Origin of the sequence: Sulfurospirillum diekertiae (genome assembly GCF_002162315.1) — a bacterium.
In the GTDB taxonomy this organism is placed as follows: domain Bacteria; phylum Campylobacterota; class Campylobacteria; order Campylobacterales; family Sulfurospirillaceae; genus Sulfurospirillum.
On the sequence record NZ_CP021416.1, the window covers coordinates 2,819,845 to 2,876,536 of the forward strand.

General features: G+C 39.9%; 43 protein-coding genes, 4 tRNA genes and 6 rRNA genes (1 of these 53 cut by a window edge). 19 read left to right on the forward strand and 34 right to left on the reverse strand.

Annotated features, from left to right (window positions below):
* Window positions 1–204 carry the 5' portion of an RNA-binding regulator gene (rbp, locus tag Sdiek1_RS14460; RefSeq protein WP_087439753.1) on the reverse strand. The gene continues 75 nt to the left of window position 1, outside the view, so only the first 204 of its 279 coding nucleotides appear in the window; it begins with the start codon at window positions 202–204; its stop codon lies off the left edge, out of view.
* A gap of 290 nt (window positions 205–494) precedes the next feature.
* Between rbp and moaC the strand changes: the two genes are divergently transcribed.
* From moaC to Sdiek1_RS14475, 3 genes are read left to right on the forward strand one after another with little or no spacing between them, the layout of a single operon-like run.
* On the forward strand, window positions 495–974 hold the full coding sequence (gene moaC / locus Sdiek1_RS14465; protein WP_087439754.1) for a cyclic pyranopterin monophosphate synthase MoaC: 480 nt from the start codon (window positions 495–497) through the stop codon (window positions 972–974).
* The gene (locus Sdiek1_RS14470; protein WP_087439755.1) at window positions 946–1,203 is read left to right on the forward strand and encodes an HP0495 family protein; all 258 of its coding nucleotides are present in this window, start codon (window positions 946–948) and stop codon (window positions 1,201–1,203) included. Before moaC ends, Sdiek1_RS14470 begins: the two co-directional genes overlap by 29 nt.
* Before the next feature lie 13 nt (window positions 1,204–1,216).
* Window positions 1,217–2,470 carry a DUF6781 family protein gene (locus Sdiek1_RS14475; RefSeq protein WP_087439756.1) on the forward strand — a complete coding sequence of 418 codons (1,254 nt, stop codon included), beginning with the start codon at window positions 1,217–1,219 and terminating at the stop codon, window positions 2,468–2,470.
* A 48-nt stretch (window positions 2,471–2,518) separates the two neighbouring features.
* On the opposite strand, the gene Sdiek1_RS14480 is transcribed toward Sdiek1_RS14475, so the two are convergent.
* From Sdiek1_RS14480 to Sdiek1_RS14550, 15 genes are all read right to left on the reverse strand, one after another.
* Window positions 2,519–3,031, reverse strand: coding sequence for a DUF4405 domain-containing protein (locus tag Sdiek1_RS14480; protein WP_087439757.1), 513 nt, complete (start codon window positions 3,029–3,031; stop codon window positions 2,519–2,521).
* Window positions 3,032–3,088: 57 nt separating this feature from the next.
* Complete coding sequence (locus tag Sdiek1_RS14485; protein WP_087439758.1) at window positions 3,089–3,337, reverse strand: DUF3862 domain-containing protein; 249 nt, start codon at window positions 3,335–3,337, stop codon at window positions 3,089–3,091.
* A gap of 144 nt (window positions 3,338–3,481) precedes the next feature.
* Window positions 3,482–4,948: a DUF3373 family protein gene (locus tag Sdiek1_RS14490; protein WP_087439759.1), complete on the reverse strand. Its 1,467-nt coding sequence runs from the start codon at window positions 4,946–4,948 to the stop codon at window positions 3,482–3,484.
* A 39-nt stretch (window positions 4,949–4,987) separates the two neighbouring features.
* Window positions 4,988–5,326 (reverse strand): hypothetical protein, encoded by a 339-nt coding sequence (locus Sdiek1_RS14495; RefSeq protein WP_087439760.1) that lies wholly within the window; start codon window positions 5,324–5,326, stop codon window positions 4,988–4,990.
* 235 nt (window positions 5,327–5,561) lie between these two features.
* A complete protein-coding gene (locus tag Sdiek1_RS14500) occupies window positions 5,562–5,849 on the reverse strand; it encodes a hypothetical protein (protein ID WP_087439761.1) in 288 nt (95 codons plus the stop codon).
* Between the two features lie 366 nt (window positions 5,850–6,215).
* A 5S ribosomal RNA gene (gene rrf, locus Sdiek1_RS14505) occupies window positions 6,216–6,331 on the reverse strand.
* Between the two features lie 135 nt (window positions 6,332–6,466).
* A 23S ribosomal RNA gene (locus Sdiek1_RS14510) occupies window positions 6,467–9,380 on the reverse strand.
* A gap of 224 nt (window positions 9,381–9,604) precedes the next feature.
* Window positions 9,605–9,680: transfer RNA gene (locus Sdiek1_RS14515), tRNA-Ala, on the reverse strand.
* A 1-nt stretch (window position 9,681) separates the two neighbouring features.
* Window positions 9,682–9,758, reverse strand: a tRNA-Ile gene (locus Sdiek1_RS14520).
* An 88-nt stretch (window positions 9,759–9,846) separates the two neighbouring features.
* Window positions 9,847–11,355: ribosomal RNA gene (locus tag Sdiek1_RS14525) — 16S ribosomal RNA — on the reverse strand.
* A gap of 573 nt (window positions 11,356–11,928) precedes the next feature.
* Window positions 11,929–12,044 (reverse strand): 5S ribosomal RNA (rrf, locus tag Sdiek1_RS14530).
* 134 nt (window positions 12,045–12,178) lie between these two features.
* Window positions 12,179–15,092 (reverse strand): 23S ribosomal RNA (locus Sdiek1_RS14535).
* 319 nt (window positions 15,093–15,411) lie between these two features.
* Window positions 15,412–15,487 (reverse strand) — tRNA-Ala (locus Sdiek1_RS14540).
* A 1-nt stretch (window position 15,488) separates the two neighbouring features.
* Window positions 15,489–15,565, reverse strand: a tRNA-Ile gene (locus tag Sdiek1_RS14545).
* Between the two features lie 88 nt (window positions 15,566–15,653).
* Window positions 15,654–17,162: ribosomal RNA gene (locus Sdiek1_RS14550) — 16S ribosomal RNA — on the reverse strand.
* The 16S, 23S and 5S rRNA genes sit together here with 4 tRNA genes alongside, the layout of an rRNA operon.
* Before the next feature lie 390 nt (window positions 17,163–17,552).
* On the opposite strand from Sdiek1_RS14550, the gene Sdiek1_RS14555 reads away from it, so the two are divergent.
* On the forward strand, window positions 17,553–18,260 hold the full coding sequence (locus Sdiek1_RS14555; RefSeq protein ID WP_087439762.1) for a Bax inhibitor-1/YccA family protein: 708 nt from the start codon (window positions 17,553–17,555) through the stop codon (window positions 18,258–18,260).
* A gap of 78 nt (window positions 18,261–18,338) precedes the next feature.
* Here the strand turns inward: Sdiek1_RS14555 and Sdiek1_RS15375 are convergent, their stop codons facing one another.
* From Sdiek1_RS15375 to Sdiek1_RS14615, 13 genes are all read right to left on the reverse strand, one after another.
* Window positions 18,339–18,647, reverse strand: coding sequence for a rhodanese-like domain-containing protein (locus Sdiek1_RS15375; RefSeq protein WP_238099044.1), 309 nt, complete (start codon window positions 18,645–18,647; stop codon window positions 18,339–18,341).
* Window positions 18,648–18,745: 98 nt separating this feature from the next.
* Window positions 18,746–19,552 (reverse strand): rhodanese-like domain-containing protein, encoded by an 807-nt coding sequence (locus Sdiek1_RS14560; RefSeq protein ID WP_238099047.1) that lies wholly within the window; start codon window positions 19,550–19,552, stop codon window positions 18,746–18,748.
* 17 nt (window positions 19,553–19,569) lie between these two features.
* Complete coding sequence (locus tag Sdiek1_RS14565) at window positions 19,570–20,835, reverse strand: polysulfide reductase NrfD family protein (RefSeq protein ID WP_238099049.1); 1,266 nt, start codon at window positions 20,833–20,835, stop codon at window positions 19,570–19,572.
* A complete protein-coding gene (locus Sdiek1_RS14570) occupies window positions 20,807–21,490 on the reverse strand; it encodes a 4Fe-4S dicluster domain-containing protein (protein ID WP_238099051.1) in 684 nt (227 codons plus the stop codon). The genes Sdiek1_RS14565 and Sdiek1_RS14570 overlap by 29 nt, the downstream gene beginning before the upstream one ends.
* 2 nt (window positions 21,491–21,492) lie before the next feature.
* On the reverse strand, window positions 21,493–23,916 hold the full coding sequence (locus tag Sdiek1_RS14575; RefSeq protein WP_087439763.1) for a molybdopterin-containing oxidoreductase family protein: 2,424 nt from the start codon (window positions 23,914–23,916) through the stop codon (window positions 21,493–21,495).
* Between the two features lie 357 nt (window positions 23,917–24,273).
* Window positions 24,274–24,663: a hypothetical protein gene (locus Sdiek1_RS14580; protein WP_151897997.1), complete on the reverse strand. Its 390-nt coding sequence runs from the start codon at window positions 24,661–24,663 to the stop codon at window positions 24,274–24,276.
* A gap of 215 nt (window positions 24,664–24,878) precedes the next feature.
* Window positions 24,879–25,790 (reverse strand): LysR substrate-binding domain-containing protein, encoded by a 912-nt coding sequence (locus tag Sdiek1_RS14585; protein WP_087439765.1) that lies wholly within the window; start codon window positions 25,788–25,790, stop codon window positions 24,879–24,881.
* Window positions 25,791–25,832: 42 nt separating this feature from the next.
* The gene (locus tag Sdiek1_RS14590; RefSeq protein ID WP_087439766.1) at window positions 25,833–26,153 is read right to left on the reverse strand and encodes a hypothetical protein; all 321 of its coding nucleotides are present in this window, start codon (window positions 26,151–26,153) and stop codon (window positions 25,833–25,835) included.
* A 68-nt stretch (window positions 26,154–26,221) separates the two neighbouring features.
* The gene (locus Sdiek1_RS14595) at window positions 26,222–27,439 is read right to left on the reverse strand and encodes a rhodanese-like domain-containing protein (protein WP_087439767.1); all 1,218 of its coding nucleotides are present in this window, start codon (window positions 27,437–27,439) and stop codon (window positions 26,222–26,224) included.
* Window positions 27,440–27,474: 35 nt separating this feature from the next.
* Entirely contained in the window at window positions 27,475–28,641 is a 1,167-nt protein-coding gene (gene nrfD, locus Sdiek1_RS14600; RefSeq protein WP_226372211.1) for an NrfD/PsrC family molybdoenzyme membrane anchor subunit, read from the reverse strand.
* A 9-nt stretch (window positions 28,642–28,650) separates the two neighbouring features.
* Window positions 28,651–29,214 (reverse strand): 4Fe-4S dicluster domain-containing protein, encoded by a 564-nt coding sequence (locus Sdiek1_RS14605; protein ID WP_087439769.1) that lies wholly within the window; start codon window positions 29,212–29,214, stop codon window positions 28,651–28,653.
* A gap of 2 nt (window positions 29,215–29,216) precedes the next feature.
* Window positions 29,217–31,556: a molybdopterin-containing oxidoreductase family protein gene (locus tag Sdiek1_RS14610; protein ID WP_087439770.1), complete on the reverse strand. Its 2,340-nt coding sequence runs from the start codon at window positions 31,554–31,556 to the stop codon at window positions 29,217–29,219.
* A 440-nt stretch (window positions 31,557–31,996) separates the two neighbouring features.
* Window positions 31,997–32,698: a methyltransferase domain-containing protein gene (locus Sdiek1_RS14615; RefSeq protein WP_087439771.1), complete on the reverse strand. Its 702-nt coding sequence runs from the start codon at window positions 32,696–32,698 to the stop codon at window positions 31,997–31,999.
* A 152-nt stretch (window positions 32,699–32,850) separates the two neighbouring features.
* Here Sdiek1_RS14615 and Sdiek1_RS14620 point away from each other — a divergent pair, with 152 nt between their 5' ends.
* The 10 genes from Sdiek1_RS14620 to Sdiek1_RS14665 all read left to right on the forward strand — a co-directional run bounded on the left by Sdiek1_RS14620 (window position 32,851) and on the right by Sdiek1_RS14665 (window position 44,590).
* The gene (locus Sdiek1_RS14620) at window positions 32,851–34,560 is read left to right on the forward strand and encodes a FecR family protein (protein ID WP_087439772.1); all 1,710 of its coding nucleotides are present in this window, start codon (window positions 32,851–32,853) and stop codon (window positions 34,558–34,560) included.
* Window positions 34,560–35,864, forward strand: a complete 1,305-nt coding sequence (locus Sdiek1_RS14625; RefSeq protein ID WP_087439773.1) for a porin family protein — start codon at window positions 34,560–34,562, stop codon at window positions 35,862–35,864. Before Sdiek1_RS14620 ends, Sdiek1_RS14625 begins: the two co-directional genes overlap by 1 nt.
* A 3-nt stretch (window positions 35,865–35,867) precedes the next feature.
* Window positions 35,868–38,084, forward strand: a complete 2,217-nt coding sequence (locus Sdiek1_RS14630) for a CHASE2 domain-containing protein (RefSeq protein ID WP_087439774.1) — start codon at window positions 35,868–35,870, stop codon at window positions 38,082–38,084.
* Between the two features lie 2 nt (window positions 38,085–38,086).
* Window positions 38,087–40,483 carry an HD domain-containing phosphohydrolase gene (locus Sdiek1_RS14635; protein WP_087439775.1) on the forward strand — a complete coding sequence of 799 codons (2,397 nt, stop codon included), beginning with the start codon at window positions 38,087–38,089 and terminating at the stop codon, window positions 40,481–40,483.
* An 88-nt stretch (window positions 40,484–40,571) separates the two neighbouring features.
* Window positions 40,572–40,907 carry a preprotein translocase subunit SecG gene (gene secG, locus Sdiek1_RS14640; protein ID WP_087439776.1) on the forward strand — a complete coding sequence of 112 codons (336 nt, stop codon included), beginning with the start codon at window positions 40,572–40,574 and terminating at the stop codon, window positions 40,905–40,907.
* 6 nt (window positions 40,908–40,913) lie between these two features.
* Window positions 40,914–41,870: a polysaccharide deacetylase family protein gene (locus tag Sdiek1_RS14645; RefSeq protein WP_087439777.1), complete on the forward strand. Its 957-nt coding sequence runs from the start codon at window positions 40,914–40,916 to the stop codon at window positions 41,868–41,870.
* Window positions 41,857–42,417, forward strand: coding sequence for a ribosome recycling factor (gene frr / locus Sdiek1_RS14650; RefSeq protein WP_087439778.1), 561 nt, complete (start codon window positions 41,857–41,859; stop codon window positions 42,415–42,417). The genes Sdiek1_RS14645 and frr overlap by 14 nt, the downstream gene beginning before the upstream one ends.
* Before the next feature lie 8 nt (window positions 42,418–42,425).
* Window positions 42,426–43,034, forward strand: a complete 609-nt coding sequence (pyrE, locus tag Sdiek1_RS14655) for an orotate phosphoribosyltransferase (RefSeq protein WP_087439779.1) — start codon at window positions 42,426–42,428, stop codon at window positions 43,032–43,034.
* A gap of 45 nt (window positions 43,035–43,079) precedes the next feature.
* Entirely contained in the window at window positions 43,080–43,502 is a 423-nt protein-coding gene (locus Sdiek1_RS14660; RefSeq protein ID WP_238099053.1) for an RDD family protein, read from the forward strand.
* A 65-nt stretch (window positions 43,503–43,567) separates the two neighbouring features.
* Entirely contained in the window at window positions 43,568–44,590 is a 1,023-nt protein-coding gene (locus Sdiek1_RS14665; protein ID WP_238099055.1) for an MFS transporter, read from the forward strand.
* Here Sdiek1_RS14665 and Sdiek1_RS14670 read toward each other — a convergent pair.
* The 4 genes from Sdiek1_RS14670 to typA form a co-directional block, all read right to left on the reverse strand.
* The gene (locus Sdiek1_RS14670; protein WP_087439782.1) at window positions 44,574–45,029 is read right to left on the reverse strand and encodes a flagellar basal body-associated FliL family protein; all 456 of its coding nucleotides are present in this window, start codon (window positions 45,027–45,029) and stop codon (window positions 44,574–44,576) included. The two genes, Sdiek1_RS14665 and Sdiek1_RS14670, sit on opposite strands and share 17 nt — an antisense overlap.
* Window positions 45,030–45,998, reverse strand: coding sequence for a DUF3137 domain-containing protein (locus Sdiek1_RS14675; protein ID WP_087439783.1), 969 nt, complete (start codon window positions 45,996–45,998; stop codon window positions 45,030–45,032).
* Window positions 45,999–46,005: 7 nt separating this feature from the next.
* Entirely contained in the window at window positions 46,006–46,563 is a 558-nt protein-coding gene (locus Sdiek1_RS14680) for a LemA family protein (protein WP_087439784.1), read from the reverse strand.
* A 77-nt stretch (window positions 46,564–46,640) separates the two neighbouring features.
* Complete coding sequence (gene typA, locus Sdiek1_RS14685; RefSeq protein ID WP_087439785.1) at window positions 46,641–48,440, reverse strand: translational GTPase TypA; 1,800 nt, start codon at window positions 48,438–48,440, stop codon at window positions 46,641–46,643.
* A gap of 359 nt (window positions 48,441–48,799) precedes the next feature.
* Between typA and Sdiek1_RS14690 the strand changes: the two genes are divergently transcribed.
* From Sdiek1_RS14690 to thyX, 5 genes are all read left to right on the forward strand, one after another.
* On the forward strand, window positions 48,800–50,410 hold the full coding sequence (locus Sdiek1_RS14690) for a flagellar hook-length control protein FliK (protein ID WP_087439786.1): 1,611 nt from the start codon (window positions 48,800–48,802) through the stop codon (window positions 50,408–50,410).
* Between the two features lie 22 nt (window positions 50,411–50,432).
* Window positions 50,433–51,125: a flagellar hook capping FlgD N-terminal domain-containing protein gene (locus Sdiek1_RS14695; protein ID WP_087439787.1), complete on the forward strand. Its 693-nt coding sequence runs from the start codon at window positions 50,433–50,435 to the stop codon at window positions 51,123–51,125.
* A gap of 11 nt (window positions 51,126–51,136) precedes the next feature.
* Entirely contained in the window at window positions 51,137–52,906 is a 1,770-nt protein-coding gene (locus tag Sdiek1_RS14700) for a flagellar hook-basal body complex protein (protein ID WP_087439788.1), read from the forward strand.
* 87 nt (window positions 52,907–52,993) lie between these two features.
* Complete coding sequence (gene flgE, locus Sdiek1_RS14705) at window positions 52,994–55,549, forward strand: flagellar hook protein FlgE (protein ID WP_087439789.1); 2,556 nt, start codon at window positions 52,994–52,996, stop codon at window positions 55,547–55,549.
* A 56-nt stretch (window positions 55,550–55,605) separates the two neighbouring features.
* Window positions 55,606–56,220, forward strand: coding sequence for an FAD-dependent thymidylate synthase (thyX, locus tag Sdiek1_RS14710; protein WP_087439790.1), 615 nt, complete (start codon window positions 55,606–55,608; stop codon window positions 56,218–56,220).
* Here thyX and ruvC read toward each other — a convergent pair.
* Entirely contained in the window at window positions 56,217–56,690 is a 474-nt protein-coding gene (gene ruvC, locus Sdiek1_RS14715) for a crossover junction endodeoxyribonuclease RuvC (protein WP_087439791.1), read from the reverse strand. The two genes, thyX and ruvC, sit on opposite strands and share 4 nt — an antisense overlap.
* Between the last annotated feature and the right edge of the window lie 2 nt (window positions 56,691–56,692).

Sequence of the window (56,692 nt, forward strand, 5' to 3'; positions counted from 1 at the left end):
GCCGATCTCTTTTTCATTTGTTGCTTCGATAGCAGCTTTTGCTTCTGAATCATTTGGCATTTCAACAAAACCGAAACCTTTTGATCGTCCAGTCTCTCTATCACTGATGATTCTTGCACTTGATACTTCACCATACGCTGAAAACATCTCTTGAAGTTGTTCTCCCGTCATCTCATACTTTACATTGCCCACGTAAATATTCATTTACCGTACTCCTCATTTTTGGATCATTCACGTTACCTTGTGCCCGTAACTTTCGTTAACCTTAAGATAACACTGAACGACTTTGCAAAATCATTGTAGCATAAAATCAAGATTTCTAAGCAGAGAGGCGATTGTTTTTGCAAACAATGAGAAGAAATGACACACTCTTATCACACACTCTCTTAAGAGAAATGGTGTTATAATAGATCAAACTTCTTGCGAAAGCAAGAAATTTAAATGCACGTTTTCAAGAGTTTTTACAAAGCTCTATCAAAAATAAAGAGGGGCGGATGAAACTAACCCATTTAGATGAAAAAGATCGACCGAAAATGGTCGATGTTAGCGACAAAATAGAGAGTTTTAGAGTTGCTGTTGCCAGTGGTACAATTACAATGAGTCAAATCGCATTTGATATGATTATTTCGCAACAAACGAAGAAGGGACCTGTTCTTCAAACGGCTGTTATTGCTGCCATTATGGGAACGAAAAAAACCAGTGATCTTATTCCTATGTGCCATCCATTGATGCTTACTTCTGTGAACTGTGATGTTGAAGAGCTTCCAAAACTTCCAGGATTTAAACTAACAGTCACAGCAAAACTCAAAGGACAAACAGGCGTTGAAATGGAAGCCCTTACGGGGGTCAGTATTGGTCTTCTAACTATTTATGATATGTCTAAAGCCATTGATAAATCAATGGTGCTGAATGATATTCGTCTTGAATCCAAAAGTGGAGGAAAAAGTGGAAACTACACCCGAACTTCAGCTTGATTATCCTTGTCATTGGGAATATAAATTGGTTCTAAGTTCTGAACACAATGTCACAACCTTAGTGCAGGAGATACTCGAAGATCGTATACATGAAATTCGAAAATCACAAAATAGTAACAAAGGCAATTACGCCAGTTATACCCTACGCATACTTGTCCATAATGCTGACGATCGTAAAATGCTTTTTCAAATGCTCAAAGCACATCAACATATAAAATTCGTACTATAAAAGAGAGGTTACCATGGAATCAACTTACACTATTTTTTTAGCCACGCTCAAAGAGAATAAAGAGCATGCCGATCTTTATAAACTCATTAGTGAGCTTACTTTTGAACTTTCACGTAAAAAAATTCAACGTCTGAAGGACGAAGTCAATATCAACAATCGTATAGGAGAGTTATTTGAGCTCTATTGCAAAGCACTACACGATGAGGGACTTAAAACATCTCGTGCTATTAGTAGTGTCATCGATGGTCTTTTAAAAGCAACAACTCACGAGAAAGAGGCATTTTTATATAAAAGCATCTATGAAAAAGAGCAGCTAGAAAAAAGTATTTATACACAAAAGCAGCAAATTCGCACAGTACTTGCAGATACCTTTAACACCATAGAAGCACATATCGTATCTATGCAACCTGAAACACAACAAAATGCTTTGACAGCAATACATGACACGAAACTTCGTGGAATTGAAATGCTCGGTATTTTAAAAGAGACAACCGCAGAGGCACTGTTAACAACTCTTGAAAATGGCAGTGATGTTGCAGATACGATTCATGAAATCACTAAAAATCTTACATTTCAAACCATTCATGAAGGTGATTTTACAAAACAGCGCATAATCAATATCTCAAGTACCATTATTGGCGCGAGTATTGAAATTGCAGATGAAGACCTAGGACACGCCAAAGATATTTTAGACGGCTCTATCAACGGTGTAAGAGAAGGTATCACGAAAGCAATTGAAAAGTTTAAAAATGATCTTAAATACGCACCAACAGATGCAATGGAAGGACTCCTTGAAACAGACCTTTCAGAGCTTCGTAAAGACCTTGTACGCATTGATGAGCAGTTTATTACCCTCTTGGAGGTTCTTGCTTCTCAAAGTGAAGGAATCTCTGCTAGTCTTGTTAAAGAGATGATTAAAGAGATGACTAGTTCAACCGTCAAAATTAAACGAGCTGCCAATGATGCAAAAGAGGTTATTGGCGAACGTATAGAGCAACTGAAAGCTGAAGCTTCAGTCTTTGAAAAAACCTTTAAAGATAGAGCTGAGAAAAAACTCGAATCACTCAAAAAAGATGTCAATGAATTTGAGAAAAAAGCCTCTGCGAAAGTAGAATCATTTAAACAATTTGAATTTGAAAATGACACGGCTAAACAAGTTGCACAAGAAGCGAAAAAATTAGGATTTCGTGCTTGGGAAGTAGCAAAGAATATGATGGATGGTGCCGTAAAAGGGGCTAAAGAAGCCATGAAAAAAGAGGACAAATAGCCCTTATTTTAGCTTTACATGTAAGGAAAAATCTTTACATGTAAAGATCTATTCTGGCACGTTAGGCGCTGTAAAAACGATATTGAGAATATCATCGTTTGTTTTATCATTGGCTTTTGCAATTTCAGAAACAGATTGCTTACTAGAAGCAATGATTTGCTTATCTGCCAATACTTTGACCATCATCGCTTCATCTAAATCTACAAAAGCCGCCACTTTGGAAAGTGGTGCATTCATCATCGTCCCAATAATTTTACTTTTTGGATTAATGCCTTTTTCTTGTGGGTTCAATAACGGTGCAATGATAATTGCAGTAATAACGAAGAATCCAAAAAAGATAGAGACTAGCGTAGAGCGTTTTTTAAAGTAAGTGATAAATCCATTCCAATTTTTGAGCAAATGCACACAAGAAATGGCCACAAAAGCAAAACCTAACCAAATATGTAGTGCCTCACTGGAGAGCATACGAATTTTGAAATACATCATGATACCCGTAATGGAAACAACTACAAACATAACCGTTAATAACGCACTTAATATATTTCGAGGAATAACGTTCATCTATAACTCCTTATTTTCGCTTGGAAGTATAGATGATCTATGTTAATCCTTTGTTAATCACTCAATGCCTTGTGAGTGCATAAACATTACTTTATCCGCAACCATTTTCACTTTGATATACTGTTTTTCATCACCCCAAGTACAGTCACTCATACCCGCAAGTGAATCACATTTCGTTGCTTTTCCTAAAATATCAGTTACTTGAGTGTAACTCATGCCCACTTGAATCTTGTCATAATTCTCTTTGCTCAGTTTTGAGCACCCTATAAAGACAAGCAACACTAAAGCCATCATGATATATCGCATGCTCACTCCTTGATTCTATCTTGTAATAGACTAGCATATTTTTACTGTTTTTTGACTTTTTGATACGCGGTAAACTATAGTGATTGAACGAATAAGGAAGAAAAGAGAGGCCATAAGACCTCTCAAAAGCAGATAAAATAGATATTAATATTTGTATCTTAAAGATACACGAACGTCTGAAGCAGATTTAACAGCGCCTGGTACTGTTGATGGATCCATAGGCGTTCCCGTCCAACCAAAGAAGGTATTACTACCAGTATAGTCATAATTCATATAAACATAACTCAACTGTGCAGTCAAATTTTTGTTTACAATTGGGAGCTTATAATAAATTTCATAGGCATCACCACGTGTAGCTAACTTAGAACCTGCAAGTGTATCTTCACCATAAGTATAGCTTCTCCAGTATTTACTACCATGATTATACTCTAAACCAAGTCTTTGGCCTTTAGCAATACCTGGCAATTGAAGACCAGTATAAACAGAAGACCCTGTCTCTTTACTTGAAGATCCTAACATTTCAGTACCCATTGTGCCGCCACCCATTCCATCAGGAATGAAATGTACACCTTTTGGGTCTGTTTGGTTAAAGGCATAAGAGAGGAAGAAAATACTATCATCCAAGAAATCACTGATACCATCACCTATACCATTCACTTGAACGGATAACGATCCACCAGTCATATCACCTACATCCCCAAAAAATATTTGCCCAGTATTAAAATTCGAAGTCATTGGATTAATATCCATCATATTCCAAGCTTTAAAGTAATTAGCCATTACTTTATACTGACCATTATCATAGAGTTGTACTAAGAGTCCCGCTAGATCCATATTAGGATTAGCACTATCTTCAATATATGCTGGATTAAATCCACCTGATGAATTCATTGAGTATGAACCTGTTGTATTAGAATAACCTCTACCTAGACAGATTTTAAAGTAAAGTCCTGAAATACCCGTGACTTTATCAAAATCAAATTTAAAACTTGCGCCATCAAATTCCATACTGATATTGTGACCTACAGGAGAGGCTGGATTTTCATTATCTGCTCTAAGGTCAGTCATAAAACCATCAAGTGATGGACGACGACCAAATGAAACAGCATAATGGACATCACTTATGTCATTAGAATATATAAAATAGGCTTCTCTTAACTTAATACTATCATCGCCTGGCTTATTAGTGCCATACCAGTCAAACGCTTGAAACATGCTGGTTTGATCTATATTATTTTGACCAAATGCTTTATATACACCAAGCTTGCCTTGAAAAACTAGATTATCAGCAGGTTGAGATGCCATACCTAGAATTAATTTATTGGTCCAAATACCATTATCTTTATCTGGTGCATTATTAAGTTTATAACTAACCGCATCATATGCTGTTCTGAAGTCAACATTAAACTTAATATTATCGCCTGCATCATGTGCCTTAATCTCATTAACTTGAGCTTTTAGTGCATCTATATTGATTTTTGATTGAGCACTTTGTAGCTCGGCCATTTGCGCTTTAAGCGCTTCAACTTCTTGCTTGAGTGAATCATCAGCAGCAAATGCTGAAGATGATAATGCAGCTCCTATGAGCAATGGAGCAATAAATTTCTTCATCTTTTTTTTACCTTTTTAAGTAAGAATTATTTTACACAACTAGCAAGACGGAACGTTGCCGCTATCGCTTGCAAACTCAACACAGAAATCTCTAATGTCTGGCATAAATTTCTCAAATTTATCGCCTTTTAGAAAGCCATCTAACCCTGGATATTTTTTTGAATACTCAGCAACAAATTTCTCTGCTTTACCATCAAAAAGTGCTTTCCACTCTGCTTGAGTGTGTTGTGTTGCGAATTTCGCACCATTCATTCCTGAACCATCTTTCATATACTTAAGATAGTACTTTTGTCCTTTTGCTGCATCTGCAAATGCAGATGTACTCATTAACCCCAATACCAAGAATGCTGAAACAAGTAAACCGAAGACTTTTTTCATCATTTCTCCTTTCCAAAATTTAAATATGGAGTCATCATAACAAAAGTAAAATAAATTTTAATTTAAAAAGTTAATTATTAGAAGAAATAAGTAAATATTATTTTTACTTTTCTTAAAAAACGAGGTTTAAAACTGAAAAGTAGCACTATTTAAGTAAATATTATTTAACTTTAATAATTGCTTTTCAGATAATTTTATTATTTATCTGAAAAGCATAAAAATATTGTAGAGAGAATTAACAAGACGGAACGTTGCCGCTATCGCTTGCAAACTCAACACAGAAATCTCTAATATCTAGCATAAATTTCTCAAATTTATCGCCTTTTAGAAAGCCATCTAACCCTGGATATTTTTTTGAATACTCAGCAACAAATTTCTCTGCTTTACCATCAAAAAGTGCTTTCCACTCTGCTTGAGTGTGTTGTGTTGCGAATTTCGCACCATTCATTCCTGAACCATCTTTCATATACTTAAGATAGTACTTTTGTCCTTTTGCTGCATCTGCAAATGCAGATGTACTCATTAACCCCAATACCAAGAATGCTGAAACAAGTAAACCGAAGACTTTTTTTCATGTTATATCCTTATAATTTAAGTTGAACGCTCATAGTAACGCAAAGAGTCTAAAAGATAATTGAAAAAAATAAAACTGTATATATTTAATAATAATTATAATAAAAATAAATGATATTTAAATAATGAGCTTACAAAATTTTATTTAACAAGGGCAGCAGAATACCAAGAGAGATAAAGAGGTGTATAAAGTGAAGAAGAGATCATATGATGATTTATTATCAAATAATGATGAAGCTTTGTATTGAGAATAATCAGAGGAAAGCGCCTTTGAATAAGACGAGATAAAAGGTATGTTGTAAAAGAAAGAATCACGAACTGGCAGCGACCTACGTTTCCATCCCAGTAAGGGAAAGTATTATCGGCGATGAAGAGCTTAGCTTCCTGGTTCGAAATGGGACAGGGCGTTTCCTCTTCTCTATAGCCACCAGAATCGTGAATTAAATCTATGTCGTATTATAACGAAATAGGCTTAATTCACCATTCTTCAGGTGATTTTAGTATTGTCTAGTCAACAAAGCGCTTTACACTTAATAAGGAAGTGAAATAGCATTATCATACGTAATAATATGTAAGCCAAACGACCTATTAGTACTGGTCAGCTAAAGGGCTCTCACCCATTACACACCCAGCCTATCAAACATGTAGTCTTCATGAGGTCTTCAGGGAAAGTTAATCTTGGAGTTGGCTTCCCGCTTAGATGCTTTCAGCGGTTATCACATCCGAACATAGCTACCGGGCGATGCTCTTGGCAGAACAACCCGTACACCAGTGGTTCGTTCAACCCGGTCCTCTCGTACTAGGGTTAACTCTCCTCAACTTTCCTACGCCCACGGCAGATAGGGACCGAACTGTCTCACGACGTTCTGAACCCAGCTCGCGTACCGCTTTAAATGGCGAACAGCCATACCCTTGGGACCTGCTCCAGCCCCAGGATGCGATGAGCCGACATCGAGGTGCCAAACCTCCCCGTCGATGTGAGCTCTTGGGGGAGATCAGCCTGTTATCCCCGGGGTACCTTTTATCCTTTGAGCGATGGCCCTTCCACACAGAACCACCGGATCACTATGACCGACTTTCGTCTCTGCTCGACGTGTATGTCTCACAGTCAAGCTGGCTTGTACCATTATACTCTGCGAACGATTTCCAACCGTTCTGAGCCAACCTTTGTAAGCCTCCGTTACTTTTTAGGAGGCGACCGCCCCAGTCAAACTACCCACCAGACATTGTCCTGAACATAGATAATATGTCCCAGTTAGCTATCAGAATAAAGAAGAGTGGTATCTCAACAATGGCTCAAGTACAACTGGCGTCATACTCTCAAAGCCTCCCACCTATCCTGCACATCTTTATCCCAACAGCAGTGTCAAGCTATAGTAAAGGTCCACGGGGTCTTTCCGTCTTGCCGCGGGTAGGAGGAATTTTCACCTCCACTACAATTTCACTGGATTCCTGGTCGAGACAGCTCCCATCTCGTTACGCCATTCATGCAGGTCGATATTTAATCGACAAGGAATTTCGCTACCTTAGGACCGTTATAGTTACGGCCGCCGTTTACTGGGGCTTCGATCAATGGCTTCGCTTGCGCTAACCACATCAATTAACCTTCCAGCACCGGGCAGGCGTCACACCCTATACATCCTCTTACGAGTTAGCAGAGTGCTGTGTTTTTGGTAAACAGTCGGGAGGGACTCTTTGTTGCAACCTTTTCCGCTTTTTGGAGCAAGTCCATATACAGAAGGAGGCACACCTTATACCGAAGATACGGTGCTATTTTGCAGAGTTCCTTAACCAGGTTTCTTCCACGCGCCTTAGAATACTCATCTCACCCACCTGTGTCGGTTTACGGTACGAGCAATTACAGATATACTTAGAAACTTTTCTTGGCTCGACGGCATCAACGATTCACCATCCACTCCGAAGAGCATCAAGTGCCTGTCAGGTCTCGAATAAAAAATTACGGATTTGCCTGTAATCTAATCTACACCCTTCGAACAACTATTCCATCAGTTGCCTCGTTTAGCCCTAAGCGTCCTTCCATCGCGCTCTATAATTGGTGTTGGAATATTAACCAACTTTCCATCGTCTACCCCTTTCGGACTCGACTTAGGTCCCGACTAACCCTACGATGACGAACATCGCGTAGGAAACCTTGGGTTTTCGGCGAACGGGATTCTCACCCGTTTTATCGCTACTCATGCCTGCATACTCACTTCTAGCCGCTCCAGCGCTCCTTACCGGTACACCTTCAATGCTGACTAGAACGCTCTCCTACCACTCTATTAAAAATAGAATCTACAGCTTCGGTGGATAACTTTAGCCCCGTTATATTTTCCGCGCAGAATCGCTAGACCAGTGAGCTGTTACGCTTTCTTTAAAGGATGGCTGCTTCTAAGCCAACCTCCTGGTTGTTTGAGCAACTCCACATCGTTTTCCACTGAGTTATCACTTTGGGACCTTAGCTGGTAGTCTGGGTTGTTCCCCTCTTGACGACGCATTTTATCACCCGCCGCCTGACTGCCATGATTACATATACGGTATTCGGAGTTTGACAGGGTTTGGTACCTTGGTATAGGCCCTAGCCCAATCAGTGCTCTACCCCCGTATACTACAACATGACGCTATACCTAAATATATTTCGGAGAGAACCAGCTATCACGAAGTTTGATTGGCCTTTCACCCCTATCCACAAGTCATCCCGAGACTTTTCAACGTCAATGAGTTCGGTCCTCCACTAGCTCTTACACCAGCTTCAACCTGCTCATGGATAGATCACTTCGCTTCGGGTCTGCAGCATCTGACTAATTCGCCCTATTAAGACTCGCTTTCGCTACGGCTCCGAGTTTTCTTAACCTCGCCAGATACCACAACTCGCAGGCTCATTATGCAAAAGGCAGTCCATCACCCTGATAAATCATAGGGCTCTGAATGATTGTAAGCAAATGGTTTCAGGTTCTATTTCACTCCCCTCACTGGGGTTCTTTTCACCTTTCCCTCACGGTACTGGTTCACTATCGGTCTGTAAGTAGTATTTAGGGTTGGGAGGTGGTCCTCCCGGCTTCAGACAGAATACCACGTGTTCCGCCCTACTCAGGATACTGCTAAGATGAATCTAGATTTCGTATATGGGACTATCACCCGCTATGGTTAACCTTTCCAGGTTACTCTACTACCTATCATCATTCTATAACGCAGTCCTACAACCCCAGATGCAAGCATTCTGGTTTGCCCTCTTCCAAGTTCGCTCGCCGCTACTATCGGAATCTCTATTTGATTTCTCTTCCTCTGGCTACTGAGATGTTTCACTTCACCAGGTTCGCTCCCCGCAGGGTAACTGACATTCCTGTCAGTTGGGTTGCCCCATTCGGAAATTTGCGGATCAAAGCTTCTTGACAGCTCCCCGCAACTTATCGCAGTCTAGTACGTCCTTCATCGCCTCTTACAGCCTAGGCATCCACCATTCGCTCTTAATAGCTTACCTATTTGTATTCTAATGCACATTTCACTCCCTTATTAAATGTAAACCATCTAACAAGTTGTAAATTGTTTTTTTTGCGTTTTGTTGACTTTGACAATAATAAATTAAATAACATTTAGACTAAAAAGTCTAATATAAAAACAATCTCTCTTGTTCTTATATTAGACGTTGTGTCCTCATCTTCACTAACAATGTCGTGATACAATCTTTTACCACTTTTGATAAAATGGTGGAGAATAGCGGGATCGAACCGCTGACCTCCTGCGTGCAAAGCAGGCGCTCTCCCAGCTGAGCTAATTCCCCATGGTGGGCTTAAGAGGACTCGAACCTCTGACCTTACCCTTATCAGGGGTACGCTCTAACCACCTGAGCTATAAGCCCCTCTTTCATTCAATCTCTCAAAACTAAATAAGCTTCCTTAGCAGTTCTCGCCGGAGCACCATTGTGAGATAGTGTCCCTATACTCTAGAAAGGAGGTGATCCAACCGCAGGTTCTCCTACGGTTACCTTGTTACGACTTCACCCCAGTCGCTGAACCCACCGTGGTCGGTAACTAGTTTAGTATTCCGGCTTCGGGTGAATTCAACTCCCATGGTGTGACGGGCGGTGAGTACAAGACCCGGGAACGTATTCACCGTAGCATATCTGATCTACGATTACTAGCGATTCCAGCTTCATGGAGTCGAGTTGCAGACTCCAATCCGAACTGAGACTAGGTTTTAAGATTTGCTCCACTTCGCAGTATCGCGTCTCTTTGTCCTAGCCATTGTAGCACGTGTGTAGCCCTGGCCATAAGGGCCATGATGACTTGACGTCGTCCTCACCTTCCTCCTCCTTACGAAGGCAGTCTGATTAGAGTGCTCAGCCGAACTGTTAGCAACTAATCACGAGGGTTGCGCTCGTTGCGGGACTTAACCCAACATCTCACGACACGAGCTGACGACAGCCGTGCAGCACCTGTCTCTAAGTTCTAGTAAACTAGCACTCCCGTATCTCTACAGGATTCTTAGGATATCAAGGCCAGGTAAGGTTCTTCGTGTATCTTCGAATTAAACCACATGCTCCACCGCTTGTGCGGGTCCCCGTCTATTCCTTTGAGTTTTAATCTTGCGACCGTACTCCCCAGGCGGCACACTTAATCTGTTAAGTGCATTACTGCAATGACTAGCATCGCAACAACTAGTGTGCATCGTTTAGGGCGTGGACTACCAGGGTATCTAATCCTGTTTGCTCCCCACGCTTTCATGCCTCAGCGTCAATAATGTTCCAGTAGATCGCCTTCGCAATCGGTATTCCTAGTGATATCTACGGATTTTACCCCTACACCACTAATTCCATCTACCTCTCCCATATTCTAGGTAACCAGTTTCGAGAGCAGTTCAACGGTTGAGCCGTTGGATTTCACTCTCGACTTGATTTCCAGCCTACGCATCCTTTACGCCCAGTGATTCCGAGTAACGCTTGCACCCTCCGTATTACCGCGGCTGCTGGCACGGAGTTAGCCGGTGCTTATTCATAAGGTACCGTCATTATCTTCCCTTATAAAAGGAGTTTACACACCGAAATGCGTCATCCTCCACGCGGCGTTGCTGCATCAGAGTTTCCTCCATTGTGCAATATTCCCCACTGCTGCCTCCCGTAGGAGTCTGGACCGTGTCTCAGTTCCAGTGTGCCTGATCATCCTCTCAGACCAGGTATGCGTCATTGCCTTGGTAGGCCATTACCCCACCAACTAGCTGATACAATAAAGCCCCATCCTTTAGCAATAAATCTTTCCCAACTTATCTTAGGATAAGTTGGAGTATGGGGTATTAGCAGCCGTTTCCAACTGTTGTCCCCCACTAAAGGGCAGGTTAGCTATATATTACTCACCCGTGCGCCACTAACTTAATAAGCAAGCTCATTAAGTCCGTTCGACTTGCATGTGTTAAGCACGCCGCCAGCGTTCACTCTGAGCCAGGATCAAACTCTCCATAAAATTTATGAAGTGTTCTTCATTTGACTTAAAGTATCTCTTTTTTAATAAAGAGTTGATAATCTCTTTTTTCGCGTCACTGACTAAGGTCGCTTATTTAGATTTCAAAGATTGAATTTGACATTGTTAAAATGGTAATGAACGTGAAGCTTGTCCCCTACTTTGGGTACTTCTCTTTAACCCCGCTTTCTCAAACGAGGACGAAATTATATATCCTTGCACCTTACAAAGACATTAAACTCGATCAAAAAAACAATAATAGATTGTAAAATATTCTTCATATCCTATATAACTCAAATATCAATATTATTTTTGCATACTGATAACTCATAATTATAAAAAAAACCGAAAACAAGAAGAAAAGATTTGAGTTAAAAATGTAAATATTATGGTCATAATAAAAAAATACTTTTACGAGGAGTAAATCAATGAATAATGTAAAAGAGAGGATATATTTAAGGATATAGATTAGTATTTATTGGATGAATAGAGAAGCTATATGTTGATTAAGAGACAAGGGGGATACCGCCTTTGAATAAGACGAGATGAAGGAATCATTGTAAAAAAGAATCACGGAACTGGCAGCGACCTACGTTTCCATCCCAGTAAGGGAAAGTATTATCGGCGATGAAGAGCTTAGCTTCCTGGTTCGAAATGGGACAGGGCGTTTCCTCTTCTCTATAGCCACCAGAATCGTGAATTAAATCTATGTCGTATTATAGCGAAATAGGCTTAATTCACCATTCTTGGGTGATTTTAGTATTGTCTAGTCAACAAAGCGCTTTACACTTAATAAGGAAGTGAAATAGCATTATCATACGTAATAATATGTAAGCCAAACGACCTATTAGTACTGGTCAGCTAAAGGGCTTTCACCCATTACACACCCAGCCTATCAAACATGTAGTCTTCATGAGGTCTTCAGGGAAAGTTAATCTTGGAGTTGGCTTCCCGCTTAGATGCTTTCAGCGGTTATCACATCCGAACATAGCTACCGGGCGATGCTCTTGGCAGAACAACCCGTACACCAGTGGTTCGTTCAACCCGGTCCTCTCGTACTAGGGTTAACTCTCCTCAACTTTCCTACGCCCACGGCAGATAGGGACCGAACTGTCTCACGACGTTCTGAACCCAGCTCGCGTACCGCTTTAAATGGCGAACAGCCATACCCTTGGGACCTGCTCCAGCCCCAGGATGCGATGAGCCGACATCGAGGTGCCAAACCTCCCCGTCGATGTGAGCTCTTGGGGGAGATCAGCCTGTTATCCCCGGGGTACCTTTTATCCTTTGAGCGATGGCCCTTCCACACAGAACCACCGGATCACTATGACCGACTTTCGTCTCTGCTCGACGTGTATGTCTCACAGTCAAGCTGGCTTGTACCATTATACTCTGCGAACGATTTCCAACCGTTCTGAGCCAACCTTTGTAAGCCTCCGTTACTTTTTAGGAGGCGACCGCCCCAGTCAAACTACCCACCAGACATTGTCCTGAACATAGATAATATGTCCCAGTTAGCTATCAGAATAAAGAAGAGTGGTATCTCAACAATGGCTCAAGTACAACTGGCGTCATACTCTCAAAGCCTCCCACCTATCCTGCACATCTTTATCCCAACAGCAGTGTCAAGCTATAGTAAAGGTCCACGGGGTCTTTCCGTCTTGCCGCGGGTAGGAGGAATTTTCACCTCCACTACAATTTCACTGGATTCCTGGTCGAGACAGCTCCCATCTCGTTACGCCATTCATGCAGGTCGATATTTAATCGACAAGGAATTTCGCTACCTTAGGACCGTTATAGTTACGGCCGCCGTTTACTGGGGCTTCGATCAATGGCTTCGCTTGCGCTAACCACATCAATTAACCTTCCAGCACCGGGCAGGCGTCACACCCTATACATCCTCTTACGAGTTAGCAGAGTGCTGTGTTTTTGGTAAACAGTCGGGAGGGACTCTTTGTTGCAACCTTTTCCGCTTTCGAGAGCAAGTCTCTATACAGAAGGAGGCACACCTTATACCGAAGATACGGTGCTATTTTGCAGAGTTCCTTAACCAGGTTTCTTCCACGCGCCTTAGAATACTCATCTCACCCACCTGTGTCGGTTTACGGTACGAGCAATTACAGATATACTTAGAAACTTTTCTTGGCTCGACGGCATCAACGATTCACCATCCACTCCGAAGAGCATCAAGTGCCTGTCAGGTCTCGAATAAAAGATTACGGATTTGCCTGTAATCTAATCTACACCCTTCGAACAACTATTCCATCAGTTGCCTCGTTTAGCCCTAAGCGTCCTTCCATCGCGCTCTATAATTGGTGTTGGAATATTAACCAACTTTCCATCGTTCTACCCCTTTCGGACTCGACTTAGGTCCCGACTAACCCTACGATGACGAACATCGCGTAGGAAACCTTGGGTTTTCGGCGAACGGGATTCTCACCCGTTTTATCGCTACTCATGCCTGCATACTCACTTCTAGCCGCTCCAGCGCTCCTTACCGGTACACCTTCAATGCTGACTAGAACGCTCTCCTACCACTCTATTAAAAATAGAATCTACAGCTTCGGTGGATAACTTTAGCCCCGTTATATTTTCCGCGCAGAATCGCTAGACCAGTGAGCTGTTACGCTTTCTTTAAAGGATGGCTGCTTCTAAGCCAACCTCCTGGTTGTTTGAGCAACTCCACATCGTTTTCCACTGAGTTATCACTTTGGGACCTTAGCTGGTAGTCTGGGTTGTTCCCCTCTTGACGACGCATTTTATCACCCGCCGCCTGACTGCCATGATTACATATACGGTATTCGGAGTTTGATAGGGTTTGGTACCTTGGTATAGGCCCTAGCCCAATCAGTGCTCTACCCCCGTATATTACAACATGACGCTATACCTAAATATATTTCGGAGAGAACCAGCTATCACGAAGTTTGATTGGCCTTTCACCCCTATCCACAAGTCATCCCGAGACTTTTCAACGTCAATGAGTTCGGTCCTCCACTAGCTCTTACACCAGCTTCAACCTGCTCATGGATAGATCACTTCGCTTCGGGTCTGCAGCATCTGACTAATTCGCCCTATTAAGACTCGCTTTCGCTACGGCTCCGAGTTTTCTTAACCTCGCCAGATACCACAACTCGCAGGCTCATTATGCAAAAGGCAGTCCATCACCCTGATAAATCATAGGGCTCTGAATGATTGTAAGCAAATGGTTTCAGGTTCTATTTCACTCCCCTCACTGGGGTTCTTTTCACCTTTCCCTCACGGTACTGGTTCACTATCGGTCTGTAAGTAGTATTTAGGGTTGGGAGGTGGTCCTCCCGGCTTCAGACAGAATACCACGTGTTCCGCCCTACTCAGGATACTGCTAAGATGAATCTAGATTTCGTATATGGGACTATCACCCGCTATGGTTAACCTTTCCAGGTTACTCTACTACCTATCATCATTCTATAACGCAGTCCTACAACCCCAGATGCAAGCATCTGGTTTGCCCTCTTCCAAGTTCGCTCGCCGCTACTATCGGAATCTCTATTTGATTTCTCTTCCTCTGGCTACTGAGATGTTTCACTTCACCAGGTTCGCTCCCCGCAGGGTAACTGACATTCCTGTCAGTTGGGTTGCCCCATTCGGAAATTTGCGGATCAAAGCTTCTTGACAGCTCCCCGCAACTTATCGCAGTCTAGTACGTCCTTCATCGCCTCTTACAGCCTAGGCATCCACCATTCGCTCTTAATAGCTTACCTATTTGTATTCTAATGCACATTTCACTCCCTTATTAAATGTAAACCATCTAACAAGTTGTAAATTGTTTTTTTTGCGTTTTGTTGACTTTGACAATAATAAATTAAATAACATCTCTATGTTCTTTCATCAGATAGCAAAGCTATCTTAAAGAACCAAACCTAAAGTACAACGCAAAGCGTCGTATTCTAAATTATAGAACATAAACTTAGACTAAAAAGTCTAATATAAAAACAACCGCAATTGTTCTTATATTAGACCTTGTGTCCTCATCTTCACTAACAATGTCTTGATACAATTCTTTTACCACTTTTTAAAAAATGGTGGAGAATAGCGGGATCGAACCGCTGACCTCCTGCGTGCAAAGCAGGCGCTCTCCCAGCTGAGCTAATTCCCCATGGTGGGCTTAAGAGGACTCGAACCTCTGACCTTACCCTTATCAGGGGTACGCTCTAACCACCTGAGCTATAAGCCCCTCTTTCATTCAATCTCTCAAAACTAAATAAGCTTCCTTAGCAGTTCTCGCCGGAGCACCATTGTGAGATAGTGTCCCTATACTCTAGAAAGGAGGTGATCCAACCGCAGGTTCTCCTACGGTTACCTTGTTACGACTTCACCCCAGTCGCTGAACCCACCGTGGTCGGTAACTAGTTTAGTATTCCGGCTTCGGGTGAATTCAACTCCCATGGTGTGACGGGCGGTGAGTACAAGACCCGGGAACGTATTCACCGTAGCATATCTGATCTACGATTACTAGCGATTCCAGCTTCATGAAGTCGAGTTGCAGACTTCAATCCGAACTGAGACTAGGTTTTAAGATTTGCTCCACTTCGCAGTATCGCGTCTCTTTGTCCTAGCCATTGTAGCACGTGTGTAGCCCTGGCCATAAGGGCCATGATGACTTGACGTCGTCCTCACCTTCCTCCTCCTTACGAAGGCAGTCTGATTAGAGTGCTCAGCCGAACTGTTAGCAACTAATCACGAGGGTTGCGCTCGTTGCGGGACTTAACCCAACATCTCACGACACGAGCTGACGACAGCCGTGCAGCACCTGTCTCTAAGTTCTAGTAAACTAGCACTCCCGTATCTCTACAGGATTCTTAGGATATCAAGGCCAGGTAAGGTTCTTCGTGTATCTTCGAATTAAACCACATGCTCCACCGCTTGTGCGGGTCCCCGTCTATTCCTTTGAGTTTTAATCTTGCGACCGTACTCCCCAGGCGGCACACTTAATCTGTTAAGTGCATTACTGCAATGACTAGCATCGCAACAACTAGTGTGCATCGTTTAGGGCGTGGACTACCAGGGTATCTAATCCTGTTTGCTCCCCACGCTTTCATGCCTCAGCGTCAATAATGTTCCAGTAGATCGCCTTCGCAATCGGTATTCCTAGTGATATCTACGGATTTTACCCCTACACCACTAATTCCATCTACCTCTCCCATATTCTAGGTAACCAGTTTCGAGAGCAGTTCAACGGTTGAGCCGTTGGATTTCACTCTCGACTTGATTTCCAGCCTACGCATCCTTTACGCCCAGTGATTCCGAGTAACGCTTGCACCCTCCGTATTACCGCGGCTGCTGGCACGGAGTTAGCCGGTGCTTATTCATAAGGTACCGTCATTATCTTCCCTTATAAAAGGAGTTTACACACCGAAATGCGTCATCCTCCACGCGGCGTTGCTGCATCAGAGTTTCCTCCATTGTGCAATATTCCCCACTGCTGCCTCCCGTAGGAGTCTGGACCGTGTCTCAGTTCCAGTGTGCCTGATCATCCTCTCAGACCAGGTATGCGTCATTGCCTTGGTAGGCCATTACCCCACCAACTAGCTGATACAATAAAGCCCCATCCTTTAGCAATAAATCTTTCCCAACTTATCTTAGGATAAGTTGGAGTATGGGGTATTAGCAGCCGTTTCCAACTGTTGTCCCCCACTAAAGGGCAGGTTAGCTATATATTACTCACCCGTGCGCCACTAACTTAATAAGCAAGCTCATTAAGTCCGTTCGACTTGCATGTGTTAAGCACGCCGCCAGCGTTCACTCTGAGCCAGGATCAAACTCTCCATAAAATTTATGAAGTGTTCTTCATTTGACTTAAAGTATCTCTTTTTTAATAAAGAGTTGATAATCTCTTTTTTCGCGTCACTGACTAAGGTCGCTTATTTAGATTTCAAAGATTGAATTTGACATTGTTAAAATGGTAATGAACGTGAAGCTTGTCCCCTACTTTGGGTACTTCTCTTTAACCCCGCTTTCTCAAACGAGGACGAAATTATATATCCTTGCACCTTACAAAGACATTAAACTCGCACTGCAACTAATTGGTTTTTTTATTCCTCTCAAGTTGATTAATTTTTCGTTTACTCTCTTTCCATATAATAGACAATTCACAAATTGCATTTCATCTTATTAATTTGATAAAATGCGGTTTGATTTTACGTCTTTTGAAGGAGAATTACATGGGACTATATGACAGAAATTATATACAACACAATGCACAAGAGAGTGCCTATGAACAGACAAAGGTCAATGAAAGCTCTATGGGAGTTTTTATTAAACAGACCTATCAACTGTTTGCTGCATCACTGCTTGCTGCAAGTGCTGGCTCTTATGTTGGAATTGGTATGGCAAAAACCATCTCTTCTTGGTATTTAGGCCTTGTCATTTTAGAGTTTATCTTCTTATTTGGACTTTTTGCTGCTAAAAAGAAAGCTGGACTTAATATGATTTTGCTTTTTGGTTTTACATTTATCAGTGGACTAACACTCGCGCCTTTGCTATCGCATACATTAGGAATGCCAGGCGGTGCTAGTATTGTGGCAAATGCCTTTATTTTAACAACCGTTGCATTTGGTGGACTTTCAGTATTTGCGATGAATACCACAAGAGATTTTTCAGCAATGGGTAAAATGTTATTTATTACATTAATTGTGATTGTAGTTGCAGGCATCATAAATATCTTTTTCCACAGCCCAATTTTACAATTGGCTATTGCAAGTGTTAGTTCTATTTTATTTAGTGCATTCATTCTTTACGATACACAAAACATTATCAAAGGTGCGTATGAAACACCTATTGAAGGTGCAATTGCATTGTATTTGGACTTTTTGAATCTCTTTATTTCATTGCTTCAAATTCTTGGAATTTTTGGCTCACGCGACGAATAAGCTTTCGATTAGGCATAAAAAAGGGGGACGAGGGGATTCAATTCCTCCGCCCCCTTTTTTTATTTACATGTAAAACTATTAACCTAAAGGTTCATTGACCTTAATCTCACATGTACCACTTTTATCACATTTGATATTCGCATCAAAGTAGAAGATCTTACTCACATCAACTTTGGCATTTTTAAGTTTCAAGAAAGCTTCCATCGATCTTCCGCCTGCGGAGCAGTTCATAATCACCACTTTACCTTTTGGAAGTTTTGCAGCAAATTCTGTGGCACTCAGTTTCCCTGCTTCGATATTGATAGCCCCTTTTATATGGCCATTGGCATATTCTGTGGCACTTCGTACATCGATAACAGCCACATTGGCTGGTATTTTATCACTCACAATGAGTGCTTTATACCATTCACCGTCTACGGTTCCTTCATCTTCTCCTAGTTTAATACCTTCGACGAAGGCATCTTTTTTAGGAGTTGGGGCTACGTCTACTTTTTTAGCGCCACCGGCTGTGGTTTGGAGTCCAGCTTCTTTCCATTCTGGGTATCCACCGGCATAGACACTAATTTTTGATAACCAAACTCTTGGAGTTTTTTAGCTAAGTTATGGGATTTAGCACAATTATAACCTTCACAGAAACTTATAATCGGTGTTGTTTTATCTATGGGCAAACGACCTTTGAGTGTATCAAGCTCTTCATCACTCATATACATTGAACCAGGAATTGTTCCTGCCATATATTTTGCATAAGGTCTTGCATCCATAAAGAGAGCTTTATTATTTTTGAAAATAGCTTGTGCTGCTGGTAAACCTATCTCTGGATAGTTTTTAACTATCCATTCAGGTTCACCTGCTTGGTACAATTTAACATTGGTAAAGCCATGTTCTTTCAGGTAGCCTGCAACGATTGGGCTTTTTTCACAATCCCAACCACCACAGAAAACAATAATCTCTTTATCTTTAGCGACTTTATCCAGTTGACCAATATATTGATCAATTTGAGTATCAGGAATATTCAAGCTTGATGGAATCGTACTTACTAAATATTTTGGATTGGGTCGTGCATCAATCAAGAGGGCTTTAGCGCCATCTCTTGTTCCGTTCCCTATAGCGACTTTAACGTAAGCATAATCCACATTCTCTAGTTTAAACTTCTCCATCAACTCTTTTACATGTAAAGTTGGTTCATTCAACACTTTTGCACTAGGGGTTGCACTGGTTTCGGGTTGATTCGTACATCCTGCTAGCAACAATCCTGCTACGATCAGGCTACTGGCGAATACTCTTATTCTCATTGTTTCTCCTTTGGGGTTTAATGGTGTTCTCTTAATTCATTCACAGAAAAAAGCGTATCAAAAAGCTTATAAATCATAATCACCACGCCCACAGAGCCAACAACGATAAAGATCTCTCCTAAGTGTGGTGCGACGTAATTAAAAGATTTAGACAATGCATAAAAATCGTATTTTTCATACCCAAGTCCAAAACGGTTGGACATAGGATTGGCATTACCTCCATAAACAAAAAGATACCTTCCCACAAAGCCACCGATGACCACAGAAATAGAAGCAACTAGTGTAAATATAGGCTGTCGTGCCTTAACAATACATAAAAAGGGGAGTGCCAATGTCAAAAAGATGTATCCCGTAAAATAGACATAACGAAATGGGCCAAAAAGAATCAAAAATGCCCAATCTTTATCGACCGTCATATAACCAAAAATTTCATAAAGACCTAGCAGAGAGACAAAAAACAACATGGCTCTGCGAATAATATCCATTAATCCTTTGTATTCTGTTTTACTGCGGTGAGCGAAGAAACTGATGATTCCCATAATGCCTAAAGACGAGACAAAAGCAGAGATAATAAAAAATAAAACGTCAAAAAGGGAAATTCTGTCCAGAGATGACGTGCCGTATTCATAGAAAAGTTTCGCTTGAATATAATACTCAATCAAGTCAACCCCAATGCTTAACACTAAAATAGGTAATGCCAAGCGTTTTGCCCACTCTCGTTTATGAGTTAGAACCAGATAAATTTCAAATAAAACAAACGGGATATAGGTACAATAAAGTGGCAACATCAACCACATGCCTGCATTAAGATTGGGTGTCAGTACCATCCAAACCATATTGAGCATATTAAGATCGGTTGCAATTGTAAAGAGTCCTGCAAACACCATCGAAATTCCGATGACCATGAAACCTGCTGCTGCTTTAGCGATAAGATTAAAATTCATCAACTCTGCCAATGCGACCAAAAAGATCACTCCACTCCCCGTATAAATCATGTACATGTAATTGACAATGAAAAGCGTCCAAGGGATATTACGATTGACCTCGCCGACATCTCCGAAAACGGCTAAACGCATCGCCTCTTTCAGAGCGGGATCGGTTGGGTTGAGCCCTGAAGCATGCGCATTAGCAGCTGCACTAAAATAGCGTACATCAAAAATTTCATAAATGCCAATACATGCAAAGACTAGAAGAACATAGCCTAAAAGCATCGTTTTATTGAGCAACAGTTGAACGATACTGATCTTGTTAATATCAAGACCTGCAAACCTTATTTTTTCCATTCTGTACTCCTTCGATTGCGAGCTTGATCATACATGGGTTTAATCTCTTCCCATGTGTGAATAATCGTATTATGCGAAACACTCTGCTTAGCATAGGCTTCATCATTGGGTAAAATATAAAAAAGTTTTTGGAAGCGTTCCTGTATGTTCTTTTTTGAAAGAAGAAGCGTTTTGTTTTGAGAAGCTTCACAATATCGCTATTTTCATCATCCAAATCACCAAAGGTTCTCACTTTAGTCGGACACGTCGCTTGACACGCGGTCGTACCGCCTTCCACCAATGAGCGGTGATCGCAAAATGTGCATTTATCCACAGCAACCATCGTGTCATCCACAAACCGTGCATCATACGGGCATGCTTCCATACACCCTTTGCATAAAATACATTTATGTGCATCTACTTTGACAATACCTCCCTGTGCAAAATGGCTTGCGTTGGTAGGGCACACACTCACACACGGTGCATCAATACAGTGGTTACATTGCGACGGATAGAGATTGGCAAAGGGTTTGCCAAAAATGGTTCCTTCCACCACACCGATCCAAATACGTTGTTTATCCGCACCCAACTGAACGCCATTTTCCTCTTTACATGCAACCTCACACGCTTTGCAGTTGATACAATTTTGATAATCTAATGCCATTGCATAATTCATCTTCACACCCTCCTGATCGATACGAGCGTTTCGTGCATATTGGCACATCCGTGTACCGGCTCAATCGTATCTTCAATAATTTCATTATCACTCGCACCATTGCGATGCGCAAACGTTAGTCCTTCTGATTTTGCGCCAAATCCATGAATATAAAAAACGCTTTGTGGTACAATTTTAGGAGTTGGATAGGCTTTAATTCGCACATGTCCTACGCGGCTTGTCACTTCAACCGTATCTCCAAACTGAATGTTTAACGCTTCGGCTTCTTTGTCATTGATCCACAAATAATTCTCACGCATCAGCTCTAGGAGCATGATGTTATTTTGGGTTGCATTTTGGGTGAACTGTGCATGGCGCCCTGTAATAAATTTAAATTTGCCTGCTGGAACGTTTACATACTCTTCATCCCTCCACACGGGCATAGGATCAACGCCTTTGGCTGCCATACTGCCCAAAAAGCATTCAACTTTTTTATTAGGAGTGTTAAACGAGCGTTTAAGATCGGCGACATCCACAGGATTGACACAAATATCGTGCAAAAAGGCGTCAGGATCGTACTCTTCTTCAAGCTTCAATACAGAGTAAAACTTTTTATCTTTAGGGTAGTATTCATACGTATTGTTATCAATCTTTTTAAAGTAGGTAAGCATATTGGGATAAAAAACACCCTTCTCACGTAAGACTCCCCACGCCTCTTCACCATATTTTTCAACAAACATATGTTTGTTCGTCTCTTCTTGATCGTGCATAAAAGGCTCTGCTAAATCAAAACCATTTTCGTCATAGAACTCATCTTCTGGTGTATCTTCAAGCTCTTCTTGCACATCTTCATCATATTTTTTGGTAATTTCCCACAACGGTTTTGAAAGTTTTTGGGCTAAGCCTCGCATAATTTCATTCACCGGTTTACTCTCATACATAGGCTCAATCACTTTTTCACGTATCGCGATGGAGGGCTCAATCCCTGCAAACGACTGCACGGGATCTTCCCTCTCTAAGTAGGTACACTCTGGTAAAATAACATCTGCTAGCATTGCTGTATCACTTGGCATTGTATCGATTACAACCACCAAATCCATCTTTTCAAACATTGTCCGAGTTTTAGTAGAATTTGGTACCGAGAGCATTGGATTTTGTTTATAAACAAACATCCCACGGATTGGATAGGGGGATTTGCCCTCTTCGACCATATTGCGCCATCCTACCCATGTGCCTGTTGCACCGACAACCGCGGCTAAATTTTTATCGATTCTAGGTTTCGCGTTGGCATACATTGGAGCGGTGGTCGTATGCTCACCCAATGGAAGTTTTTTACCAAAAACAATGCCACCTTTGACATCGATGCCACCGCCAAGTGCTGTAAAAAGTGCCATAGCGCGACGCAGTTGAAAATCATTTTTAGACCATGTCGTGCGTCTTCCTTGGTAATAAACCGATTGAGGTGCATTTGCCATAAAATCATGGGCGATTTTACATATCGTTGAAGCAGGAACACCTGTAATTTTTTCTGCCCATTCAGGTGTATATTCACTCTCAATGATATGCTTTTTGTATTTATCAAAATCAACAAAGTTTTTGGCAACATAACTGCGATTGTAAACTTGATCGATAATCGCAACATACGTCAATGCTAGCACAAACGCCAAGTCGGTTCCTGGACGAATTGGGACATAGGTATCAGCGTGCATTGCGGTATTGGTAAAGCGTGGATCGACCACAACCAGTTTCATACCACGTCCACGGGTGCGTTTAAACATATCCATCGTGTCAGGCGTTAAAATCGCTTCGGCGCGATTCGCTCCTGCCATAATGACGTACTTCGCATTTTCCAAATCCGCTTGTCCATAACCACCGATAGTTAATGTATAGCCTGAAACAGCGGTTTGCAAACAAATGGTTGAGTGGTTAAGGAAATTGGACGATCCAAATTTATCGGCCATAAAGGTTTTAAAGGTGTGTTCTGCCAACCCTTCCCCTGCGCAATAGCCAATGCAGGAACGGTTGTCTTTTTCTTCTTCTAAAATTTTGACCAATTTGTCTTTAATATACGCATTCGCCTCTTCCCATGTCGCACGTCTGTATTTGCCATCGCCTCTCTCTCCGGTACGAATTAAAGGGTATTTGAGTCGATCGGGATCATACAGGGCATGAATACCTGCTGCTCCTCTGGCACAGAGCATATTACGAGATTTAGGGAAATAAGGATTGGGATCTAATTTTGTTACAATACCATTACGTACATGCGCAATCGCCGCACATTTATTAACACACATTTCACAGATGGTTGGAACTTCCTTCATTAGTGTCACTTGAGGTTTCTCTTTTGAGCTTGCAAGAATGGTTGACGAACTAAGCGCCGTTCCACTTGCAATACTTAAGGCGACACTGCCTTGAAGAAATCTCCTTCGTGAGATCTCTACTTTCATTCGTTTTCTCCACTTCAATTTTTAAACATTAGGTTTGACAAAACCTACTGAAATAACCATTTCATGGATACATTGTAAGGAGAGTTTCTTTATATTATTATTAAACAAAATCATTTTTATAAGTTAAATGAATTAAGATGAGAGCAGAAGCCCGATGTAATCGCTTATAAAAAAAATAAATAAATTTTATAATTTTATTTAACTTAGTAAAAAAAAGTGTGCTTTTTTAGAATATTAGTAAAAAAATAATGACATTTTTGAGATTTCTATACCTATTTTTAAATATTCTAAGATACCGCTAAGAGGGGTAAGGTTGTAGGAAGAGGCTAAAGATGTTAGCCTCTGATGGTGAAATCTCTATTTTTCACCTGGTTCTTTTGTGCAGTTAGCACCATCTCCTTTGATGACCACTCGCACACGCTTCTCTTTTCCTTTTTGCTGCTCGTTTTCATACAGAAGCTCCCGTATTTCACTTTGAAATGATTCGATACAGTCTTGGCTATTTTTAGTCGTATCCAAAATCAGCACTTTCTCTTCTTTGGGATTTGAAGATGCACTCTTCTCTTTTGCGGTAGCCTTTTGGATAGAAGCATTTAGATCACACTCCTCTTCTAAAAGTGTATTAATTTTTTGCGTTAGCGCTTCAATGGAGTTATTTTTATCATCGGGTTTGGCATAAAGAATTTTAGTAATCTCATTTTGAAACACTTCCGTACAATCAGTTCGACTCTGGGGATTAGCACTCATCAACAATGAAGCCAACAATGGTAAACTAAATATAACTTTTTTTCATTTTATCTCCTTTTTTTTAACTATTATATACTATAATTATAAAAATATTTACTTTTATTGATATTAAATCTTTACATGTAAAGTTATATGATTCAAAACGAGACGCTCATAAAAAAGAGGAGGAAGGGAATGAGAGAGAAAGGAGCGTTTAGACTGCTCCTTGAATGGTGTTAAATTGAGGGTTTAATATCTTGTTTTCGGGTAATAAAATCAAGTGTACTTGCGATCAGCGCATCTTGAATACGGTCTTTGAGATAGCAGATATAAAATTTTCGCATCAAATGAATACCTTTGATCGTGCCGATATGTAATCTTCCTGCTTGCACGTCATCTTCAACCATGTATTTGGAAAGAATGGAAACCGTTGGAGCACCGTTGATGTCAGCTTTGAGGAGTGTTTGTTTGATGGTCATTGCACTGTTGGCGATATTTTTAATCGTAAAATTTTTACAATCCACATCTATTTTATGAAATGTCTCATAAATAATTTTACGCGTGTTGGACTCCTCTTCGCGGCAAATCCACTGCAAATCAAAGAGCTCTTCTTTTTTTAAAATACTAGGAAGCGGCGATCTGCTGACAACAACCAGCTCATCTTCCATCCATTCACGATAGAAAATATTGGGATGAAAGGTAGGAGACTCGATGAGTGCTAGATCGACTTTTCGGTTCACCACAAGCTCGGTTAGCTCAACGGAGCTGTTGACTTTGACCATCACTTGGTTGGAAATCACCTCTTGAATATCGTTGAGAAACTCAGGTAAAATATAATTTCCAATCACAGGAGAAGCGCCTAGAATAAAGAGTATCTCTTTATTAACCAGACGCAGAACCTCTTTTTCCGTAATCAAAATTTGCTTTTCAAGGCTGAGCAACACTTGAAAAAGTTCTTCGCCCTCTTTGGTAAGGTTAATGCCACTCTTTTTGCGATCCACGATGGGAATGTTCAAATAATCTTCAAGGAATTTGATCTGTTGCGTAACGGCAGGTTGGCTAATTCCAAGCTTTCTAGAAGCTTTTGAAAAACTTTTTTCTCGCACAACGGTTAAAAACGTCTCTATCTTCGCAAAATCTTTAAACATTCACATCCCTATTTAAACAGTTCTAAATCCATCTCACAACCATCAATAACACAAAGCCGTATTGCCACTATCGCTCGCAAAATGATAGAGAAAATCGTACAGGTGTTTAAGAGAAGCATCGGTTAATGGCTTTGCATCAGGACATAAAAGCAGCATCTCCGCTTTAAGTGTTCCTGCTTCATAAAAGTGTTGCCACTCGTTTTGCGTATGTTTTTTAGCCATCACATTTCCACTAAAACCACAGACCGTACGCATCTCTTTTTTAAAAATATCTGCACCCATCGTTGCATCCGCTAAAAGGGGTGGTGCAAAACAACCAAACGCCACATAAGCGCTTAGCAATACATTTGTAAATTTTACCATGTTTTACCTCTTTTAGTGTAAGCGATCAGAGCGTTTCATCTCTGATCGCAGCTTTACATGTAAAACTATTAACCTAAAGGTTCATTGACTTTAATCTCGCATTTACTGCTCTTATCACATTTGATATTCGCATCAAAGTAGAAGATCTTACTCACATCAACTTTGGCATTTTTGAGTTTCAAAAATGCTTCCATAGATCTTCCGCCTGCTGAGCAGTTCATAATCACCACTTTACCTTTGGGTAGTTTTGCAGCAAATTCTGTTGCACTTAGTTTTCCTGCTTCGATATTGATAGCCCCTTTTATATGTCCATTGGCATATTCTGCGGCACTTCGTACATCGATAACAGCTACATTGGTTGGTATCTTATCACTAATGATCAGTGCTTTATACCACTCACCATCTACGGTTCCTTCATCTTCACCTAACTTTATACCTTCAACAAATGCATCTTTCTTAGGACTTGGAGCGACATCTACTTTTTTAGCACCGCCTGCCGTGGTTTGGAGTCCAGCTTCTTTCCATTCTGGGTATCCACCGGCATAGACACTAATTTTTTGATAACCAAACTCTTGGAGTTTTTTAGCTAAGTTATGGGATTTAGCACAATTATAACCTTCACAGAAACTTACAATCGGTGTTGTTTTATCTATGGGCAAACGACCTTTTAGTGTATCAAGCTCTTCATCACTCATATACATTGAACCAGGAATTGTTCCTGCCATATATTTTGCATAAGGTCTTGCATCCATAAAGAGAGCTTTATTATTTTTAAAGAGGGTTTGGGCTGCTGGTAGACCTATCTCTGGGTAATTTTTAGCAATCCATTCTGGTTCACCTGCTTGGTAAAGTTTGACATTGGTAAAGCCATGTTCTTTCAGGTAGCCTGCAACGATTGGACTTTTTTCACAATCCCATCCACCACAGAAAACAATAATCTCTTTATCTTTAGTGACTTTATCCAGTTGACCAATATATTGATCAATTTGAGTATCAGGAATATTCAAGCTTGATGGAATCGTACTTACTAAATATTTTGGATTGGGTCGTGCGTCAATCAAGAGTGCTTTTGCTCCCTCTCTTGTTCCGTTCCCTATAGCGACTTTAACGTAAGCGTAATCCACATTCTCTAGTTTAAACTTCTCCATCAACTCTTTTACATGTAAAGTTGGTTCATTCAACACTTTTGCACTAGGCGATATTGTTGCCTCAGGTTGTTTCTCTGCGCATCCACTCAACAACAATCCTATTACAACGATACTGCTCGCTAAAATCCTTATACTCATCTTCTCTCCTTTTTGGTTACTGGCTATTGTTAACTTTAATGAGTACTTGTTTCATCCAAATTAAATATTTTATCGGCAAGATAATACATAAACAAAGCCAAGCCAATACCACCAAATCCAATTGCAAACTCAGCCGCAGAAGGGAAGTACTCTACAAATGTAGGTGCTAGTTGGTATTCTGAACGTTTGAGCATTGTCATAGGATAGAGTAATGTGTCATGAACCAAGTCATAGCGCATAAAGAAAATACCCACCATACCTGATATAGAAGCATACACCGTTGCTTTAATGGCCTTTGCATTGCTGACTAAGATAATCGTAAATGGTATTAACATACCTAAAATTAACTCCCCAAACCAAAAAGTAGGACTTTTCGTTGCATGCAAAATAGTTTCTGCTCGCTCTGGCATATCTCCATACAGTGCTGTTATGATTTTCCATGCTTCAAAGAAGATCAGTACGGCTAAAAGCATGCCTAAAATTTTTGAAAGTTTGACAAGCATCACAGTGATTTTTTCAGGAAAATTCATTTTGTATCTAAATCCATACATTAAGAAAACTAAGTAACATCCTGTGATCATGGCAGAAAGAATGAAATAGACAGGATAAAAAACACCATTGGCAGAAGGTCTAGAGATCAAAAAGCCAAAAACAGCGCCAAGATTTGAGTGTGCTGCAAGACCGACTAAAAGACCGCAAATACCAAAGATTTTAGAAAAAGTATGATTCACTTTAATCGCTAGAAAGAAAAATTCTAAACAGATAAACGTAAGGTAAAGACCATACAAGGTTCCCATCCACCAAATAGCTGAAGTCAAACCTGGGGTTAAGACATTGTAAATCAACATTGTCATTGGGTGACCGATTTCTAAGCCAATAACGGCAAAACCTGAACTGATTGTGATAATTGCACCTGCAATGGCACGCTTACCAATTTGCTGAAACTCTGGAATTCCAAAAACATGCCCAATCGAAGAGATAATGCAAAGACCTGTACTGGAGACCACAAAGAAAACATACATTGCGATGAGTAACCCCCATGGATGTTGCCTCGTGACATTGTAAACATGGTGTCCATGTAAGATATACGCAACCGCACCCGCCATAAACGCGGCAAGAAGGGCTACGGTTGTAACTGCCATCACCACATTCAGGGGCGTTTTTTCAAAATAAAAGAGTTTTTTCAAAGAAATTGTTTGCATCATAAACTCCTACAATATATAAAATAGTTTTGGTTTAGTACCCAAGTGACTTTTAACTTGGCGGTACTCTTTATTCACAAGTAACTGTGAAATTTCGCTATTTGGATCATCCAAGTCACCAAATACTCTGACTTTTGTCGGACACGTTGCTTGACATGCTGTCGTTGTTTCACCATTGGCAAGCCTAGTATCCGAACAGAACGTACATTTATCAACCGTATTGGTTCGATTGTCAACATAACGTGCATCATAAGGACATGCATTAATACAGTAGGTACACAAAATACATTTGGTTGGATCAACCATAACCATGCCATCTTTACTGTAATAGGTTGCATTGGTCGGACAGACTTGTTGACACGGTGCATTGTCGCAATGTTGACATTGACTTGGCTGATAGGTTTGAGAAGCGATAGAGATATTGGGAAATTGTCCTTCTGCCTCTTTAACACCTACCCAAATGCGATAATGATCGGGTAAGAGCAAAACACCATTTTCTTCTTTACATGCACTTTCACATGCTTTACAATTAATACAATTATTGTAATTTAGTGCCATTCCATAACGTGCCATAATCAAACCTTTCTAATTTCTACAATTGTGTCATGAAGACAAGAAGCTCCATGCATTGGCTCCATGCTATCTTCAATAATTGCTGCATCATTGCCGCCATTATGATATGCACGCGTTAATGCTTCAGAGTAATTACCAAATCCATGGATAAAGAAGAGTGTATCGGGTCCAATTTTCTCTGTTGGATACGCTTTAATCGTTGTTTTACCCACTTTACTGACGACTTCAATTTTATCACCAAATTTGATACCCATTTTTTCTGCTGTACGTTTATTAATCCATGCAAAATTTTCAGGGACAAGATTGAGTAACATGCGATTGTTCGATGTACCAGATTGTGTAAATTGGGCATGGCGACCGGTTATAAATCTAAATTTACCAGCAGGAACTGCCATTTCATACTCTTTTTTCCATACAGGCATCGCATCAATACCTTTTTTAGCAAGTGCTGGGACTGAACACTCAACTTTACCTGATGGCGTAGCAAATTTAGTATTCCTTACAGAATAAGCGCGTTTTGCATCGGGATAGTATTCGTAGTCATTCACACCCGTTTTTTTGAAATATTCATTCATATTAGGATAGAAAACACCTTTTTCTTTTAATATTTCTGCGGCACCTTCATACTTAGCAACAGCATGTTCATTCAGCTCTTCTTGTGAAGAAGCAAATGGCTTGGTAAGATCAAAATCTCCATATACTTTATCTTCGCCATCATCTTCAATGGATGATTGCACATCTTCATCGTATTTTTTTGTGATTTCAAACAGTGGTTTTGAAAGTTTTGCGCTGAGTCCACGCATAATTTCCATAATCGGCTTACTCTCAAACATAGGATCAACCACTTTATTGCGTTGTGCTATAGAAGGCTCAATACCCCCAAAAGAGACAACAGGATCGGTTCGCTCTAAGTAAGTACACTCCGGTAAGATAACATCACTGAGCATCACGGTATCACTTGGCATCGTATCAATCGTAACGACTAAATCCAAGTTTTTAAGGAACTCTGCTGTTTTAGCATTGTTTGGCATATTTTGCATAGGGTTATGTTTGTAGTTAAACAGTGCACGAATCGGATAGGGGCTTCTTTTTTCTAACACCATGTTTCTAAAAGCGACCCATGAACCAGAACCACCCACAACGGCTGCTTCATCTTTTTCAATTCTTGGTTTTGCTTGTGCATACATGGGAGAAGGAATTTCATGCTCGACGAGCGCTAAACTTTTACCAAAACAGATACCGCCTTTAATATCAACACCACCACCCAATGCGCTAAAGATCGCTTGAGCACGACGCAATTGGAAATCATTTTTAGACCATGTCGTACGTCTTCCTTGGTAGTAAATTGATTGAGGCGCATTCACCATAAAATCACGTGCAACTTGGTAAATATCAGCAGCTTTAATACCCGTAATTTTTTCAGCCCATTCGGGGGTATAGTTGTTACTTAAAATATGTTCTTTATAGGCATCAAAACCATTAAAATAGTTTTCAACAAATGCTTTATTGTAAATCTCTTCTTTGATCGCAACATAAGTGAGTGCTAGAACAAAGGCTAAATCAGTTCCAACATTAATAGCAAGCCATTTGTCACTTTTGGCTGCAGTATTGGTAAAGCGAGGATCGACGGTTACGAGTTTTGCGCCACGACCTTTGGTTCGTTTGAAAAAATCCATGGTATCGGGAGTCACAATAGCTTCCGCACGATTGGCTCCTGCCATAATGACATACTTAGCATTGTCCAAATCGGCTTGACCATAGCCGCCAATGGTGAGTGAATACCCTGAAACGGTTGTTGCAAGACAAAGACTTGCATGGTTAAGAAAATGAGAAGAGCCAAACATTGTAAAGAAACTTTTAAACGTATGTTCTGCCATACCTTCACCTGCACAAAAAGCTACCGTTGAACGGTTATCTTTTTCTTCATCTAAAATCTTGGTGAGTTTTTCATTAATGTAAGCATACGCTTCATCCCAACTGACACGCTTAAACTTACCACTCCCTTTTTCTCCATCACGAATTAACGGATACTTCAAGCGATCAGGATCGTACAGTGCTTGAATACCTGAATTGCCTCTTGCGCAAAGCATATTGCGTGATTTTGGAAAAAGTGGGTTCGGATCAAGTTTTTCAACGACTCCATTGTGTACATGCGCAATGGCTGCACATTTATTAACACACATCTCACATAATGTTGCTACTCTTTTATCTTCATTGCCAACTTTTTTGGCTGGTGATGTAGCGCTCGCCATAATGGAAGAGGAACTAAGGCTCACTCCGCCAGCGATAGACATCGCTACACTCCCTTGAAGAAATCTCCTTCTCGAGATCTCTACTTTCATCGCGTCTCCTTGTTATCTTTTACCTTTAAGTTTCGTACTTTCAAATAATGTCAAAAAGTACGTCTTTCTAACTCCATTGTAAAGGTTAAATCTTATAAATAACTTACATTTTTGAATGAAGATTGCCCTAAAAATAGGATATACGGTGCAAATGCCCTATTTATCGAAAGATGAAGATTGAAAAAAAATAAAAAATTTTTCTCAAAAGAAGGTAAAAAGTTAATTTTAATTGACATTTAGTAAATTATTTTTTCACTTTTTATGAAAAAATTGGCAAATAAGTAGTCTATTTTGTTTAAGTTTATTTAACTAAATAGCAGTTTTATGGGCATTTCTTTTACTAATTATAATAATTATAATTAGTAAAAGAAATAATTATTACGCCACAATAATAGTTAAATATTTTTTACTATTATAATAGTAATAATTAATTTATATAATTAAGCTTCTTTGGGCGTACCCCAAACAAAAAGCACTTCAAATTCAAGATACTCATGCGGATAATTTTGAATCAATGCTTTGGTTTGTGTAACGTTTAACCTTCTTTGCCCACCACTGACACCACTTTTTTTGATGTAGCGAAATTTTGAAAGATTGTCATCAAAAAAGAGGCGAAACGTTTTGATTTCATAGTTACATGTAAAATGGGTTGCAAATATTTCGACTAAGTTTTGTGCATTGGGTAAAAAGGTAGGGAGATGACTCATCGCATAGATGGTTTCAAAGGTTTTATCGGTAAAAATGGCAAATGCTCCCTCTTTACATGTAAAGACCATTTGAGAGATTAACGTTTCAATATCATTGGCCCATTGCAACGCAGAAGAAGAGACCAAAAGATCGTAGGGTAGTGTCAATTTCGAAAGTAGTGTAGGCGATTCAAAATCCTCACAGATGACTTCAACCTCGTTACCTGTAGGGTGAAGATCACACATACCCTGAGCACTATCCACTCCTGTAAAGCGCTCTATCTGCCATACAATATTTTTAAATACTGCACCACTTCCACACCCCAAATCTAAAATAGTTTTAGGATTATTCGTAATATGAGAAACCAAATAGTGCGCTATATCTTGTTGTAATGCCGTGTAGTCATCGTAACGATAGGCATTTTTCGAAAATTCTTTGATATGTTTTGCAGTCATGTTAACAGAATATCCACTCTTTTTTAAGTAAATTATACTGCCTTCTCTTTTAAAAACGAGACCTTTTACATGTAAAGGTATTTAACTATGAGCAATGTAAGTTTAAGACAACTTTTTCTACAATAAATGATCATAAAAACAAATGGGTAAAAATGTCTAAATGGTGGCGTTTAGGTATTTTGATGTGTCTTCTAATAAGCACACCGGTCTGGGCAGCTATCGGTAAAGTTTCGCTTTTAAAGGGTGAAGCCATTGCCAACCGCGATCAAAAAATAGTTTCACTTACCAGTGGAGCAGCACTGGAAGAACATGACATCATTACAACACGCGCAAATAGCCAAATTCAACTCACGTTTGAAGATAAAACGGTCATAACCTTGGGTAGCGAGAGTGTATTAGATATTAAAGAGTATCTCAATGATGCCGAACACCCTAAAGCAAAATTCAAATTTAGCCAAGGCACTTTTAAAAGTATCACGGGACAAATTGGTAAAAAAGCACCTGAAAATTTTAAACTTGAAACATCCACTGCCACGATTGGTATTCGGGGTACAACCGTTGCAGGTACAGCTGCTGCAGAAGGTTCACAAAATACTGTAGAACTTCTTGCATGCCTTGATGGAGAAATTGTTGTTTCGAATAATCATGGTAGTGTTATTATAAGCTCGGGATACTTTACACTCGTAAGTCCAAATATGCCGCCACCGCCGCCTGTAGTTATGACGCCACAGCAAATACAGCAGTTGTACCAAGGGGCAATCAATGCACGACCACCATTGCCAGAGCATGAACAAAATGAAGCTGAAAATACACCACCTCCGCCATCACCACAGCAACAAATTCAACCACCCTCTCCTACTATGCCAGCATTAGCAGAGCAAGCTTCTCAAACCAATACTTCAACCAATATCGCTCACGCTATCACTAATCATGTAGAAGAAATTTTCAACAACAATGGAAACAATGGAAACAATGGAAACAACGGAAATTTGACATATCCAACCTTTAATCCACCACTACAAGCGACTTCCGATGCGTCTGGCATCATTAATCTCGTTGGTATGGCAACTTCCACATACACTCAAGATGGTATGACGTTAACCAGTGCCACAGATACTTTGACACTCAATCTTGATACGAGTGATGATAGTATCACCACCGATAGCTCTATTTTATTGGATCGTGGTGATGTTAACTACCCTGTATCTTTAGCTAAAACCAAAGATTCCAATACAATGACCTATAAAGGCAATGATAAATTTTCTATCAAAAATTTTGATAACCAAGACGGATGGATGCAAACCGAAAATACCTATACCAATGACTATGTTTCATGGGGGTATGACTGGGCAATGAAAATCAACAATGACAGTAAACTCCTAAGCAGCACTAACTATTGGGTTGCAGGTAAAAATGTAGATGCCGATACCGCCAATAATTATATTACCACTAAAATTCACGAGACATCCACCACATCCTATGCCTATAATGGTCATGTTATCGGGTCGGTCAGCGATGGAGTCAACAACTACAGCATTAACCCCACCAACAACAATGATGTCAAATTAAATTTTAATTTTGGGGCGGGGAGTGGTAGCCTCTTAAATACCAGTTATATTCAATTCCAAACCAATCAAACAACTCCTCAAACATGGAAAATTTCCCCTTCTGGCACGATTGAAGGAGGAAGTTTTAATCTTCAAAAAGAAGCGAATGTGGCTATTAATGGTACTACTAATAATGCTAGCCTCAGCACCATTAGAGGTCAGTTCTATGGTAATGAGGTTCAAGCCGTCGGTGGGACATTTAATGCAACAGCGGGCACCAATACCGCTACTGGCGTTTTTAAGGCGGTCAAATAATGAAACTCTCACATATTGTGCTCATTGCTCTTCTTGGGACACACCTTTTGGCACAAGAACCAACATCTGGAGAACTTTATAGTTCGGCTCAAAAAGCCTATACTCAAAATGACTTTGCTACGGCATATTCACTTTTTGAACAGCTTTTTGAACAAACACCCAACAACGCCGAAATTAACTTTTTTGTGGGACGATGTGCCTTAGAACTTCGTCATTATGACGAGGCTGTCGCAGCATTTGATCGTGTGCTAATTCTCAACCCAAAACACACACGCACTCACCTTGAAATGGCACGCCTCTACTTTGAACGCAAACAGTTAGAGCTTGCACAAAGTGAACTTGACCTCGTCTTGAATGAACAACTTCCTAGCGATGTACGAGACTCCGCTATGGCATTTAAACACACCATTGATGAAAATCTGAGCCGCCATCGCTTTGGAGGAGCCCTCATTGTAGGTGGAGGATACGATAGTAATGTCAATAATGATATCGGCGCAAAACAGTTCACCATACCCGCTTTAAATATCCCGATCTCAGGTAATGCAAAAAATGGAGATGGCTATGGTTTTTCAACGTTTGTTTTCAACCACAGTTATGACTTTGGTGATCGCGGTGGATGGAGTTTGGAAAATAGCTTCATAGCTTACGATAAACTCTACTCCCAATCGAGCCTAAACAACCTCGTTCTCTTTTCACTCTCAAGTGCACCAACATGGAGTGAAAATAAAACCACCGTAGCACTTCCTGTCACATTTGATCGTGTTTATATCGATGGCAAAGGCTATCTTGCCAATATTGGAGCAGGCGTTAAAAGCAGTTATCTTCTTGACCCGCTCTCTCAAATTGAGGGGGGCTATAGCTTTAAGCGAGGGTATTATCACGATGAGACATACGATGTCAATGCACATCTGCTCTTTATCAATTATCGACGTATCATCGGCGAAAACCTCTTTGCATTAGGACTTCATACCAGTTATGGCATTAACAAAGAAGTAGAGTCTGTGCGCACCGATGTGCAAGATAAAGAGTGGAAATACGGGCTTGATCTCTCTAAAGAATTTACCAAAGATTTTAGAAGTTCTTTAGGTTATACCCGCACTTCAACCAACTATGACGATGTGGATACTATTTTCTTGACTAAGCGCCAAGATGACAAAGACCAATATGAACTCTCTTTTGGCTACACACTCCAAAAGAACCTCTCTTTAGGAGCCAGTGTCATGTACAGTAACAATCACTCGAATCACGATCCTTATACTTACGATAAGATAAACGCACTTGCTAGCATTATGTGGGCATTCTAGCCTATGCGTAAAAGCCTACTTCAACTCCTTTTTACCTTTATCGTTATGGCAGGGAGTGTTGTAGGCTATCTTTATGAAAGCTCCTTTTGGCTTCCTTTTGAGTATAAAATTAAAGATAGGATGCTGCAAAGTAGAGGTGAAATCACAGGCGATGAAAATATTGTGATTATAGACATCGACGAAAAGAGTCTCAAGACATTGGGACAATGGCCTTGGAGTCGCGATAAAATAGCAAGACTTTTGCAAAATCTCTCCGATCTTGGCGTTGCCATTGTAGGACTCGACGTCGTTTTTGCTGAAGCTGATAATAGCTCCCCTCAAAAAGTTTTAGCACAATTGGGATTGCCCCATAAAGATGTGCCTGATTATGATACTATTTTTGCCGAAACGATTGCGCATACACCTACCGTTGTGGGCTATGTTTTTGCGCTCACACCTGACTCGATCCAACCAGAAGGCAATCCAAAATCAGCGGCAATTCTTGTAGAGCAAAACCGCCCCAAACGCTCTTCTTTGATTAAGCCATACCGTGCCATTCTCAACATTCCTCAGATTCAAAAACAAGCTTACTCAAGTGGCTATTTCAACACGATTCCTGATAACGATGGCATCGTACGAAGTGTTCCATTAGTGATGGAATATGATGGTGTTCTCTACCCCTCTTTGAGCCTAGAAATGGTACGCATTGCGCTTGGTGAAAAAAAAATCAACATTGTGTATGATGAAAATGGGCTGCGCCAAATTGAAATTGGTGAACATATTATTCCCACAGACTTTTTTGGACGCTTAATGGTGAACTATCGCGGAGGTCAAAACAGCTACCGCTATATTTCTGCCATTGATGTCTATAACAACCGTGTTGATCCTTTACATGTAAAAGATAAAATAGCCCTTTTAGGCACTTCTGCAGCGGGTCTTTTGGATCTAAGAAGTACACCATTTGAAAGTGTCTACGCAGGGGTAGAGGTTCATGCCAATGCGATTGATAATATGCTCCATGAAGATTACATTTCACAACCTATTTGGGCGCGCGGTGTCGATCTACTCAGTATCGTGATACTTTCAATCGTTACCTTGGTGGCGTTACTGGTTCCTAGTGCATTTTTTAGTTTTATCGCCCTTGTGATACTTAACCTCATCGTCGTCATCACGCATTACTATTGCATGGTATATCAAGGTATTTTACTCAATACGATTTTGCCGCTATTTGCCATTAACATTCTCTTTATTGTGGGACAAGCCATGAACTACTTTTTGGAAATTCGTCAAAAAGAGCTTATTAAACATAAATTTTCAAGTAAAGTCAGCCCTGCCGTTATGAACAATATTCTCTCTAGTGGAGACGATATTCTACAAGGTATCGAAAAAGAGATCACCATCTTTTTTTCCGATTTACGTAACTTTACAGGTATTTCAGAAGCAGCAGGTGAGCCAAAACATCTTATTCACCTAATGAATGCCTATATGGATCCCATGAGTCAAATTATCATTCACCAAGGAGGCACAGTCGATAAATTTATCGGCGATGCGATTATGGCGTATTGGAATGCACCTATTAGCACCCCTAATCATGCGGATAAAGCTGTCACTGCTGCACTCCAACAACTTCATCATCTCAAGGCACTCAATGCCACTATTCGTACCAATCCAGAGTTTGAAACCATTACGGCCATGGCAGATCAAAAAGGAGTGCCTATTATCGATATTGGTATTGGTATCAATACAGGTGTTGCCATTGTTGGGGAGATGGGAACAAGCAATAGAAGTGATTATACGGTCATTGGCGATCCCATTAACCTAGGCTCAAGGCTTGAATCATTATGCAAATACTATCATTCGCACCTCACTATTTCCCATTTCACCAAAAATAAACTCAAAGGTGCTTACCTCTTTCGCTTCTTAGATTTAGTAACCGTTAAAGGCAAACATGAACCTATAGAAGTATGGCAAATCCATGATTTTGATACACTCCAAACCGAGCCGCTTTACGCAACATCGTATGAAGAGCTCCAAGAGGAATTACGTTTACACCACGAAGCCATTGAACTTTATAGAAAAGCTGATTTTACTGAAGCACTCAAATGTTTTGAAGCATTGAATCGAAGAGAAAATAAAACCAATGAGGCAATCTATCCTCTGTATATTGAACGCTGTTTGCACTATATCGCGTTTCCACCTTCTTCATTTAATGGTGTTTTTGTACACACCACCAAAGGATAACGATGAGTTTAATTCACATTCTAGGTGCAAACGGAAGTAGATCTAAACAAAGTTTTACAACCTGTATCCAAGTCACGCCCAATACAATCATTGATGCTGGCAATATTATGTATGCTCTAGGCACTGAAGCGTTACATGTAAACCGTATTTTTTTCTCACATGCACACCTCGATCACATTATAGACAGTGCTTTTCTTATTGATAATTTTTTTACACAACGCAAAGAGACACTCTACCTCTATGGACTTCCCCAAACCATTAAAGCTATCAAAAAACATCTTTTTAATGATATGGTCTGGCCAGATTTTAGTAAAATCAATCTAACACATTGTGAATGTCCTGCTATCACCTATATTGAGATAGAGCCCTATAAACGTTATTTCATTGAAGAGAACATTACACTCACTCCCATTCCAGCCAATCATGCCGTACCCTGTTGTGGTTATATCATTGAGCAACAAGGAAGCAGCATACTCTTTTCAGGCGACACTTTTCACAATGAAGCGCTCTGGAATATCCTTAACGAAAACCTTTCCATCAAAGCACTGATCATCGATGTCTCATTTCCCAATCAGCTCTCTCATGTCGCAGCTGAAAGCAAACATCTCACACCTCATTTTCTTCAAGAGGGATTAAAGCGGCTTAAACGTGATGACCTCCATCTCTACATTAACCATCTCAAGCCTTTCTACGCAGACCTGATTGTCAAAGAATTGGAAGATATGGGCATTGCAAAAAAATCCATTTTGTGTGATGGAGAAAAAATAGATATCGCCACTGGTTTACTACACCAAATGATGTCTAGCCATACCAATGATGAACGTGTTCAAAAATTAACGCAAATTGGAACCGCTCTCTCTGCCAATGAAAGCCTTGAAAATCTTTTAGAAATGATTGTCACGGAAGCCAAAAATCTTACCAATGCCGATGGGGGAACGCTTTATTTATTAGAAAAAAATGAACTTCGTTTTAAAGTCATCCAAACGGACTCTTTAAAGATTAAGATGGGCGGTACAAGTGGAAAAATTACATGGGCACCTTTGCCACTCTACCTTGAAGATGGAACGCCCAATAAAGCGATGGTAGCGGCAACCTGTGTTTTAGAAGATCGCCTTGTTAATATTCCCGATGTTTATGAAGCAGTAGGATTTTCCTTTGAAGGAACCAAAAAGTTTGATCAAGGAACAGGCTATCGCTCAAAATCCATGCTAGTTATTCCTCTCAAAAACCATGAATACGAAATTATAGGTGTGTTGCAACTGCTTAACAAGCAAAATGATTATAAACAAGAAGTCATCCCGTTTAACAATGAAGATGAAAAAATTACTTTATCGCTCGCTTCACAAGCGGCAATCGCTATTACTAATACCTCGCTCATTCAAGGGCTTGAAAATCTTTTAGAAGGCTTCCTTAAAAGTATCATTTTTACGATCAGCAAAAAATCACCTTATACTGCTGGGCACATCAAACGTATGGTCAAACTCAGTGTCATGCTTGCCGAAGCAATCAATCGCGATACAATCACATACGCCCATAAGCATTTTAATACCGAAGAGATCAAACAGATCAATTTTGCTGCCTTAATGCATGACATTGGAAAACTGGCTTCACCCGAACACATCCTCAATAAATCAACCAAATTGGAAGCATTATGCGACCGTATTGTGCTCATTGAGAGTCGTATTCAAACGATTGAAAAAGCTTTACATGTAAAACTTCTAGAAGACAAAATTGCTCTTCTAGAAGGTAAACAAATAGGTGATGTAACAACTTTAGAAAAAACATATGAACAGCAGATTAAAATGCTCCGTGAAATCTTTTTACTTCTCCAATCAAGTAACAATGGAGAACAGTTTCTCAGTGATGAGAAAGCTGCAAATATTAAAGCTATCGCTGAGCATCCATGGCATATTGGGAATGAAATCTATACAATTTTAACACCTGATGAAGCACATCATTTGAGCATACAAAAAGGAACGCTAACCTCAGAAGAGCGTGAAATAATTAACAATCATGCGAAGCTCAGTATTGATATTCTAAACCGCCTTCCCTTCCCTAAAAAATACCAACAAATTCCGCAAATTTCAGGGAATCACCATGAAAAGCTCAATGGAAAAGGCTATCCCCAAGGACTTAAGGGAGATGAAATTAGCTTTGAAGCACGTATTTTAGCCATTGCTGATATTTTTGAAGCCTTAACAGCAAGTGATCGCCCCTATAAGGCGGGTATGCCCCTCTCCACGGTTATGAAAATTCTTTATACCATGGCACAAGCAGGTGAATTGGACAAAGAGTTGGTCAAGTTTCTCTATACATCAAACATCTATCTTGAATATGCAAAAGCTTTTTTACCCGAACGTTGCATTGATGAAATTACGGTCGATTTTAACATGTTATAAGCGCTTTTCAACTGGTTAAATGATTTTTTAACCCATTTTGGATATAATCCTTAGTTCTACATTATTTTGAAAACAAAGGACATCTCTTATGACCACCGTTTTACTGGTATTACAATTTGTATTTACCGTTATTTTAACTGTTTCTGTACTCCTTCAAAAAAGTTCATCTATTGGTCTTGGCGCTTATAGTGGAAGTAACGAATCTCTCTTTGGAGCAAAAGGTCCAGCAGGATTTATGGCAAAATTTACATTTGTTATGGCAATCTTTTTCATTGCAAATACCCTTGCTTTAGGTTATTTTTACAACCAAACTAAAAAAGTTTCCATTGCTGAAGATATCAAAATTGAAAAAAGCGTTGTTCCAAGTGTTCCAGCTCCTGTTACAACAGCTCCATCAGCCCCAGAAGCTCCTAGCGCTAAATAATTAGCCATGAAATCCTTTTGGCTTGTATTATGTTTGAGTGTCATGGTATGGGCAGATGCCCATATCTTTATCTACCATCGTTTTAACGATTCAAGATATCCCTCAACCAATACAACACTTGAAGAACTTCGCAAAGAGTTTGACTACTTTAAAAAAAATGGCTACGAAGTCATTCCCCTTGAAAAACTAGTCCAAGCACTTCACAACAAAGAGACAATTCCAGATAATTGGATTGTTCTCACCGTTGATGATAACTATAAAAGCTTTTACGAACATGGCCTAGCACTCTTTAAAGAGTACCACTACCCCTTCACCATGTTCGTCTATGTCGGAGCAACGGAGCAAAAATACGGTGATTTTATGAGTTGGGACCAACTGAAAGAGACAGCCAAATATGGCTCTTTAGAGTTTCATTCTCTCAACCACCCCCATATGACAGAACTAAGTAATGAAGCACTTAAAAAAGACTTTGATGAGGGATTAGCCCTTTTTGAAAAGCATCTTGGTCTAAAGCCTCATTATTTTTCTTATCCTTTTGGCGAATTTAGCCCTCGAGTAAAAGCCATTGCACAAAGCTATGGTTTTGAAGCTATTTTAAACCAAACGATGGGTGCTGTTGCAAGCTTCAGCGATCCGCTTGATTTAGACCGCTCCGCACTGGTTGGCAAAAGCGATTTAACTGGATTTTTAAAATATAAAGCCCTTGAAGCCACCTGGTTTGAACCTACGGTATTGCTCAGTGATGGCAAACTTGGCGCTTTACATGTAAAAGCACAAACCACTTCGACTAAAGGCGGTATTTACATCAGCGAACATGGATATCAAGAAGTGAGTCTCAGTGATGGTGTGTTTGAAGCACAAATCAATAAAATACTCACCAAAGATCGCACGCGGATCATCGTCTCTGTGGGCAACAAAATTTCAACGAAACTACTTGTAAAGGATAAATATGGAACTCAATAAAATCTATGCTGAACAAAAAGAGCATATGGAAAAATGTATCTCAGCACTCAAACGCGACTTTATAACCATTCGTAGTGGTAAAGTTTCTACCTCAATTTTGGATAATATTCATGTCGATTACTATGGAACACCAACAGGCCTTAGTCAAGTAGCGACTGTTTTAGCCACTGATGCAACCACCATCACCATCTCTCCCTGGGAAAAAAAGATGCTCAGAGAGATCGAAAAAGCGATTATGCAAGCGAACATTGGCGTCAATCCTAACAACGATGGCGAAACCATTAAACTTTTCTTCCCTCCAATGACAACCGAGCAACGCAAAGAGGGAGCAAAACAAGCTAAAGCGATGGGCGATAAAGCCAAAATTGCGATTCGAAATGTCCGTAAAGATTCTAATGATCAAGTCAAAAAACTTGAAAAAGATAAAGTGATCACTGAAGATGGTTCTAAAAAAGGACAAGATGAAGTACAAAAAATCACCGATGCAACCGTTTCAAAAGTCGACGAACTCGTCAGAGAAAAAGAATCTGAACTTCTCAAAATTTAAGGCAAACCATGCACATTGAAAAAATTTATAAAGATGCCAATGCACTTTTAGAGGGTCACTTTTTACTCAGCAGTGGTAAACACTCACACTACTACCTTCAAAGTGCCAAAGTCTTGGAAGACCCCAAAGTGGCTGAGCAATTAGCCGTGGCATTAGCCAAAATGATTAACGCTTCCAACCTTGAAATTGACACCATTTGTTCCCCCGCACTCGGAGGCGTTTTAGCAGGGTATGAGCTTGCGCGCGCCCTTGGAAAACGTTTTATTTTTGCCGAGCGTGTCAATGGAGAAATGACGATTCGCAGAGGCTTTGAAGTATCAAAAGGTGAAAAAATCCTTGTCTGCGAAGACATTATCACCACGGGCGGTTCTGCCTTAGAAGCGGCAAAAATTGCCGAAAGTATGGGTGGTGTGATCGTTGGATTTGCAGCGCTTGCGAACCGCGGTTTTTGTAAACGTGTGGGAAGCGATTTAGCAGGAAAGCCTACATGTAAACTTCCTAATGATGCACCATTTTTTGCGTTAGCTGATTTTGAATTTGACATTTATGAGCCAAGCGAATGCCCTTTATGTAAAGAAGGCAGCATAGCAATCAAACCAGGCAGCAGAGGAAACTAAGTTTTAATGAGATGGAGAGAAAGCAAAAGAGGGATAAAAAAAGAGTTGAAAACCTCTTTACCTTCTTACTCCATCGCCCCCTTTACCCAGCGTTTTAAAGCTTTTGTCGTAGATTCATTTATGCTTTTGATGCCGATTTTATACATCGTTTTTTATCTCGTTTATGGCTCACGTGAAGGCTTTGCGGCACATATGCTTCAAGGATGGCTTTTGATTCTCCTTCCTTATGGCGCCCTTACCCTTTTCTTTCTCAAACGAAAAGGTCAAACCCCAGGGTATAAAGCGTATGATCTTTTACTGATTGATCTTAGCGCCAAACAAAAAATCTCTCTCGTGCAGCTCCTTATACGTTATCTTTGCATGCTTTTGACCGCTTTTACGATCATCGGACTTTTGTTACCACTGATACGCAAAGACAACCTAGCACTCTATGATATTGTAAGCCAAACTGCACCCATTGTTAAATGATCTTTTTTAAAATCTCTGGGTTTTTCTTTTCGTACTTCTCGGTTACCAGTGTGTATGTTATTTTTATGCCAAAAATTTTGCAAACGATCGGTTACAGTGCACCTCAAATTGGTGCTATTTTTGCCTTAGCCCCTTTAATGCGTTTTTTTCGTACCCTTTTCTTTCTGAAACATTTTGAACTCAATCAAAAGGTCTTTTACACAGCCCTTGGTGGCGCTATCCTTTCCATTGTACTCTTCTACCCAACCATTCACCATTTCTACCTCTTTATGCTTCCTAATATGCTTCTTGGAGCCTGTTTGGGCATGATATTGCCCTACATTGAAACCTATGCGATGGAACATCTACAAAAAGAGCGTTTTGGAAAATCACGCCTGTTTGGCTCTATCGGTTTTATGCTGATTGGCATTGTCTTAGCACGCCACTTGGAAAACTACACCAATGGCTTACATTATCTACTTTTAGCGATTAGCGCAACGGCTTTGTTTGCCTATTGGCTCACACAGAACAATGTTCATTTTACAACGGCAAATCTCACCAAAGAAGAGCCTTTTCACTTTTTACATGTAAAGTATTTATGGATCAGTCTTTTCTTAATGCAGGTCAGTTTTGGGGGATTTTATAACTTCTTTACCATTTACGAAACAGCGCATGGAATTAGCCTTGAAATGACCAGTTACTTGTGGGCTTTTGGTGTCATTTGTGAAATTATACTGTTCTATTTTCAAGCACCTTTATTGAAACGCTTTAGCCTTTTAGCCTTGGTGAAATTGGGAGTTTTGACAACAGCCCTTCGTTGGTTCTTACTCTTTGCCTTTCCCTCATCACTTTGGATCTCCTATCTTTCTCAATCTATGCATGCCTTTAGCTTTGCACTGCATCATACTGCAGCCCTTAGCCTTCTGTACACACTATATGCGAACAAAAAACTGGCAGCTCAATTTTACTATGGTTTCTCTTTTGGATTAGGAGGATTTGTCGGGGCACTACTTGCAGGGTATTTTTACGGTGAGTATCTTTACGTATATGCAAGCTTCATCGCACTACTCTCGCTAGGAAGCTTGATGCTTTTCAAGGGGAAAGAATAAAGTTTTTAATGTAAATCGTCTCAATTTGATACCCAAATGTATTTTCCAACATATCAATCAGTTCCTCTTTAAGACGCTCTTTTCCACTGACCGTCTCAAGACCATTGGCATCCATTGCATTAAGATACTGTAAAACGGCATTACGCACGTTATCCATATTACCTTGCAACGATTTCTTGCTGGTATTGCTTTTCATAACCAAGGCAATATCCGCTTTTAGAATCTTATATTTTTGGGATCTAATATTGATATAAATTGTATCCAGACTGACTTCTCTAGCATCTGTACTTAAATTGTTTGCCTTTTTTGCAACAGGAGATGACGTATAAGAGGATTCGTTATTATTATCTTTAAGTATATAATTTAGTATCAAAAAGCCTATAATAAGCAACAGCACAATAAAAGCTAAAGAGAATTTGAGTAGTTTTTCATTAAACATTTATTGTTTACTCCATAGTTTTTCATTTAGTTTGAATTCATTGACAATACTTACAATCATGCTCAAAAGTTCAAAGTAGTCTTTAATAGAGGTAAATTCTAACAATGAATGTGATAATATCGGTTCAAACAACGGTTTTGTGTAGTGCATCGCCAAATAAAGTTTTGAATCAACAAAAGAGAGATAAAGAGGTTTACCTACTTTCGTGCGAAATTGCACTATCTCTTCCATTAATGAATGCGATAAAATATAACGGCTTTCGATCGGATCATCCCCATACGTTACAAAAAATTTTTCAAACACAGGATGATCAAGCTTGATCAATTTTCCTCTTTGTAAATTCATTCCTTGCATCCAAGAACCAAGCACTCCGAATGTACGCTCTGCTATATCGGGTAGAACAACGACTTTAGAGTGAAATATTTTATTAAAATCAGCAATAAAAAAAAGCCCTTGGAAAATATCAACCCACTCCTCTTTGTTGTCGGTATCCCGTACTTTTTGCTCTACATGTAAATCACAAAAGCGTACATCCACGCCCTCTATTTTCCCCGTCACCAAGTCATTGCCCACAAAACGATCATACGATGCTAAAAAGAGTTCACTCCGTTGATACTCTAATTCACTGATAGAGCTCATTTTGGAGTAGATGAGTGAAGGATCTAAGAAATGGATAATTTTTTCTATCACTTGATCTTTAAACAATGCACCATAACCAGCACTCTCATGCCTGTAGATAAACATAAAGATTAAAAAAGCACTCATGCCAGAGACAAGGGCAGCATGGAGTGGTTTTAGTATCACACTTTGATTCAAAACAAAAAAGATAACAAAGGAGAGAATCAAAAGAATAAAAGCAGCTTTTTTAAGAGTAGCAATTGTACTTAAACGTTTTTCCTCCAAAACCTTAAGTTCTGGATACATAGACTCATAATAATAATCCAGCAGTGATGCAAGATTTGGTTTCACTACTTACCTATTTTTGAAAAATATTTTTCACATCAATATTGCGACGTTCCATCACTGGAATACTAAATACCTCTTTTCGCTCTAGCTTCATGAGACTTGCCATAAAATTTGTAGGGAACATTTGAATGGCATTGTTATAATCCGTCACACTTTGATTGTACGCTCTACGCGCTGCGGAAATTTGCTCCTCCAATTCATTCAAGGTACCTTGAAGGTGTAAAAAATTTTCGTTTGCTTTAAGTGTAGGGTAGTTTTCGACAGCGACCATGAGATTGCCAAGCATGGAAGAGAGTTGTTTATCAAGAGCTACGGTTTCAGCACCTGTCAGATTATTTGTTGTGGCTTTTGAGCGAAGTTCAGTAATCTTTTCAAGCGTAATGCGCTCATGCACCATATACTCTTTCACAGTTGCCACAAGATTTGGGAGAAGATCGTAACGTTTTTTGAGGATAGCATCAAGTCCTGCGAAAATATTATCGACTTGATTTCGTTTGGAGATCAGCGTATTGTACATGACAATGATGATAAAAATGATGACACCTGTAACAATCAAAAATGTTTCCATAGTAACCTCCTCAATTATTATCACACGATAGGACTTCGCCACCATGTTGGTGGCGAAGTCTTTACATGTAAAACTTCTTAGCGGCTCATACGTTTACGTAGATTTGGATCTAAGTATTTTTTACGAATACGAATGTTGATAGGCGTTACCTCTACCAATTCATCATTTTCAATCCACTCAAGTGCAAGTTCAAGGTTCATTTTACGTGGTGGAACGAGTTTAATCGCTTCATCAGCACCACTACTTCTAACGTTACTTTGCGGCTTACCTTTGATGGGGTTGACATCCAAATCGTTCGGACGAGAATGCTCTCCGATGATCATACCCGCATAAACTTTGTACTGTACATCCACAAAAAGAACGCCACGCTCTTGCAAACTAAAGAGTGAATAGCCCATTGCAGTTCCATTTTCCATGGAGATAAGCGCACCATTTTTACGATGTTCTACTTCTCCACTGAGTGGTCTAAAATCAAGGAATGAGTGGTTCATAACACCCTCGCCTTTGGTATCGGTCAAAAACTGTCCACGAAAACCTATAAGCCCACGTGCAGGAATTTCAAACTCAATTCTAGTTTGTCCATCTCCCGTTGGGTTCATCGCTTTCATTTCTGCTTTTTTACGACCCAATTTTTCAATAACCGTACCGGTAAAATCATCAGGAACATCAATCACTAAGTGCTCATACGGCTCTAATTTGACGCCATTCTCTTCTTTGATAATAACTTCAGGACGTCCCAAAGAAAACTCAAAACCCTCACGTCTCATATTTTCAGCCAAAATCGTAATTTGAAGCTCACCACGTCCACTTACTTTAAATTTACCTTCGCCTGCGTTCTCGTAACGCATTGCGATGTTCGTTTTCATCTCAGATTCTAAACGTTCAGCAATTTTGTTTGACGTAACGTATTTGCCATCAAGTCCAGCAAAAGGAGAGTCATTAACGCCAAAAACAACCGAAAGGGTTGGCTCTTCAATATGCAATGGATCAAGAGGAATTGGATTGTTTGGATCAACGATACTATCACCCACATCCAGTGTCTCAAAACCAGCAATAGCAACGATATCGCCACTTTCTGCTTCCGTGATATCAATTCTGTCCAATCCGTGAAAACCAATCAATTTAGAGATACGTCCACGAATTTGTTCGCCATCAGCTTTTGCAAGTAACACGGTTTCATTTTTCTTAATCGTTCCGTTGAAAATACGCGCAATACCAATTTTACCAACATAGTTATCGTAATCAAGGGTAAACACTTGAAGTTGAAGAGGATTTTCTGCTGAACCAGTAGGAACGGGAACATGCTTAAGAATCGTTTCAAAGAGAGGCACAAGATTTTTACTTTCGTCACTCATGTTGTATTTAGCAAAACCATCGCGTGCTGCTGCATAAATGATAGGGAATTCAAGTTGATCTTCATTCGCACCAAGGGCAACTAAAAGGTCAAATACCTCATCAACAACACGATCAGGATCTGCCGCAGGTTTGTCAATTTTGTTGACAACCACAATCGGACACAGACCAAGACTGAGTGCTTTTTTAACAACAAATTTGGTTTGAGGCATAACGCCTTCTTGAGCGTCGACAAGCAATAAAACGCCATCAACCATTTTTAAAACACGCTCAACCTCACCACCAAAGTCAGCATGGCCTGGAGTGTCGATAATGTTAATTTTAGTATCTTTATAGCGAATAGCTGTATTTTTAGAAAGGATAGTGATACCACGTTCTTTTTCTAGATCGTTGCTATCCATCGCTCTTTCTTCTACTTTTTGATGTGCTGTGTACGTTCCTGATTGTTTTAACAGCTCATCAACTAAGGTCGTTTTTCCGTGGTCAACGTGTGCGATCACGGCAATATTTCTAAACTCTTGCAAAAAATTCTCCTCGTAAACTTTGACTTTTACATCTCATATAAAACGTACGTGATTGGTGTAGTTTGATGAAGTAAATATGCTTCATTATAGCACGTTCTTACTAAAATTAAAATATCCTTACATGTAAAGCTATTTGAGCGTTCATTTTTTAAAATTGGAATGAGTATTGCTTGTCAAAAGAGTGAAATCATCTCTTTGATTGAAGGATAGGTCAAAAAAGAAAGATGCTATTTCTCTCTAAAAGGCAAGCTTTTCAGAGAAACATCAGCACATAGCCTTGTTTTGTGGCCTTGTAGCTAATGTCGTTTTAAAGTTTCGTTCGGAAAATGTTATAAAAATAAAAAATTAAGGTCATGGCAATGCAAGATATTCTCTCCTTTATTCCAGCTCCAAGCCCTATAACTCTTGCGCCTTCAACAAACGAACCCATTCAAGCAGAGAGTGCCAATGGTGCTTTTTCCGAGAGTTTTTTTTCCATTATTCTAAGTCAAATGACAAAAGAAGGTAAACAAGTTTCACTGAGTGATCTCGAACAAGACGCTCCAACAACAAATGAAACAAATCTCAATCTTACGTCAACAGATCAAAAAGCTAAAAGCGTAGATGAACATCTTTTAGATGACCTTCTCAGTGTTGTGAATGCACTTCAACAAAATTCACAAACAACCATTTTCCCGACACTTAAACCCTCTTCCACCCTTGAAAAAATTCTTGGAAGCGAAACTGCTCGTCAAGATTTTGCCAATGTTAAAAACGTCAGTGATTTGATGGATTTATCCAAAAAATATAATCTTGGATTGGAAAAACTTTCAATTTCAACAGAAAATATGGATAGCATTCAAAAGAAATTCCCAACACTCGCTCAAAATAATTTTTTCGATGATCTTAAAACGGCTCTCAATACAGTTCAAAGTACACAAAATGGTGAAACAACCAAAGCGGTAACAACCAACCTTATGAGCCTTTTAGATAAACAGCCAACAACAACGGAAATCCCAACCGTTACGCCATCTATATTAAGTGAGCTGATTTCAAAAGAGGCAAAACCAACACCTACAATGGAAACTACCAATGTGACCACAACAGATACAACAACACAAAGTAATTCTATTGTCGAAGAGCCCCTTATAGTAAATGAAAAGCAACAGAACACTCTTGCAAAAGCGCTTCAAACTCCACAAGAAGAGAGCACTCAAGCAGCACCTCTTGAAACCATTGTTCAAAAAGTGGCGAATGACAACGAACCCAAAAAGCCCGTAACACCTGTTCAAATAGCAGAGGTAGTCACACAAGAAGAATCTGCACAAATTCAAGTTGCCACTACACATGTTAATGAAGTTAAAAAAGAACCTTTGGTCAAAACAGCCGAAGAGACAACCGATACTGCCCTAAAAACTGTAAAATCTGATAAAACAATCAGTGATGTTGCATCTTCAGCAGAAGAGGTAACACAAATTCAAAAAGTGGTGAAGCCAGAAGAAGAAACACCTAAATCAGAAGATGCCCCACTAACAGTCGATGCTAAAACAGATGGCAAAGTAACCGCAAAACAAGATTTAGCAACCACTAAAGCTGTACCCGTTAAAGAAACTTTGAACCAATTTGCAACGGATCTTAAAGAAAAAATTGAAGCCTATAAACCCCCTATTATGAAGGTAGAACTCTCTTTAAGCCCTAAAAACTTAGGAGATGTTGATGTTACGTTACTCACGCGGGGAAATAATTTACATGTAAACATCTCTTCCACCACGAGTACGATGTCACTGTTTACTCAAAACCAAAATGACGTTAAAAATGCGCTGATTAATATGGGTTTCACTAACCTACAAATGAATTTTAGTGACCAACGAAATAGCGACCAATCACAACAAAACAAAGAACAACGTAGTGATAACTCTAAAGAGTTTATCACGGAATCAAGTGAGGAAGAGACAGCATCTTTAGAAATCGTCATTCCTCAATATGTATAAATTATAAAGAAAAGGATACATTATGGCAATCAATACAAAAGGTTATGAAAGCCTCCTAAACCCAGGTACTGCCAGTTCAACAACAACAAAAACAGCAGCGTCAACAGGAAGTGCTGACACGTTAGGAAAAGATGATTTTTTGAAACTTTTGCTAACAGAACTTCAGCACCAAGACCCTACAAGTCCTATGGACAGCGATAAAATCTTAACCCAAACCTCTCAGCTTGCAACACTGGAATCGGCAACCAAAACCAATACCGCTTTGGATAATTTGTCATCGCAACTTAAAGAGAGTGTTAGCGCTAATGCAACAAACTTAATTGGTAAAATGGGCAGTTTGGGATATAACGCTATTACACTTAATAACAGCACTGCTAAATATGAAGTTTATTTTCCAACCGAAATTAAAAGTGGAACACTCAGCATTACAGACAAAGATAAAAATGTTGTACAAACCATCGATCTTAAAGATGCCGTAGGTAAAAGTGGAGTTATTTCTTTTGAATGGGATGGAAAAAATAAATACGGTGAACAACTTAAGGATGGTTATTATGGTGTTACAGCAGAGTACCTGGATAAAAATAATGATCAACAAAAAACCCAATTTGGTGTTTATCCTGTTGAGTCAGTACGTTATGATAATGGATCCTCTTATATTAAATTAGGTTCGAATTATTTTCCAATGAGTGATGTTGTTGAGTATTATGATAAATAAAGGACATCCCAATGACTAGCTCTTTTTACAATGGAATTTCTGGTATCAAATCACAACAGTTTGCGATGGATGTGCAAGCCAATAACATTGCCAATATCAATACGAGTGCTTATAAAGGAAGTAGTGCAGAAATTTCAACCCTTTTTTCAACCGTATTAACAGGCACTTATGCTTCTTACTCCAACGATAAAGGTCTTGGGGCACAAAGTCAAACCACTGCCTTAAATCTAGCGCAAGGTGTTCTTGAAAATACCGATAGCCCTTTTGATCTTGCTATTCAAGGAGATGGTTGGTTTGGCGTTAAAGGCCAAGAAGTGACCAAAACATACTATACACGTGCTGGTTCTTTTTCACTTGATGCACAAGGATCCTTAGTCAATGCCGATGGTTATTATCTTATGGCAACCCCTGGCAACAATATTGCACCTACATCGCTTGATGCGGCAACTCTTGCTAAATTTGGAACGTATTACAATGCAGCCACCACGACTGCTGTTACTCCTTACGCTATTACACCTATGAGTGATGTTCCTTTAGAAAGTGTTGGTAGTCAAACGAAAGTCACTTTGCCTGATATTCTCTACTATCCACCTGTTGCAACAACAAAAGTTTCTTACGGTGCAAATCTTGATCCTACCATTAAAACGGATAAGGTCACGGTTCCGCTTAGTGCCGCTGATTACACTGCAACCGTAACACCTTCAGCGGTTGGGCAAGTAAGCTTAAGTGGAAGTGTCAGCAATACAACAGCACTGCAAAGCCCTCAAAAAGGTGACACTGTTACTATTACATTAACTGATGTTAATGGAAACACAAAGAAAATTTCAACAGAACTTGATGCGTCTCTTAATTGGAGTATTTCAAATTCTGATGTGAGTGGCTTAAATACAACTTCTGCCCTAACAGCAAACGTTTCAGTTACATCAAATCAAGAAACTGCCAATACTGCACATTATACAACTGGTATTATCGCCCCTGATGGTAGTAAAGGCATTATTGATATGACCTTTACCAAACAAGTTCCCCAAGCGGCATCGGGTAGTACGTGGGATGCCAATATTAAGGTACTGAGCTATTTTGAAGACTATACCGTAGAAAACTATGATTCTACAAAAACCTATGACACTTCCGTTTACAATGTTGACACGGTAAAAGGTACGGTTACAAAAATCTATGACCCTACAAAATATTACGTCGATACCTCAACCAATAAAGTCTATAACATTGTGGATACCCAAACAGGAACACTCACCTTTGGTGGAGCGGGTCAGCTTCTATCAAACTCTGTACCTGCCCTTTCCAATGGAGGGACACCTCTAGAACTTAACTTAGGAACGGTGGGTAATTTTGATGGACTTATTTCAAGCACAACCATTAAAAAAGCTAATGTTTCAACTTCCAATGGATCTGCTGAAGGCTTTTTAAAAGACTATGCTATGGATACTAATGGCAATGTTATTGCAGAGTTTAGCAATGGTAAAAGCTCGGCTGTGGCTAAAGTCGCTATTTATCATTTTCAAAATGATCAAGGACTTACACAAGACTCTTCAACCCTTTTTGAAGCGTCTAATAACAGCGGAAAACCTATATTTTATACGGATAAAAATGGCGAGAGTTTTTTAGGTTCAACTATTTTTAGTAATAAGCTAGAAGGAAGTAATGTCAGTATGGCAACGGCATTAACGGAGCTTCTTATTACCCAAAAAGCATTTGATGCCAGCTCAAAAAGCATTACTACCAGTGATGATCTGATTAAAAATGCTATTAACATGAAAAGCTAACAAAAAACAGCATTTCATGGAATAAAAATTGCTTTCATTTTGTACGAAATTTATAAAAACAAAAAGTAACTTTAAAAAGGATACGCAATGATGAGATCACTCTGGGCCGGCGTTACCGGTTTGCAGGCACACCAGATCGCAATGGACGTTGAAGGTAATAACATTGCAAACGTTAATACCACAGGCTATAAATATAGTAGAGCAAATTTTTCTGATCTCTTAAGTCAAACCGCTAAAATTGCAACAGCACCCCAAGGTGAACTGGGTGGTAAAAACGCGATGCAAATTGGACTTGGAACACAAATAAGCACGGTCACCAAAATCTTTAAGCAAGGTTCCATCGAAACAACCGACAAAACAACCGACCTTGCAATCCAAGGTGATGGTTTCTTTGTTGTTTCTCCAGATGGAGGAAGTACCTACAAGTATACGAGAAGTGGTGACTTTACCTTTGATGCAAATGGTAACTTTGTCGATACCAACGGTTATATCGCACAAGGATGGAACAGAGACAAATCAACCCTTGCAATTGATTCAACATCACCAATTGCCAACATTACTATCCCCCCAGGACTGACAACACCCGCCAATGCTTCTACTTATATCTCTGTTAAAGCGAATCTTGATTCAGGCGCTAGCGTCGGTACCCACAAATCGGTTATCTACTCTCTTGATCAAGACCATGGATGGGTTGATACCAATGGCGATGGCATCCAAGAAGCAACGGAAACGCACGATGAAAATGATGCTGGTAGCAATATGTTCAATACTAGCAAAGCGCTTTACGAACGTGGACAAGACTTTGGTGCACTTTTTAACTCTGATGGAAATGCATTTAATATTACAACAGGACAAGGTGTTTGGACAAGTTTTGCACAAGCCAAAACCAATACCTTTACGATAGTCCATGATCCTTCAGGAACAACAACGATTGATCTTACACTCAATGGTGAATCAATTACAGGTAGCATTGCATCAACCGATGACGCCACTGTTGCATCGTATGTTCAAGGCTTAGTGGATGCCAAAAGCGGTAAAACAGGTGTTAAGGCTAACATTACAGGAGGTACAGGACTTTACCTTACCAACGATAACCAAAGTGGTACAGAAGCAGCTAGTAAAAATATTAAATTAACCAAAAATGGTACCGATACTACGGCCTTAGTCTCTACCAGTGTTATTACAGCCTATCAATATACCTATAGTGCTAGCCCACTCAACACAACCCATAGCTACGATGACGGAGTAGAAAGAACATTTACAACAACGGAAGATTTAAGAGAAGCACTTCAAAAAGATGCTAGATCGTTTGTTAACTATACAGGACAAGTTGTGGCTGATGGTCCTGATGCTGATACAAATGTTAGAAATGAATGGACAGCAGGACCTCAAAGCTCAAATAAAAATGATGGTGTAACCGTTACAGTTAATAAAACAGGACAATTTGAAATTGCAAACCCTAAAGGAGATGCATTTAATGCAGATGATGGTGATGTAACCAATGGTACTTTAGTGACACCCGTAAGCATTACAGCAAATACGCCATTAACTGAAGATATTTCATTTCCTGTTGGAACTATTCTTCAAGCCGGTACCGTTTTTTCAGCTGCTACAGTTATTAATGGAACTTCGTATCCAGCAGGTCTTCCTGGTCTTGCAGCTGCTATAACGCTTACTCAAGCTGCGACTATTCCTTCAGGATCAACACTTGTTGCAAGTGCTGGTACACCTATGATTTATCCTGCAGGAACAAATTTTAAAAATGCCAATGATTACGATCTTTACCTAACAATTACAAATCTTACCAATGGAACCAATAACGTTGCTGCAAATGCAAGTTTTAGTACAACTATTAATGCCCTTCAAGGAACATTGACGTCTGGTTCATCGGTAAGAACATCTCAATCCGTTTATGCAGCAACCCATGCTTCAAGTATCGATGTTTATGATTCACTAGGTTCTAAACATACCGTAAGACTTGAGTTCACCAAAACAGGCTTTACAACTGAAGGTGGTACTGAATGGTCAGTCCTTGTTTCTGTTCCAGAACCAGGTGACATTAACCTTGGAAACTATCCTGAAAATATTGTAACGGGAACCGTTAGTTTTAATTCCGATGGTTCTTTAGCAACCTATTCTCCACGAAATTTAACTTACACCGCAAACAATGGATCAACAGGCAATCAAAATATTGAGCTAAAATTCGGAACATTGGGACAATTTGACGGTATGACCAGCTTTGATAAAGACTCTAACACTTCTGGTATTAGCCAAGATGGTTATGCAGGTGGTGATCTTAATGGTCTAAGCGTTGATGAAACGGGAACAGTTATCGGTAGTTTTACCAACGGACGTAGTTTTGCGCTCGCACAAGTGGCGATGGCGACCTTTACCAACAATCAAGGTTTAGAGAGTGATGGCGGTAACTGTTTTGTCCAAACCTCAAATTCTGGTGATCCTATTGTTGGACAAGCTTCAACGGGTGGTAAAGGTACGATTCAAGCAAGTTCACTTGAGATGAGTAACGTGGATCTTTCTCGTTCTTTAACACAGTTAATTGTTATTCAAAGAGGTTATCAAGCAAACTCAAAAACGATCACAACCGCGGATGAGATGCTCAACACCCTGCTCCAACTCAAATAGATTTTTTTAGCTTACATGTAATACAATGAGTCCCAAAAAAACTTGGGACTCAACACATGAAAATCACACTCAACCATTACACACCCCTGCTTATTTGTGCTGATGCTATTCGTACCTGCTGGCAAAGTTTTGACAAAAGCGACGAAGGTGGCGAAAAAGATAAAGAACTCATTGATCGTGTTGGCAATAAATTTAAACACGCTTCAACCCTTGAGCACTTAGTTTATAACTTCTATATTGAAGGTATTTCTCGTGCCCTGCTTCAAGAGCTTGCAAGGCATCGTATGGCTTCACTCTCCGTTAAGTCAACACGCTACACACTTAAAGAGTTAAAGAACGAAGAGAGCTTTACATGTAAAGATGTAGAACGCGCTTCAAAGTACCTTGTTTTAACGGGTGTGGGGATGGTGGATGAAATGAGCCTTAAGGCACTTGAAAACCTTCGATTAGTCCTTGTGGAAGGAATTAGCAATGATAAGGCAAAATACTGCCTTCCAGAGAGCTACAAAACGGAACTCACATGGACCGTTAATGCCAGAAGTCTTCAAAACTTTTTAACATTGCGCAGCGATAAAAGTGCACTTTGGGAGATTCAAAATCTAGCCCATGCCCTTTACGAGGCACTTCCCGAAGAGCACAAATACCTCTTTAGTATTAAAGAGCCTGCTTAACTCACTTTAACCCTTTGGGCATGCGTGATGGCAATAGCTATTGCGTCCGTAATGTCCAAAGGTTTTATCTCTTGTTTAATCCCCAAAATTTTTTTCACCATAAACGCTACTTGCTCTTTGGCTGCTTTTCCATTGCCTGTTACGGCTTTTTTCACTTGAAGTGCCGTGTATTCACTAAAATTACCAATGGTTTGTAAAATTTTTAGACTTAAAGCACCTCGAAATTGTGCCAATTTAATCACCGTTTGAGGGTTGTAGGCGTAAAAAATATCTTCAATAGCCACTTCATCAATCGTGTGTTGTTTAAAGATGGTATCGAGCCCTTCAACGAGCTCCATAATCTGATGTTGAAGTATCTTTTCTTTAATTTTAATCAGTCCTGCTTCAACCAAAACAAGACTGTTTTTTTCCTTTTTTAAAATGGAATATCCACAGTTACGTGTTCCTGGATCAATACCTAAAATAACCAATT

Bases quoted from the DNA above. Each gene is read 5' to 3' on its own strand.
- Sdiek1_RS14670 (WP_087439782.1), bottom strand. From the start codon at position 45,029: ATGTTTAATGAAAAACTACTCAAATTCTCTTTAGCTTTTATTGTGCTG.
- Sdiek1_RS14665 (WP_238099055.1), top strand. From the start codon at position 43,568: ATGCCAAAAATTTTGCAAACGATCGGTTACAGTGCACCTCAAATTGGT.
- Sdiek1_RS14590 (WP_087439766.1), bottom strand. From the start codon at position 26,153: ATGGTAAAATTTACAAATGTATTGCTAAGCGCTTATGTGGCGTTTGGT.
- Sdiek1_RS14565 (WP_238099049.1), bottom strand. From the start codon at position 20,835: ATGGAAAAAATAAGGTTTGCAGGTCTTGATATTAACAAGATCAGTATC.
- Sdiek1_RS14595 (WP_087439767.1), bottom strand. From the start codon at position 27,439: ATGAGTATAAGGATTTTAGCGAGCAGTATCGTTGTAATAGGATTGTTG.
- Sdiek1_RS14635 (WP_087439775.1), top strand. From the start codon at position 38,087: ATGAGTTTAATTCACATTCTAGGTGCAAACGGAAGTAGATCTAAACAA.
- Sdiek1_RS14580 (WP_151897997.1), bottom strand. From the start codon at position 24,663: ATGAGTGCTAATCCCCAGAGTCGAACTGATTGTACGGAAGTGTTTCAA.
- Sdiek1_RS14645 (WP_087439777.1), top strand. From the start codon at position 40,914: ATGAAATCCTTTTGGCTTGTATTATGTTTGAGTGTCATGGTATGGGCA.
- Sdiek1_RS14475 (WP_087439756.1), top strand. From the start codon at position 1,217: ATGGAATCAACTTACACTATTTTTTTAGCCACGCTCAAAGAGAATAAA.
- flgE (WP_087439789.1), top strand. From the start codon at position 52,994: ATGATGAGATCACTCTGGGCCGGCGTTACCGGTTTGCAGGCACACCAG.
- thyX (WP_087439790.1), top strand. From the start codon at position 55,606: ATGAAAATCACACTCAACCATTACACACCCCTGCTTATTTGTGCTGAT.
- secG (WP_087439776.1), top strand. From the start codon at position 40,572: ATGACCACCGTTTTACTGGTATTACAATTTGTATTTACCGTTATTTTA.
- Sdiek1_RS14555 (WP_087439762.1), top strand. From the start codon at position 17,553: ATGGGACTATATGACAGAAATTATATACAACACAATGCACAAGAGAGT.
- Sdiek1_RS14570 (WP_238099051.1), bottom strand. From the start codon at position 21,490: ATGAATTATGCAATGGCATTAGATTATCAAAATTGTATCAACTGCAAA.
- Sdiek1_RS14630 (WP_087439774.1), top strand. From the start codon at position 35,868: ATGCGTAAAAGCCTACTTCAACTCCTTTTTACCTTTATCGTTATGGCA.
- Sdiek1_RS14690 (WP_087439786.1), top strand. From the start codon at position 48,800: ATGCAAGATATTCTCTCCTTTATTCCAGCTCCAAGCCCTATAACTCTT.
- Sdiek1_RS14625 (WP_087439773.1), top strand. From the start codon at position 34,560: ATGAAACTCTCACATATTGTGCTCATTGCTCTTCTTGGGACACACCTT.
- Sdiek1_RS14575 (WP_087439763.1), bottom strand. From the start codon at position 23,916: ATGAAAGTAGAGATCTCACGAAGGAGATTTCTTCAAGGCAGTGTCGCC.
- moaC (WP_087439754.1), top strand. From the start codon at position 495: ATGAAACTAACCCATTTAGATGAAAAAGATCGACCGAAAATGGTCGAT.
- Sdiek1_RS14480 (WP_087439757.1), bottom strand. From the start codon at position 3,031: ATGAACGTTATTCCTCGAAATATATTAAGTGCGTTATTAACGGTTATG.
- Sdiek1_RS14495 (WP_087439760.1), bottom strand. From the start codon at position 5,326: ATGAAAAAAGTCTTCGGTTTACTTGTTTCAGCATTCTTGGTATTGGGG.
- nrfD (WP_226372211.1), bottom strand. From the start codon at position 28,641: ATGCAAACAATTTCTTTGAAAAAACTCTTTTATTTTGAAAAAACGCCC.
- Sdiek1_RS14500 (WP_087439761.1), bottom strand. From the start codon at position 5,849: ATGAGTACATCTGCATTTGCAGATGCAGCAAAAGGACAAAAGTACTAT.
- Sdiek1_RS14485 (WP_087439758.1), bottom strand. From the start codon at position 3,337: ATGCGATATATCATGATGGCTTTAGTGTTGCTTGTCTTTATAGGGTGC.
- Sdiek1_RS14605 (WP_087439769.1), bottom strand. From the start codon at position 29,214: ATGGCACGTTATGGAATGGCACTAAATTACAATAATTGTATTAATTGT.
- Sdiek1_RS14700 (WP_087439788.1), top strand. From the start codon at position 51,137: ATGACTAGCTCTTTTTACAATGGAATTTCTGGTATCAAATCACAACAG.
- Sdiek1_RS14620 (WP_087439772.1), top strand. From the start codon at position 32,851: ATGTCTAAATGGTGGCGTTTAGGTATTTTGATGTGTCTTCTAATAAGC.
- Sdiek1_RS14695 (WP_087439787.1), top strand. From the start codon at position 50,433: ATGGCAATCAATACAAAAGGTTATGAAAGCCTCCTAAACCCAGGTACT.
- Sdiek1_RS14490 (WP_087439759.1), bottom strand. From the start codon at position 4,948: ATGAAGAAATTTATTGCTCCATTGCTCATAGGAGCTGCATTATCATCT.
- Sdiek1_RS14560 (WP_238099047.1), bottom strand. From the start codon at position 19,552: ATGAGAATAAGAGTATTCGCCAGTAGCCTGATCGTAGCAGGATTGTTG.
- Sdiek1_RS14585 (WP_087439765.1), bottom strand. From the start codon at position 25,790: ATGTTTAAAGATTTTGCGAAGATAGAGACGTTTTTAACCGTTGTGCGA.
- Sdiek1_RS14680 (WP_087439784.1), bottom strand. From the start codon at position 46,563: ATGGAAACATTTTTGATTGTTACAGGTGTCATCATTTTTATCATCATT.
- Sdiek1_RS14615 (WP_087439771.1), bottom strand. From the start codon at position 32,698: ATGACTGCAAAACATATCAAAGAATTTTCGAAAAATGCCTATCGTTAC.
- Sdiek1_RS14610 (WP_087439770.1), bottom strand. From the start codon at position 31,556: ATGAAAGTAGAGATCTCGAGAAGGAGATTTCTTCAAGGGAGTGTAGCG.
- pyrE (WP_087439779.1), top strand. From the start codon at position 42,426: ATGCACATTGAAAAAATTTATAAAGATGCCAATGCACTTTTAGAGGGT.
- frr (WP_087439778.1), top strand. From the start codon at position 41,857: ATGGAACTCAATAAAATCTATGCTGAACAAAAAGAGCATATGGAAAAA.